This window comes from Leisingera sp. NJS201 (assembly GCF_004535885.1).
Lineage (GTDB): Bacteria > Pseudomonadota > Alphaproteobacteria > Rhodobacterales > Rhodobacteraceae > Leisingera.
On record NZ_CP038234.1, the window covers coordinates 1,949,965 to 2,005,291 of the forward strand.

Annotated in this window: 55 protein-coding genes, 2 tRNA genes and 5 pseudogenes (2 of these 62 running past the window's edge); 37 read left to right on the forward strand and 25 right to left on the reverse strand. The window is 59.5% G+C overall.

From position 1 onward, the window contains the following. Positions 1-892, reverse strand: partial view of an MFS transporter gene (locus ETW23_RS09610; RefSeq protein WP_134829864.1) — the 5' portion only. Its footprint begins 326 nt before the window's first position; only the first 892 of its 1,218 coding nucleotides appear in the window; its start codon is at positions 890-892; the stop codon falls past the left edge of the window. Positions 893-987: 95 nt separating this feature from the next. Between ETW23_RS09610 and ETW23_RS09615 the strand changes: the two genes are divergently transcribed. Together ETW23_RS09615 and ETW23_RS09620 are read left to right on the forward strand one after the other, a co-directional pair. After that, complete coding sequence (locus ETW23_RS09615; protein ID WP_254695183.1) at positions 988-1,647, forward strand: DNA-3-methyladenine glycosylase; 660 nt, start codon at positions 988-990, stop codon at positions 1,645-1,647. Next, positions 1,644-2,309, forward strand: a complete 666-nt coding sequence (locus ETW23_RS09620; protein WP_129370886.1) for an alpha/beta hydrolase — start codon at positions 1,644-1,646, stop codon at positions 2,307-2,309. The genes ETW23_RS09615 and ETW23_RS09620 overlap by 4 nt, the downstream gene beginning before the upstream one ends. A gap of 138 nt (positions 2,310-2,447) precedes the next feature. Here the strand turns inward: ETW23_RS09620 and ETW23_RS09625 are convergent, their stop codons facing one another. Together ETW23_RS09625 and ETW23_RS09630 are read right to left on the reverse strand one after the other, a co-directional pair. Continuing rightward, positions 2,448-2,870, reverse strand: a complete 423-nt coding sequence (locus tag ETW23_RS09625; protein WP_134829866.1) for a VOC family protein — start codon at positions 2,868-2,870, stop codon at positions 2,448-2,450. Between the two features lie 12 nt (positions 2,871-2,882). After that, a complete protein-coding gene (locus ETW23_RS09630) occupies positions 2,883-3,536 on the reverse strand; it encodes a pseudouridine synthase (protein WP_134829867.1) in 654 nt (217 codons plus the stop codon). Positions 3,537-3,764: 228 nt separating this feature from the next. Between ETW23_RS09630 and ETW23_RS09635 the strand changes: the two genes are divergently transcribed. Further along, positions 3,765-4,349 carry an HNH endonuclease gene (locus ETW23_RS09635; protein ID WP_129370889.1) on the forward strand — a complete coding sequence of 195 codons (585 nt, stop codon included), beginning with the start codon at positions 3,765-3,767 and terminating at the stop codon, positions 4,347-4,349. Between the two features lie 182 nt (positions 4,350-4,531). On the opposite strand, the gene ETW23_RS09640 is transcribed toward ETW23_RS09635, so the two are convergent. The 3 genes from ETW23_RS09640 to rocF are packed head-to-tail and all read right to left on the reverse strand — an operon-like array spanning position 4,532 to position 7,427. After that, the gene (locus tag ETW23_RS09640; RefSeq protein ID WP_134829868.1) at positions 4,532-5,578 is read right to left on the reverse strand and encodes an ornithine cyclodeaminase; all 1,047 of its coding nucleotides are present in this window, start codon (positions 5,576-5,578) and stop codon (positions 4,532-4,534) included. Next, positions 5,575-6,504, reverse strand: a complete 930-nt coding sequence (gene ctlX / locus ETW23_RS09645) for a citrulline utilization hydrolase CtlX (RefSeq protein WP_134829869.1) — start codon at positions 6,502-6,504, stop codon at positions 5,575-5,577. The genes ETW23_RS09640 and ctlX overlap by 4 nt, the downstream gene beginning before the upstream one ends. Then, the gene (rocF, locus tag ETW23_RS09650; RefSeq protein ID WP_134829870.1) at positions 6,501-7,427 is read right to left on the reverse strand and encodes an arginase; all 927 of its coding nucleotides are present in this window, start codon (positions 7,425-7,427) and stop codon (positions 6,501-6,503) included. Before rocF ends, ctlX begins: the two co-directional genes overlap by 4 nt. Before the next feature lie 112 nt (positions 7,428-7,539). On the opposite strand from rocF, the gene ETW23_RS09655 reads away from it, so the two are divergent. Beyond that, entirely contained in the window at positions 7,540-7,965 is a 426-nt protein-coding gene (locus tag ETW23_RS09655; protein ID WP_027258961.1) for an Lrp/AsnC family transcriptional regulator, read from the forward strand. Between the two features lie 61 nt (positions 7,966-8,026). Here ETW23_RS09655 and ETW23_RS09660 read toward each other — a convergent pair whose 3' ends face one another. After that, on the reverse strand, positions 8,027-8,494 hold the full coding sequence (locus ETW23_RS09660) for a disulfide bond formation protein B (RefSeq protein ID WP_134829871.1): 468 nt from the start codon (positions 8,492-8,494) through the stop codon (positions 8,027-8,029). A 2-nt stretch (positions 8,495-8,496) separates the two neighbouring features. Continuing rightward, positions 8,497-9,075, reverse strand: coding sequence for a YqaA family protein (locus ETW23_RS09665; RefSeq protein ID WP_134829872.1), 579 nt, complete (start codon positions 9,073-9,075; stop codon positions 8,497-8,499). Positions 9,076-9,240: 165 nt separating this feature from the next. Between ETW23_RS09665 and ETW23_RS09670 the strand changes: the two genes are divergently transcribed. After that, positions 9,241-9,326: transfer RNA gene (locus ETW23_RS09670), tRNA-Leu, on the forward strand. Positions 9,327-9,439: 113 nt separating this feature from the next. Here ETW23_RS09670 and ETW23_RS09675 read toward each other — a convergent pair. Further along, positions 9,440-10,105, reverse strand: a complete 666-nt coding sequence (locus ETW23_RS09675) for a class II aldolase/adducin family protein (RefSeq protein WP_129370895.1) — start codon at positions 10,103-10,105, stop codon at positions 9,440-9,442. Positions 10,106-10,121: 16 nt separating this feature from the next. Then, on the reverse strand, positions 10,122-11,228 hold the full coding sequence (mtnA, locus tag ETW23_RS09680) for an S-methyl-5-thioribose-1-phosphate isomerase (RefSeq protein WP_134829873.1): 1,107 nt from the start codon (positions 11,226-11,228) through the stop codon (positions 10,122-10,124). Between the two features lie 275 nt (positions 11,229-11,503). Here mtnA and ETW23_RS09685 point away from each other — a divergent pair, with 275 nt between their 5' ends. Together ETW23_RS09685 and ETW23_RS09690 are read left to right on the forward strand one after the other, a co-directional pair. Beyond that, a complete protein-coding gene (locus ETW23_RS09685; RefSeq protein WP_134829874.1) occupies positions 11,504-12,652 on the forward strand; it encodes an efflux RND transporter periplasmic adaptor subunit in 1,149 nt (382 codons plus the stop codon). A 3-nt stretch (positions 12,653-12,655) separates the two neighbouring features. Continuing rightward, positions 12,656-15,780: pseudogene (locus tag ETW23_RS09690) on the forward strand (efflux RND transporter permease subunit). 88 nt (positions 15,781-15,868) lie between these two features. On the opposite strand, the gene ETW23_RS09695 reads toward ETW23_RS09690, so the two are convergent. Continuing rightward, positions 15,869-16,081, reverse strand: a complete 213-nt coding sequence (locus ETW23_RS09695; protein WP_129370899.1) for a hypothetical protein — start codon at positions 16,079-16,081, stop codon at positions 15,869-15,871. Positions 16,082-16,587: 506 nt separating this feature from the next. Between ETW23_RS09695 and ETW23_RS09700 the strand changes: the two genes are divergently transcribed. The 3 genes from ETW23_RS09700 to ETW23_RS09710 all read left to right on the forward strand — a co-directional run bounded on the left by ETW23_RS09700 (position 16,588) and on the right by ETW23_RS09710 (position 20,703). After that, a complete protein-coding gene (locus ETW23_RS09700; RefSeq protein ID WP_129370901.1) occupies positions 16,588-17,553 on the forward strand; it encodes a TAXI family TRAP transporter solute-binding subunit in 966 nt (321 codons plus the stop codon). Positions 17,554-17,665: 112 nt separating this feature from the next. Beyond that, positions 17,666-20,275 (forward strand): TRAP transporter permease, encoded by a 2,610-nt coding sequence (locus tag ETW23_RS09705; RefSeq protein ID WP_134829875.1) that lies wholly within the window; start codon positions 17,666-17,668, stop codon positions 20,273-20,275. After that, positions 20,272-20,703 carry a universal stress protein gene (locus ETW23_RS09710; RefSeq protein WP_129370903.1) on the forward strand — a complete coding sequence of 144 codons (432 nt, stop codon included), beginning with the start codon at positions 20,272-20,274 and terminating at the stop codon, positions 20,701-20,703. The genes ETW23_RS09705 and ETW23_RS09710 overlap by 4 nt, the downstream gene beginning before the upstream one ends. Positions 20,704-20,731: 28 nt before the next feature. Here ETW23_RS09710 and ETW23_RS09715 read toward each other — a convergent pair whose 3' ends face one another. Genes ETW23_RS09715 through ETW23_RS09725 form a run of 3 tightly spaced genes read right to left on the reverse strand, consistent with a single transcriptional unit; the run spans position 20,732 to position 24,841 of the window. Further along, entirely contained in the window at positions 20,732-21,781 is a 1,050-nt protein-coding gene (locus tag ETW23_RS09715) for a lipocalin-like domain-containing protein (protein WP_134829876.1), read from the reverse strand. Further along, entirely contained in the window at positions 21,771-24,188 is a 2,418-nt protein-coding gene (locus tag ETW23_RS09720; RefSeq protein ID WP_134829877.1) for an ABC transporter permease, read from the reverse strand. Before ETW23_RS09720 ends, ETW23_RS09715 begins: the two co-directional genes overlap by 11 nt. Then, positions 24,185-24,841: an ABC transporter ATP-binding protein gene (locus ETW23_RS09725; RefSeq protein ID WP_134829878.1), complete on the reverse strand. Its 657-nt coding sequence runs from the start codon at positions 24,839-24,841 to the stop codon at positions 24,185-24,187. The genes ETW23_RS09720 and ETW23_RS09725 overlap by 4 nt, the downstream gene beginning before the upstream one ends. Before the next feature lie 185 nt (positions 24,842-25,026). Here ETW23_RS09725 and ETW23_RS09730 point away from each other — a divergent pair, with 185 nt between their 5' ends. Next, on the forward strand, positions 25,027-25,476 hold the full coding sequence (locus tag ETW23_RS09730) for a potassium channel family protein (RefSeq protein ID WP_134829879.1): 450 nt from the start codon (positions 25,027-25,029) through the stop codon (positions 25,474-25,476). Here the strand turns inward: ETW23_RS09730 and cls are convergent. Beyond that, positions 25,473-26,888 carry a cardiolipin synthase gene (gene cls / locus ETW23_RS09735; RefSeq protein WP_134829880.1) on the reverse strand — a complete coding sequence of 472 codons (1,416 nt, stop codon included), beginning with the start codon at positions 26,886-26,888 and terminating at the stop codon, positions 25,473-25,475. The two genes, ETW23_RS09730 and cls, sit on opposite strands and share 4 nt — an antisense overlap. A gap of 145 nt (positions 26,889-27,033) precedes the next feature. Between cls and ETW23_RS09740 the strand changes: the two genes are divergently transcribed. Continuing rightward, positions 27,034-27,900 (forward strand): YihY/virulence factor BrkB family protein, encoded by an 867-nt coding sequence (locus ETW23_RS09740; protein ID WP_134829881.1) that lies wholly within the window; start codon positions 27,034-27,036, stop codon positions 27,898-27,900. A 128-nt stretch (positions 27,901-28,028) separates the two neighbouring features. Further along, positions 28,029-28,217, forward strand: coding sequence for a hypothetical protein (locus tag ETW23_RS09745; protein WP_129370910.1), 189 nt, complete (start codon positions 28,029-28,031; stop codon positions 28,215-28,217). Positions 28,218-28,224: 7 nt separating this feature from the next. Here the strand turns inward: ETW23_RS09745 and ETW23_RS09750 are convergent, their stop codons facing one another. Further along, positions 28,225-28,941: an RlmE family RNA methyltransferase gene (locus tag ETW23_RS09750; protein ID WP_129372891.1), complete on the reverse strand. Its 717-nt coding sequence runs from the start codon at positions 28,939-28,941 to the stop codon at positions 28,225-28,227. Between the two features lie 77 nt (positions 28,942-29,018). Further along, positions 29,019-30,131, reverse strand: coding sequence for a Ppx/GppA phosphatase family protein (locus tag ETW23_RS09755; RefSeq protein ID WP_129370911.1), 1,113 nt, complete (start codon positions 30,129-30,131; stop codon positions 29,019-29,021). A 283-nt stretch (positions 30,132-30,414) separates the two neighbouring features. On the opposite strand from ETW23_RS09755, the gene ETW23_RS09760 reads away from it, so the two are divergent. Genes ETW23_RS09760 through ETW23_RS09785 form a run of 6 tightly spaced genes read left to right on the forward strand, consistent with a single transcriptional unit; the run spans position 30,415 to position 34,701 of the window. After that, positions 30,415-30,711: a virulence factor gene (locus ETW23_RS09760; RefSeq protein WP_027258981.1), complete on the forward strand. Its 297-nt coding sequence runs from the start codon at positions 30,415-30,417 to the stop codon at positions 30,709-30,711. Positions 30,712-30,737: 26 nt separating this feature from the next. Next, a complete protein-coding gene (locus ETW23_RS09765; RefSeq protein ID WP_129372892.1) occupies positions 30,738-31,664 on the forward strand; it encodes a methylenetetrahydrofolate reductase in 927 nt (308 codons plus the stop codon). Between the two features lie 17 nt (positions 31,665-31,681). Continuing rightward, positions 31,682-32,743, forward strand: coding sequence for a methyltetrahydrofolate cobalamin methyltransferase (locus ETW23_RS09770; protein ID WP_129370912.1), 1,062 nt, complete (start codon positions 31,682-31,684; stop codon positions 32,741-32,743). Continuing rightward, positions 32,700-33,323 carry an SRPBCC family protein gene (locus tag ETW23_RS25880; RefSeq protein ID WP_254695184.1) on the forward strand — a complete coding sequence of 208 codons (624 nt, stop codon included), beginning with the start codon at positions 32,700-32,702 and terminating at the stop codon, positions 33,321-33,323. Before ETW23_RS09770 ends, ETW23_RS25880 begins: the two co-directional genes overlap by 44 nt. After that, positions 33,251-33,775: an SDR family NAD(P)-dependent oxidoreductase gene (locus tag ETW23_RS09780; RefSeq protein ID WP_247676687.1), complete on the forward strand. Its 525-nt coding sequence runs from the start codon at positions 33,251-33,253 to the stop codon at positions 33,773-33,775. Before ETW23_RS25880 ends, ETW23_RS09780 begins: the two co-directional genes overlap by 73 nt. Beyond that, positions 33,775-34,701 (forward strand): 3-hydroxyacyl-CoA dehydrogenase NAD-binding domain-containing protein, encoded by a 927-nt coding sequence (locus ETW23_RS09785; RefSeq protein ID WP_134829883.1) that lies wholly within the window; start codon positions 33,775-33,777, stop codon positions 34,699-34,701. Before ETW23_RS09780 ends, ETW23_RS09785 begins: the two co-directional genes overlap by 1 nt. 294 nt (positions 34,702-34,995) lie before the next feature. On the opposite strand, the gene ETW23_RS09790 is transcribed toward ETW23_RS09785, so the two are convergent. Continuing rightward, positions 34,996-35,085, reverse strand: a tRNA-Ser gene (locus ETW23_RS09790). Between the two features lie 122 nt (positions 35,086-35,207). Between ETW23_RS09790 and ETW23_RS09795 the strand changes: the two genes are divergently transcribed. The 7 genes from ETW23_RS09795 (at position 35,208) to ETW23_RS09825 (ending at position 41,502) form a co-directional block, all read left to right on the forward strand. After that, positions 35,208-36,059, forward strand: a complete 852-nt coding sequence (locus ETW23_RS09795) for a DUF2059 domain-containing protein (RefSeq protein ID WP_134829884.1) — start codon at positions 35,208-35,210, stop codon at positions 36,057-36,059. A 203-nt stretch (positions 36,060-36,262) separates the two neighbouring features. Then, entirely contained in the window at positions 36,263-36,808 is a 546-nt protein-coding gene (gene rplU / locus ETW23_RS09800) for a 50S ribosomal protein L21 (protein WP_129370916.1), read from the forward strand. A gap of 11 nt (positions 36,809-36,819) precedes the next feature. Further along, positions 36,820-37,089, forward strand: a complete 270-nt coding sequence (gene rpmA / locus ETW23_RS09805; RefSeq protein WP_027258993.1) for a 50S ribosomal protein L27 — start codon at positions 36,820-36,822, stop codon at positions 37,087-37,089. Positions 37,090-37,373: 284 nt separating this feature from the next. Further along, the gene (locus tag ETW23_RS09810; protein ID WP_129370917.1) at positions 37,374-37,910 is read left to right on the forward strand and encodes a GNAT family N-acetyltransferase; all 537 of its coding nucleotides are present in this window, start codon (positions 37,374-37,376) and stop codon (positions 37,908-37,910) included. A gap of 121 nt (positions 37,911-38,031) precedes the next feature. After that, positions 38,032-39,066: a GTPase ObgE gene (obgE, locus tag ETW23_RS09815; RefSeq protein WP_129370918.1), complete on the forward strand. Its 1,035-nt coding sequence runs from the start codon at positions 38,032-38,034 to the stop codon at positions 39,064-39,066. Further along, positions 39,054-40,160: a glutamate 5-kinase gene (proB, locus tag ETW23_RS09820; RefSeq protein WP_134829885.1), complete on the forward strand. Its 1,107-nt coding sequence runs from the start codon at positions 39,054-39,056 to the stop codon at positions 40,158-40,160. Before obgE ends, proB begins: the two co-directional genes overlap by 13 nt. Positions 40,161-40,236: 76 nt before the next feature. Next, entirely contained in the window at positions 40,237-41,502 is a 1,266-nt protein-coding gene (locus tag ETW23_RS09825; RefSeq protein WP_134829886.1) for a glutamate-5-semialdehyde dehydrogenase, read from the forward strand. 63 nt (positions 41,503-41,565) lie between these two features. On the opposite strand, the gene ETW23_RS09830 is transcribed toward ETW23_RS09825, so the two are convergent. Then, positions 41,566-42,162, reverse strand: coding sequence for a histidine phosphotransferase family protein (locus ETW23_RS09830; protein ID WP_129370921.1), 597 nt, complete (start codon positions 42,160-42,162; stop codon positions 41,566-41,568). A 34-nt stretch (positions 42,163-42,196) separates the two neighbouring features. Here ETW23_RS09830 and ETW23_RS09835 point away from each other — a divergent pair, with 34 nt between their 5' ends. The 5 genes from ETW23_RS09835 to tsf all read left to right on the forward strand — a co-directional run bounded on the left by ETW23_RS09835 (position 42,197) and on the right by tsf (position 45,995). After that, positions 42,197-42,379 carry a DUF3553 domain-containing protein gene (locus tag ETW23_RS09835; protein ID WP_039145992.1) on the forward strand — a complete coding sequence of 61 codons (183 nt, stop codon included), beginning with the start codon at positions 42,197-42,199 and terminating at the stop codon, positions 42,377-42,379. Positions 42,380-42,486: 107 nt separating this feature from the next. Continuing rightward, complete coding sequence (locus ETW23_RS09840) at positions 42,487-43,248, forward strand: GNAT family N-acetyltransferase (protein WP_134829887.1); 762 nt, start codon at positions 42,487-42,489, stop codon at positions 43,246-43,248. After that, positions 43,245-44,075 carry a 1-acyl-sn-glycerol-3-phosphate acyltransferase gene (locus ETW23_RS09845; protein ID WP_134829888.1) on the forward strand — a complete coding sequence of 277 codons (831 nt, stop codon included), beginning with the start codon at positions 43,245-43,247 and terminating at the stop codon, positions 44,073-44,075. The genes ETW23_RS09840 and ETW23_RS09845 overlap by 4 nt, the downstream gene beginning before the upstream one ends. 188 nt (positions 44,076-44,263) lie before the next feature. After that, a complete protein-coding gene (gene rpsB / locus ETW23_RS09850; RefSeq protein WP_129370924.1) occupies positions 44,264-45,040 on the forward strand; it encodes a 30S ribosomal protein S2 in 777 nt (258 codons plus the stop codon). 79 nt (positions 45,041-45,119) lie between these two features. Then, complete coding sequence (tsf, locus tag ETW23_RS09855) at positions 45,120-45,995, forward strand: translation elongation factor Ts (RefSeq protein ID WP_129370925.1); 876 nt, start codon at positions 45,120-45,122, stop codon at positions 45,993-45,995. A 501-nt stretch (positions 45,996-46,496) separates the two neighbouring features. Here the strand turns inward: tsf and ETW23_RS09860 are convergent. Then, positions 46,497-47,252, reverse strand: coding sequence for a LuxR family transcriptional regulator (locus tag ETW23_RS09860; RefSeq protein WP_129370926.1), 756 nt, complete (start codon positions 47,250-47,252; stop codon positions 46,497-46,499). After that, entirely contained in the window at positions 47,249-47,698 is a 450-nt protein-coding gene (gene aroQ / locus ETW23_RS09865; protein WP_129370927.1) for a type II 3-dehydroquinate dehydratase, read from the reverse strand. The genes ETW23_RS09860 and aroQ overlap by 4 nt, the downstream gene beginning before the upstream one ends. Before the next feature lie 335 nt (positions 47,699-48,033). On the opposite strand from aroQ, the gene ETW23_RS09870 reads away from it, so the two are divergent. The 5 genes and pseudogenes from ETW23_RS09870 to ETW23_RS25375 all read left to right on the forward strand — a co-directional run. Then, the gene (locus tag ETW23_RS09870) at positions 48,034-49,245 is read left to right on the forward strand and encodes a serine hydrolase (RefSeq protein ID WP_134829889.1); all 1,212 of its coding nucleotides are present in this window, start codon (positions 48,034-48,036) and stop codon (positions 49,243-49,245) included. Positions 49,246-49,313: 68 nt separating this feature from the next. Next, on the forward strand, positions 49,314-50,177 hold the full coding sequence (locus tag ETW23_RS09875; protein ID WP_129372893.1) for an acyl-CoA thioesterase II: 864 nt from the start codon (positions 49,314-49,316) through the stop codon (positions 50,175-50,177). A gap of 654 nt (positions 50,178-50,831) precedes the next feature. Next, positions 50,832-51,086: a hypothetical protein gene (locus tag ETW23_RS09880; protein ID WP_134829890.1), complete on the forward strand. Its 255-nt coding sequence runs from the start codon at positions 50,832-50,834 to the stop codon at positions 51,084-51,086. Positions 51,087-51,614: 528 nt separating this feature from the next. Continuing rightward, complete coding sequence (locus tag ETW23_RS25130; RefSeq protein ID WP_167738108.1) at positions 51,615-51,752, forward strand: hypothetical protein; 138 nt, start codon at positions 51,615-51,617, stop codon at positions 51,750-51,752. A gap of 44 nt (positions 51,753-51,796) precedes the next feature. Next, positions 51,797-52,074, forward strand: a pseudogene (locus ETW23_RS25375) (transposase); the annotation flags it as partial. Positions 52,075-52,103: 29 nt separating this feature from the next. Here the strand turns inward: ETW23_RS25375 and ETW23_RS09885 are convergent. From ETW23_RS09885 to ETW23_RS09895, 4 genes and pseudogenes are all read right to left on the reverse strand, one after another. Then, positions 52,104-53,549, reverse strand: a pseudogene (locus ETW23_RS09885) (IS66 family transposase); the annotation flags it as partial. Between the two features lie 177 nt (positions 53,550-53,726). Further along, positions 53,727-53,885 carry a transposase gene (tnpB, locus tag ETW23_RS25885; protein ID WP_254695131.1) on the reverse strand — a complete coding sequence of 53 codons (159 nt, stop codon included), beginning with the start codon at positions 53,883-53,885 and terminating at the stop codon, positions 53,727-53,729. 82 nt (positions 53,886-53,967) lie between these two features. Further along, positions 53,968-54,147, reverse strand: a pseudogene (gene tnpB, locus ETW23_RS26750) (IS66 family insertion sequence element accessory protein TnpB); the annotation flags it as partial. Then, complete coding sequence (locus ETW23_RS09895; RefSeq protein ID WP_247677011.1) at positions 54,141-54,551, reverse strand: transposase; 411 nt, start codon at positions 54,549-54,551, stop codon at positions 54,141-54,143. The gene ETW23_RS09895 and the pseudogene tnpB (ETW23_RS26750), both read right to left, overlap by 7 nt. A gap of 86 nt (positions 54,552-54,637) precedes the next feature. Here ETW23_RS09895 and ETW23_RS09900 point away from each other — a divergent pair. Continuing rightward, positions 54,638-55,327: pseudogene (locus tag ETW23_RS09900) on the forward strand (IS3 family transposase) (its annotated part continues 209 nt past the right edge of the window); the annotation flags it as partial.

Genomic DNA, 55,327 nt, shown 5'->3' on the forward strand with positions numbered 1-55,327 from the left:
CACCGGCACCGGCAAGGATAACCAGGCCTGCGGCCACAATCTTTTCCACACCGAAGCGGGCGATCAGGTGGCCGGTAAAGAAGGACGGCACATACATCGCCAGAACGTGAGAGGTGACAACGTCGGCAGCATTGCCTTCGGTAAAACCGCAGCCGACCACCGCCAGCGGTGTGGAGGTCATCACCAGGTTCATCAAGGCGTAGGAGACCATGGCGCAGATCACGGCAACCGCAATCACCGGGGTCTTCAGCAATTCCAGACGGCTGCGGCCCTTGGGACTGTCCTCGCTAGGTGCGGGCGGCTTTGGAATGTCCAGAAACAAAAACAGTGCAGCCCCGAAGACGTTGACTGCGATCACCGCCAGATAGGTACCGAGAAAAGGAATAACAAAGGCTTGGCTGGTAAACTTGACAATCTGAGGTCCGATGATAGCAGCAGCAAGGCCGCCGGCCATAACATAGGAAATCGCCTTGGGGCGGAACGCTTCGGACGCCGTATCGGCGGCAGCAAAACGGTAGAAACCGTGCGCGCTCATATAAACGCCGGTCAGCAGGCTGCCGAGCAGGAAGATGGGAAAGGAGCCAAGGTACAACCCGTAAGCGCCGACCAGTCCGCCAACAGATCCAAAGGCCGCGCCGGTAAAGAACCCGGCCCGCCGGCCCCAGCGCTGCATAATGGCCGAGATGGGCGTGGCCGCCAGCATCGAGCCGCCGACAATCAGCGAAATCGGCAGCGTTGCAAAACAGGGGTTCGAGGCCAGCGACTGGCCGGCCAGGCCGCCAACAATGAAAATCATCGGCATTTGGGCGCCGAGGATCGCCTGGGCCAGCACCAGGATGGCGACGTTTTTCTTGGCGACTGTGTCGCTGGGGGTGGTCATGCTTATGGTCATGTGGGATGCGTAGCTGTGAATATGTGCAGGAGCAAGCCAGCGGGTCAGGCCCTGCGATCACGGTTTCTTTCAACCGCCGCCAATCAGGGGGTAACGTGGCGTCAGATGGACAGACATTCCTGCCGGGGGCGGGACGGATTATCCAATGCGACGCCTGCGTGAGTGAGGGCGCCGAATGGCTGGCCGCGCAGGACAGCCGGTTTGCCGATGCTTTGAAATTGACCGGCCCATTGCCGCTGCGCCGCAAGCCGGACGGGTTTGCCGAGCTGTTGAGCGCAATTGTCAGCCAGCAGGTGAGTGTGGCCTCCGCCAAGGCGATCTGGGCCCGGATGAAGGCCGCCAGGCTCACCGGGCCGCGTAAGATACTGTGGGCCACGGATGAGGATCTGCGCGCAGCAGGCCTCAGCCGCCAGAAGATCCGCTATGCCCGAGCACTGGCAGAAGCACGCATTGATTTCAAAGCCTTGCGGGACGTTCCGGATGCGGAAGTGATTACACGTCTGGTCGAGGTCCCGGGGATCGGTGTTTGGACGGCTGAGATTTATGCAATGTTTTCGCTGGGCCGGGCCGATGTCTTTGCCCCTGGCGATTTGGCCCTTCAGGAGGCGGCACGGGTGCTGTTTGATCTTCCGGCCCGCCCCAAGGACCGGGAACTGCGGCAAATGGCCGAAGACTGGTCGCCCTGGCGATCGGTTGCGGCGCGCATTCTCTGGGCCTATTACCGGGTGGCGAAGGACAGGGAAGGGATCCGATGACTCGTGTACTGAATGCCGGCCGCAAAGAGCCGCTCTCCGGCGATATCCGCTCGATTGTGGTGTTCCTGCATGGTTATGGCGCCAATGGCGCCGACCTGCTGGGGCTTGCGGACCCTTTGGCTGAACATTTGCCGGATACGCTGTTTGTCGCGCCTGACGCGCCTGAAGCCTGTGCCGGCGCTCCGATGGGCTATCAGTGGTTTCCGATTCCCTGGATCGACGGCTCTTCGGAAGAGGAAAGCATGCGCGGCATGCAGGCGGCCGAAGAAGATCTGAATGCCTTCCTGAATGCGCTGATGGTGGACGAGGACGTGCTGCCGGAACAGGTGGTGCTGTTCGGGTTCAGCCAGGGCACAATGATGAGCCTGCAGATTGCTCCACGGCGCGAAGACGCGGTGGCCGGTATTGTAGCCTTTTCCGGCCGTCTGCTGGCGCCTGAACTGCTCAAGGACGAAGCCGTGTCCAAGATGCCGATCCTGCTGGTGCACGGAGATCAGGACGACGTGGTGCCGGTGCAATCCTTGCCTGAAGCGGCGGAAGCTTTGCAGGAGGCCGGTTTTCAGGATGTCTTTGCCCATATTCAAAAGGGCACGGGCCATGGCATCGCACCGGATGGCTTGAGCGTAGCCTTGGCCTTTATGCGCGATAAGCTGGGGTTGTAACGCCGGATCAAAGACTTCCCGCCCTGGTGCTGCTCCATCAAAGATGAGGCGCACCGGGTCCGGACCCGGCGGGCCCGCAAAATTCTTGGCAAGAATTTTGGCCGGAAAATTCAAATTTTCCGGCGCGCTGCAGCCGATTCAATAAGCCCAAAGCTGCGGTTCGGCGATTTCAATCGAGTTTCCTGCCGGGTCGCGGAAGTAGAGGGAGCGCGCTCCGCTGGGCCAGTCGAACTCAGCCTCAATTTCAATCCCTGATGCCACCAGACGGCCGCGCATCAAAAGCAGGTCTGCCCGCGGCTGGGCAAAACATATGTGCCCCGGGCCGCTGCTGCCATGCGGCGGCACTGGTAAACGCGGATTGCCGGGCGGCTTTATGGTTTCCTGAGCATTGAAAATCAGCAATACCGAATTTCCGCAGCGAAAGAAGACGTGCCTGTCACCGACCCGTTGAATCCGCTCAAGTCCCAGAATCCGGCCGTAGAATTCTTCCGCCGCGTCCAGATCATCGGCATATAGCGCAGTTTCCAGAATGGCTTTGGGGGCAGGGGCTTGCGGTGGCATGCTGACAGGATATCAGCGCCGCCGCGGCCTGTCACTTGCCGGGTTCCGGTTCGCAGATGCCTTGGGCCTGCGGGGCGGTTTTTGCGAAGGTTTGGGCGGCCCTGGCACCTTTGGGGCTTCAAGATCGTCCCACGCTCCCTGAGCCAGCCCCTCGAGCGTCCAAGCGCCGATGCTATAGCGGATCAGGCGCAGCGTCGGGTATCCGGCCGCGGCTGTCATCCGCCTTACCTGCCGGTTGCGGCCCTCGCGGATTGTCAGTTCCAGCCAGCTGTCGGCGACGGTCTTGCGCATCCGGACAGGCGGCGTGCGGGCCCATAAACCCGGCGGCTCATCCATTAGCCGGGCTTTGGCTGGCAGAGTCTTTCCGTCTTTCAGTTCAATGCCTTCTGCAAGTAACTTGAGCGCCTCAGCGTCAGGTTTGCCCTCGACCTGGACCCAATAGGTCTTGGTCATTTTATGTTTCGGGTCGGTGATCCAGGACTGCAGCCGGCCGTTGTCTGTCAGCAGCATCAGCCCTTCGCTGTCGCGGTCAAGACGGCCGGCAGCATAAACACCGGGGCAGTCAATGAAATTGCTCAGCGTTGCACGGGGGCTGTCCTGACTGCCGCGATCAGTAAACTGGGGCAGCACATCATAAGGTTTGTTGAAGCGGATCAGGCGGGTCATGGCATGGCAATAGGCGGGCCAATCAGGCAGAGCAAGAGAGAACGCAAAACAGGCTTGTGGATAACTTTCACCGCATTGTCACGGAATCAGCTTAGATAGATCCCGAGATATTGTGGATCATCAGGGCTTGTCAGGCGCTAACCACGAGATATAGTCAAATGAAAGCTGGGGCGGTTTCCCCGCTCTGGTTCCGGATAACGGAAGATCAGTGCGAGGAAGACGTTCACAATGGATGGCGATTTCAGAGCAGAGTTTGTCAGATCTCCAGGGGCGCTGAAGCAGCACCCGGCGCTGGTGCTGAATGCAGACTACCGGCCATTATCCTATTACCCGTTGTCCTTGTGGTCCTGGCAGGACGCGGTCAAGGCGGCCTGGCTCGACCGCGTGGCGATTGTGGCTGAGTATGACGAGGTGGTGCACAGTCCCAGCACCGAGATCCGAATACCCTCTGTGGTGGTTCTGAAAGATTATGTGAAACCTCAAAAGCGCGTGGCCTTCACGCGCTTTAATTTGTTTTTGAGGGATGAATTCCACTGCCAGTACTGTGGCAGCAAGGGCGACCTGACATTTGACCATGTGGTGCCGCGTGCGGCCGGCGGGGTGACCAGCTGGGAAAACGTGGTGGCGGCCTGCAGCCCCTGCAACCTGAAGAAGGGTTCGAAATCGCTGCATCGGGCTGGCATGTCCTTGCGCAAACCGCCGCGCCGTCCAGGCGCAGAGGAACTGCGCAATACCGGACGCAAATTCCCGCCGAACCATCTTCACGATAGCTGGATGGATTTCCTTTACTGGGATACTGAATTGGACGCCTGAGGAAAACTTGTTAACCTATTGAAAATTAAGGTGTCCGGCCTTTCCACCTGTGTCCCGCCCTACGTTAGGCGCCGTTGCTCAGATCCCCTTGAGCGTCGCCTGCAGGGCCAAAAGTGCGGTGATCAGACGAAAAGGCCGGAGGTGCCGGCGGCCTCAGTTAAGCGGGCCGCCTTTGCATTGGGTCAGCCTTTGGCGCGTTGGAGCATACCAAACAAATCGCGCGGGTCGTCCGGATCTGCGAGCATGTCCAGGTCGATGAAATAGTCCGTGCCTTTGATGCGGTCGCGAATGTAACGCAGAGCCGAAAAATCCTCGATCGCGAAGCCAACGCTGTCGAACAAGGTGATCTGCCGGTCGCCGGTGCGGCCCTGTTTCTGGCCTGAAATCACCTCCCACAGCTCGGTCACAGCAAAATCTTCCGGCATTTGCTGAATTTCACCTTCGATCCGGGTTTGCGGCGGGTATTCGACAAAGACGTCAGAGCGGCTGAGGATACCGGCTGCCAATTCCGTCTTGCCCGGACAGTCGCCGCCAATCGCGTTGATATGCACGCCGCTGCCGACCATGTTGTCGGTCAGGATGGTGGCGTTTTGCTTGTCCGCGGTGCAGGTGGTAAGGATCTGGGCCCCTTCAATTGCCTCTTCCGGCGTTTTGCAGGATACAACCTCAACCCCCAGACCTTCCAAATTCCGGGCGCATTTTGCGGTTGCCGCGGTGTCTTTGTCATAAAGACGCACGGATTTCAGGCCGATTATTGCTTTCATCGCCAGGGTCTGGAACTCCGACTGGGCGCCGTTTCCGATCATCGCCATCGTGGTTGAACCTTTTGGTGCCAGATACTTGGCGGCCATTGCTGAGGTCGCCGCGGTGCGCAAGGCGGTCAGCATGGTCATCTCGGTCAGCAGCACCGGATAGCCGGTGTAGACATCTGCCAGCAGCCCAAAGGCGGTGACAGTCTGCAGGCCTTCGGAGGTGTTCTTGGGGTGGCCGTTCACATATTTGAACCCATAGGCCTCGCCGTCCGAAGTTGGCATCAGCTCAATCACGCCGACATCCGAATGGCTGGCAACACGCGGGGTTTTGTCGAACAGCTCCCAGCGTTTGAAATCGTCTTCGACATAACCTGCCAGATCACGCAGAATCTGCTCGACGCCGATGTGATGAACGAGGCGCATCATATTGTCGACGCTGACAAAAGGCACCAATGCTTTTTCCGAAGGCTGTGTCATGCGGAAGTCCTTTCACGGGGGCTGAGGTGGATGCCTGCCAGCATGCAGCGCACCGACCCGCCTGCGGTTTCGATGGTCGGAATGGTCAGGGGGAGCGGCTCTGCGCTCCTTTCGATTTCTGCGATCTGGTCCGGACGCAATGCGTCCAGCGCCTTGGCTGAAAGTGCAAGAATGCGTTTCTTGCCAGTAAGTTCCAGCGCGTTTCCGGCGAAATTGGCAATCTGCTCCTGAGTGAGATCAATCACGCGGCGGCCGGTTTCCTCCAGCCGCGCGGCAACTTCTGAACGGCGCGCTGGATCAACGATCATATCGAGGCAAATCAACGCGTATTCGGTGCCGATCCCCATCAATACATTGGTGTGATAGACGTCGCGGCCGGCTTCATCTTTGGCTTCGAACACCATGGGTTCAAAGTTGAAATGGGTGCAAAACCGTTCCAGAAGGATCGGGTCGGCGCGATTGGATTTCACCGTATAGGCAATGCGGCCGATGTGATCGAGCACCATGGCTCCGGTGCCTTCCAACGACAGCCCGTCCTGTTCCAGACCGGAGTAATCGATCACATCCTGAACCCGGTAGTCCCGCTTCAGCAGTTCGATCACGTCCCAGCGCCGTTCCTTGCGCCGGTTTTCAGCGAACATCGGGTAGACTGCGATATGCCCGCCGGCATGGGTGGAAAACCAGTTGTTCGGAAAAACACTGTCCGGGGTTCCGGTAGTGGTGTCAGCAAACACGTGCACGGACACACCTGCGCCGCGCAGAGTTTCCACGGCGCCGTCGAACTCTGCCAGTGCCTGGGCAGATGCCGTTTCAGCCGAAGTGTTTGCCAGCGTTTGGAAGGCGTTATCGTCCTTTGTTTCCGGGTTTGAGCGGAAATGATGCGGCCGGATCATGACCACGGCAGAGGGGGCTTGCAGGCTGGTCACTGATAGCTCCGTGTCGGGCGGTCAAAGACGCGCCGGCCCAGAGCCGAGGCGCAGAGATCCACCATCAAATGCGCTGTGCGGCCGCGTTCGTCCAGGAAGGGGTTCAGCTCAACCAGGTCCAGCGAGGTCATCAATCTGGAATCATGCAGGATTTCGCAGACCAGATGCGCCTCGCGCACGGTTGCGCCGCCGGGAACGGTGGTGCCGACGGCAGGCGCTACGGATGGGTCCAGAAAATCCACGTCCAGCGAGACATGCAGCATGCCATTGGCCTGGGCGACGTGCTCCAGGAACCGGTTCAGCGGGCCTGCAATGCCGTTTTCATCAATGTGGCGCATGTCATGGGTGCGGATGGAGCTGCCTTCCAGGGCAAGCCGTTCCTGGGTGTCGACAGACCGCAGGCCGATCATGCAGACATTCTCCTGCGGCACCGGGTTGGCGACATCAGGAAAACCCTCGAACCCATTGCGTCCAGTGAAATAACCAACAGGTGTTCCATGCAGGTTGCCGCTGTCCGATGTTTCCGGTGTGTGGAAATCGGTATGCGCGTCCAGCCACAGAACAAACAGCGGCCGGCCGGCCTTGGCAGCAAAATTCGCAGCCCCTGCGACAGAGCCGAGCGAGAGAGAATGATCCCCGCCAAGGAATATGGGAACCCCGCACTCAAGGGCGTCTTCAGCCGCCTGGGCAAGGCGCGCAGTCCAGCCGATGGTTTCATTCCGGGCAAAGACCAGCCCGTCATTGCCATCCGGTGCATGGGATTCCGGGCTTAGGTTTCCCAAGTCCTCAACCGTATGTCCAAGGTTCTCCAGTGCGGGGGCGAGCCCGGCAGTCCGGTAGGCGTCAGGGCCCATCAGGCAGCCGGCCCGGCGTTTTCCACTGTCCACCGGCGCGCCAATAAGGATGCAATGTTGCGAAGTCACCGTTTTGGCCTCTCAAGAAATTTGCTTTCTTACTAGAAACCTCCGGAATGTGATGGATTCCAGCATGCATTTTGCCCATAAAGGGCAGTGATTGGCCGATTTGGGGTGAGTAATGGACAAAACGGATGAGCGGCTGGTGTCAGCATTGCGGCATAACGCACGGGCGTCGCTGTCGGACCTGGCGCTCGAGCTGAACCTGTCACGCACAACAGTGCGGGCACGGATCGAGCGGTTGCAGGCACGGGGGGACATTCTGGGGTTTACCGTGGTGCTGAAGGAGGACGTGCTGCGGGATCCGGTCCGCGGGCTGATGCTGATCGGAATCGAAGGCCGCGGAACCAGCCGGATCACCCGGCAGCTGCAAGGGCTGCCAGAGGTGCGGGCCATTCACACCACCAACGGGCGCTGGGATTTGATTGTGGAGCTTGGCACCGAGACCCTGGAAACGCTGGACACGGCTTTGGCCAAGATCCGCACCTTTGAAGGGATTGTAAGCAGCGAGACAAATCTGCTTCTAGCCACCAAAAAGGACAGCTGATGCCTGCGGAGGCTGCAGGATAATCAATGGGTTATCTGCCGTACCTCAACTTTTCATAAGGTTAACCCTGCTTGCGGGCATGGTTGGCGGCTGCGACCCAAAGCAGTGCCAGACCAAAAGATGCAATGGCGTTCCAGCTGGCCATGGACAGTGACAGCATTTCCCAAGGCACCTCGTCGCAACGCACCAGCGGAGCGGCCATGATCTGGTCCAGCAGCTGATCCGGAGACAGGCCTCCAACCGGGCCGGACGTGCAGGTGGACGGTCCTTCCCACCAGCCTCGTTCAACCCCGGTGTGAAAGGCGCCTATGCCTGCTGTGGTCAGGGCCGCCAGCGCGCCCAGATAAGGCAGCAGCGCGCCCGGAATGATCAGCGCCAAAACGCCGATCCCAGCGGCGGCGGCATGCGGATAGCGCTGCCAATAGCACAGTTTACAGGGCGGCATTTCGCCAATGTATTGGAACCCCAGCGCGCCCAACAGCAGTGCAGCAGAGCCGCCGGCCGCAAGGATAATCAAAAAACGATGCATTATCAGATAAACCTTACCAGCAGGAAGCCGCCAAACAGGACAAGCATGAAGGCCGTGAAAACCAGACCCAAGCGGCGCTCAATAAAGTCGCGGACTGGGGTTCCGAACTTCCAGAGAAGTCCGGCGACGATGAAAAAACGCAATGCCCGTGCGAGGATAGAAGTGGCAATGAAGGTGCCGATGGGCATGCCGGTCCAGCCCGACATAATGGTTATCACTTTATAGGGGAACGGTGTGACGCCGGCGCCCAGCACAGCCCAGAACCCAAAATCGTTAAACCGGGTGTTGAATTCCGCCATGGCATCGCCTTTGCCCATCGCCTCCAGCACCGGCTGGCCGATGCCCTCGTAAAAGAACGCACCAATCGCATAGCCAAGCACACCGCCTGCAACCGAGGCCGCGAGGGCCACTAGCGCAACCAGCCAGGCGCGCGACGGGCGGGCCAGGATCATCGGAATCATCAGCACATCCGGCGGAATCGGGAACACGGAGCTTTCGACAAAGGCAACAATGGCCAAACACCAAAGCGCCTTGGGATGATCGGCCAGGGCCATCGTCCGGTTGTACAGCGGTTTCAGCATTCTGGGCTCTGCATCCTCAACGGGTTTTGCAAGATGAGGTGGCATGCGGGCCGCATTCCGTCAACCTTTGCTGCCGGGTGAATTCGCCACGCGCCGATTTTTTGGCTGCAAAGTGCCTTTTTGCCTCTGGACCTTGGCGTCTGGCTTGGCTAGGAACAGGACGTTGCCCAAGTGGCGGAATGGTAGACGCAGGGGATTCAAAATCCCCCGCTGGTGACAGCGTGCCGGTTCGAGTCCGGCCTTGGGTACCAATAAAAACAAAGGCCTGCAGCGCGTTCTTGCTGCAGGCCTTTGTTCTTTTTTGTCCACGTCCACCGGCGGATTCCGCAGTCACGTATTGGTCTTGCTTTGCACTGATGCAACGTCAGCGGCTGTCTTTCAGGCCGTAGTCCGCAAAGGCGGCGGTGACTTCCTGCATATCGGTTTCAGTCAGGATGTGTGGCCTGCCAATTGTGAGACTAGTCGCATAACCTTTTGCCAACGCCTCCAATTCCCCCATGCGCCAGAGTGCGCGCGGCAGGCTTTCGCCGGTGGCGACAGCACCATGATTTGCCATCAGGCAAGCACTGCGGTTTTGCAATGACCGGGTGATATTGTCAGACAGCTGCCGGCTGCCGAACAGCGCATAATCTGCCACCGGCACATCGTTGCCGCCAAAGGCCGCGACCATATAGTGGCAGGCAGGGATAGCCTGGCGGTTCATTGCCAAGGCACTGCAATAGACGGGATGCGCGTGAACCACCGCGTTGACAGCGGGCTTGGCCTGCAGAATGGCCAGGTGAAAAGGCCATTCAGTAGAAGGCTTCAACTGGCCGTCCGGTGACTGGCTGCCGTCCAGTGGCATCTTCACCAGATCCTTGGGCGTCATCTTTTCATAGGGCACACCGGAGGGCGTGATCAGCATCATATCGCCCGCGCGCACCGAGATATTGCCGGAAGTGCCCTGATTGATGCCCATGGCATTCATCTCCAGGCAGGCGTCGATCACTGTCTGCCGCAGCCCGGGGCTGTCCTGATAAGGAGGCTTCACGCAAATTCCTCCAGTCTCAAGCGGATCTGGCGGCAGCCATTTCGGGAAACAGCCCGGCAAGGCTGTCTTCGGAGGCTTCGCAGATCCCGCGTTCGGTGATCAGACCAGTGACCAGCCGGTTCGGGGTCACGTCAAAGGCCGGATTGCCGCCAGGCGTGCCATCCGGGGTGACCTGAACCACGCCAATGGCGCCATCCTCGGTCTTGCCTTGAACATGGGTGATTTCACGTTCGCTGCGGTCTTCGATCGGAATTTCGGCAACGCCGTCTGAGACGGTCCAGTCGATGGTCGGCGAGGGCAGGGCGACGTAGAAAGGCACTCCGTTGTCCTTGGCCGCCAGCGCTTTCAGATAGGTGCCGATCTTGTTGCAGACATCGCCGCGGCGGGTGGTGCGGTCTGTGCCGGTGATCACCAGATCCACCTGGCCGTGCTGCATCAGATGGCCGCCGGCATTGTCGGTGATGTAGCTGTGGCTGATACCATGGCTGCCAAGCTCCCAAGAGGTCAGGGCACCCTGGTTGCGCGGGCGCGTCTCGTCCACCCAGACATGTATCGGAATGCCCGCGTCATGCGCCTGGTACATCGGGCTGGTGGCGGTGCCCCAATCGACGGTGGCGATCCAGCCGGCGTTGCAATGGGTCAGCAGGCGGACCGGCTCGCCCGCGGGCTTGTTCGCGGCGATTTGCTTGATCAGCTCCAACCCGTGCGCGCCTATGCTGCGGTTGATCCCGACATCCTCGTCCGCGATCTCATGCGCCAGCGACAGCGCGGCGGCGGCGCGTTCCCCTGCCGCCAGCGGCCGCAGGTGGTTGCGGCAACGGTCCAGCGCCCAGCGCAGGTTGATGGCGGTGGGGCGGGTCGCGTTGAGAAAGCTCCAGGCCTGATCCATCGCCGCATCCGACGGATCCAGCCGCATCGCCAGAGCCATGCCATAAGCTGCCGTCGCACCGATCAGCGGTGCGCCACGCACCCGCATCTCAACAATTGCTTCGGCAAACTCCTGCAGCGTGTTCACCTGCTGGACACGGAAGTCATGCGGCAGCCAGCGCTGGTCAATGATCTGCAGCGCATCGTGATTGTGGTCCCACCAAAGGGAGCGGTAATGGGTGCCATTCACTTTCATCGGAGTTTCCCCTTTTTCCTAGCGGCGCAGCTGCCGCCGCCGGATTGGCCGGCAAGTTGTTTCCGGTTTCCCTGAATTGCGCCTTGTGCGCAAGGTTTCGTTGGAAAGGCCCGCTGGATAATCGCGGAGTTTCGGAGTGAATTTGTCCGGTCAGCACGCGTGCTCCTTGCAGACAGCAGCTCGCGCAGTGTTCAATAGGGTTAAGTTTTATAACGAAGCGGTGCACCGGAAAACCGGCCGCCCTGATTATTTCTGTCAAATTGAAAGGCTCAAGAATGAAGTATTTCTGGAACGGGGGCCTGACTGGCCGGACCGGGCTTGCCGTTATTGCAGCGGTTGGCCTTGTAAGTGCAGATGCGGCGTTTGCGCAGCAGGGTGCTGCACCAAAGGTTTCGGTGTCGCAGGCAGCGGTTAAACCGATCAAAGATACCTCAACCTTCATCGGCCGGGGTGAAGCGATCGACAAGGCCAACATCATGGCCCGGGTCAACGGCTACTTGGAGGAGGTGCTGGTTAAAGACGGTGCCGAGGTTGAAAAGGGCGACGTGCTGTTCCGCATCGAACGCAGCGCTTATGAGGCGGTGCTGGAAAGCCGCCGCGCCGAACTGGCCCAGGCTGAGGCCAATTTAGAGCTCGCCTCGTTGGATCTGGCCCGCAAACAGGAGCTGTTCGAACGCGGTTCGGTGCCTGAGGCCGACCGGGATACCTCCCGCGCCAATGAGCTGGTGGCCGAAGCCCAGGTGCGCGCTGCCGCAGCTGCGATCCGGCAGGCCGAATTGGATCTGAGCTATACCGAAATCCACGCGCCGTTCTCGGGCCGGGTCGGCCGGGTCGAGGTCAGCATCGGCGATGTGGTCAACCCCAGTGGCGCGGCTTTGGTCAATATCGTGCGCGAAGCACCGGTTTATGTTTCCTTTTCTTTGAACGAAAAGCAGTTCGTCGAGATTTTGCAGGAGCTTCAGGCCGAAGGTATAGAACGGGCCGATGCCGATTCCGCACCGGAAGTGTTTGTCGTTCTGCCTAATGGCGACGAGCTGGAGGAAAAAGGCCGGATCGCCTTTGCCGGCAACCGGGTTGATCCAGCCACCGGCGCTGTCACCGTGCGGGCGCAGTTTCAAAATGATCACCGGCTGATCCTGGACGGCGCCTTTCTGACCGTCGGCCTGCAGTCTCAGGAGGCAGTCGACCGCATCATCATCAGCCAAGCTGCGATCCAGCGCGATCAGCAGGGGCCGTTTGTTCTGGTAGTGGACGATCAGAACCAAGTGGCCCAGCGCTATATCGTCACTGGCGATGTGCAGGGCACCGGGATCATCGTGTTGGACGGGCTGACAAATGGGGAAACCGTTGTTGTCGAAGGCCTGCAGAAAATCCGCCCGGGCGTGGAAGTGGACCCGGTGCTGGCCGGGCAGACAGGAGAATAACCGATGTTTTCCTCTATCTTCATCGAGCGGCCGAAATTCGCAATCGTCATCTCGCTGGTGCTGACGGTCATGGGGGTGATCGGCTACTTCGCGCTGCCGGTTGCGCAGTTCCCGGAAATCACCCCGCCGGTGGTGAATGTCACCGCCAGCTATCCCGGCGCCAATGCTGAAACCGTGGAAAAAAGCGTCGCCGCGCCGATCGAGGCGCAGGTCAACGGGGTGGACGGGATGCTCTATATGTCCTCCACTTCGGCTGACGACGGCAGCTATTCTCTTTCAGTGACCTTTGAAGTTGGCACTGATGCCGATATCGCGTCCGTCAACGTGCAGAACCGGGTGGCGCAGGCAACCGCGGCGCTGCCGTCCGAGGTCACGGCAAACGGTGTGGTGACGCAGAAAAGTTCCTCCAACATGCTGCTGGTTGCGGCTCTGACATCGCCTGACAGCTCGTATGACAATGTGTTTCTGTCAAATTATGCCGCCATCAACATCAAGGATGCCCTGGCCCGCGTCGAAGGCGTAGGTAAGGCGGAAATCCTGACCAACTTTGAGTACGCCATGCGGGTCTGGCTGGATCCGAACAAGATGGCCGGCCTTGGGATTTCACCCGGTGACGTGATCAACGCGGTGCGCGAACAGAACATCGAAGTCTCCGCCGGGCAGGTGGGCGCGCCGCCGGTTCCGGGTGATCAGGTGTTCCAGTATACCATCAAGTCCAAGGGCCGCCTGACCGAGGTTGCTGAGTTTGAGGACATCGTCATCCGCACCGGCGACAACGGCGGCACTGTCCGCCTCAGGGACATTTCCAAGGTTGAACTTGGGGCCTCCAACTACAGTTCCTCGGGCTATTTCGACGGCGTGCCGGCGACGATTCTGGCTGTCTACCAGTCTCCCGGTGCCAATGCGCTGGCTGTGTCCGAGGCTGTGCTGGCGGAGATGGACCGGCTGTCGGAGGATTTCCCGGACGACGTTGCCTATTCGGTGCCGTTCAACACCACAGATTTTGTCGAACAGTCGCTGAATGACGTGATTTCCACCCTGATGATGACCTTTGCACTGGTGATCACGGTGGTGTTCATCTTCCTCGGTTCTTTCCGGGCAACAATTATCCCCGCGGTGGCCATTCCGGTGTCCCTTATCGGGACATTTGCCTTCCTGCTGGTGCTTGGCATGTCGCTCAACACCATTTCGCTGTTCGCACTGGTGCTGGCGATCGGCATTGTGGTGGATGACGCCATCGTGGTGGTGGAGAACGTCGAACGGATCATTGCCGAGGAGGGGCTGCCCCCGGCCGAGGCCACGCGCAAAGCAATGGGGCAGATCACCGGTCCGGTGATTGCCACAACCCTGGTGCTACTGGCGGTGTTTGTGCCGGTTACCTTCATGCCTGGGATCACCGGTAAGCTGTACTCGCAGTTTGCGGTGACCATTTCGGTTGCGGTTGTGATCTCCTCGGTCAACGCGCTGACACTGTCGCCGGCGCTTTGTTCTATTGTGCTCAAGGCGCGCTCTGGCCCGCCAAAAGGCTTGCTGGCACTGTTCGAGAACATGATCGGCGGCGTCCGCAGCGGATATCTGAGCATCGTCACCCGCCTGCTGCGCCTGCCGGTGATCGGGCTTGCCATCATCGCGGCGGTTGCCTTTGGTACCGGCAGTATTTTCAACTCTACATCCAAAGGCTTCCTGCCGGCCGAAGACAACGGCTATCTGTTTGTGGACGTCCAGCTGCCTGACGCGGCGGCGCTGGGTCGGACAGAGACAGTGACCGGCCGGATTGACGAGCAGATCCGGCAGATCCCCGGTGTCCAGGGCACGGTTCTGGTCAATGGTTTCAGCCTGCTGAACGGGGCCGGGGCCAATGGTGCGATGATCATCGCCTCCCTTCACCCTTGGGATGAACGGCAAACCGAGGCGCTGCATCCCAACGCCATCCTTGGCCAGATCTACGGCATTGCTAACGGAGAAGCCGCAGCCAGCATCGTCGCCTTCAACCCGCCGCCGATCTCGGGCCTGGGCATGTCCGCAGGTGTGGAAATGGCCATACAGCAGACCGCAGGCGGCACCCCGCAGGATCTGGCACAATCGGTCGGCTCGCTGGTCTATTCTGCCAACCAGCGTCCGGAAATCGCCCAGTCCTATACAACCTTCCGGGCTAACGTGCCGCAGGTGTTTGTCGATCTGGACCGCGAGAAAGCCAAGACGCTGAATGTGCCGATTTCCGAGGTGTTCCAGACCATGCAGGCGCATCTGGGGTCCTACTATGTCAACGACTTCAACCTGTTCGGGCGTGTCTACAAGGTGATGCTGCAGGCCGAAGGCACCTACCGCGACAAGATTGAGGATATCGGCGGCCTGTATGTGCGGACGCAGTCAGGTGAAATGGTGCCGCTGTCGACCCTGATTGATGTGGAAAACGTGCTGGGGCCGGTGCTGCTGAAACGGCACAATATCTTCCGCTCGGCCACTGTCACTGCTGTGCCGGCGGCGGGTCTTTCCACCGGCGATGCGATCCGGGTGATGCAGGAGGAAGCCGCGACGGCGCTGCCGCCGGGTTATGCCTTTGAATGGACGGGCACGGCGCAGCAGCAGCTGGACTCGGCAGGTCTGGTCACCGTGATCCTGGCGATGGCTGTATTGTTCGGTTATCTGTTCCTGGTCGCGCAATACGAAAGCTGGACGATGCCGGTGGCAATTCTGCTGTCGGTGATCGTGGCCCTGTTCGGAGCGGTTGCGGCAGTGGCAATCGCCGGCAATGACATCAACCTCTACACGCAGATCGGGATGATCATGCTGATCGGCCTGGCGTCGAAAAACGCCATTCTGATTGTCGAGTTCGCGATGGAGCAGCGCGCCGCCGGGCTCACCATCCGCGATGCCGCGCAGGAGGCGGCCAAACAGCGTTTCCGCGCCGTGATGATGACAGCGCTGTCCTTCCTGCTGGGGTGGTGCCATTGCTGGTTGCGTCAGGTGCCGGCGCGGCCAGCCAGCGGGCCATCGGTATTGCCGTCTTTGGCGGCATGCTGGCGGCAACCGTGGTTGGCGTCATCGTGGTGCCGGTGCTTTATGCGATGATGCAGGGGATGCGGGAACGCATCAAAGGCACACCGGCAGCCCAGCCGGCAGAGTAGAACAGCCCGCCCCGCCAGTGCATCTGGCGGGGTTTTCTTTTCCATCAGAACCGCAGGTCCGGCAGGGCAGGCCGCGATCAGCCGGGCATCAGGCGCGGCGCGCGCGCAATCCGCGGTCATGGGCCGCCGACAGGATCAGGTCCCATTTCCGTGGCGTACAGCGGAATTCCGGCTCCACATCACAGGTCAAAGGCGCATTTGCCTCGCTGGGTATCTTTCTGGCTTCAGCGGAAACGCAGCGTTCCAAAGCCCAGAAATCCGTCAAAGACGGGTTGTCAGTAATCACTTGGCTCAGCAGCATTGCCGCAAGCTCCCCGTTAATGCTGTCCGCTTTGTTATTTTTTAGTACCGCGGATCAATTTTTATGTGGTGCGTATTAGCGTCATCCGGATGATTTGTCACCAGAATGTTTTTCAAACCGTCGCAAAGCTGCAAAAATCCGCTTGGAATAGCTGCCAAGGTTACACGGCGCAGAAGCCCGGCTGCCCGCAGGAAGAATCGCTGCACCGGTCATTTTCCTTGCAAGAAAAAACTTTGTGCAGAGGTGGCGGAATGCACCCGGACCTTGACGGGGAAAATTACCTAACCTTCGTCAATTAGGAGAAAAATGCGGGTTTACCGGGTGCGTCAATAGATAGCACCCTTGACTTGGCGAGGTGCCGGTGAAACCCTTCTGCACGTGCGAAATAATCCGCACATGCCCGGTCTGGCGGGCCGAATTCTGTGGCCGTGCAGGTCCCGTAACCGCGGGTTCACTGCCTTCCGCGCCAGGCTGCAAATCATAAGACAAGTGGGAGAGACTTGATCATGAAACACACCCAGCTGGCTATCGGTGCATTGGTGGCGGCGTCCTTTGCGGCACCCGCAGCATTTGCTCAGGAATACATCACCATTGGCACCGGCGGCGTGACCGGTGTTTATTACCCGACCGGCGGCGCCATCTGCCGTCTGGTGAACAAGGGCCGCAAGGAGCATGGCTTCAAATGCGCCGTCGAATCCACCGGCGGTTCGGTCTACAACATCAACACCATCCGCGAAGGCGAGCTGCAGTTCGGCGTGGCCCAGTCTGACTGGCAGTACCACGCTTACAATGGCACCTCCAAATTCGAGGAAGCAGGCCCGTTCGAAGGTCTGCGCGCCGTATTCTCAGTCCACCCGGAACCGTTCACCGTTGTGGCCCGTGCCGATTCCGGCATTTCCACCTTTGACGATCTCAAGGGCAAGCGCGTTAACATCGGCAACCCGGGCTCCGGCCAGCGCGGCACCATGGAAGTGCTGATGGGCGCCAAAGGCTGGGGCATGGAAGATTTCGCCCTGGCAACCGAACTGAAGGCAGCGGAACAGTCTGCAGCGCTCTGCGACAACCAGATCGACGCGATGATCTATACCGTTGGCCACCCGTCGGGTTCGATCCAGGAAGCCTCCACCGCCTGTGACTCGGTATTGGTCACCGTGGACGGCGAAGCCGTTGACAAGCTGGTCGGCGACAATTCCTTCTACCGCACCGCCACCATTCCCGGCGGAATGTACCGCGGTTCGGACAACGACACCCAGACCTTTGGCGTGGGCGCAACCTTTGTCACCTCGGCGGACGTGTCCGACGATGCGGTCTATGCCGTTGTCAGCTCGGTGTTTGAGAATTTCGAAGCCTTCCAGAAGCTGCATCCGGCATTTGCCAACCTGAAGCCGGAAGAGATGATCGCAGACGGTCTGTCGGCACCGCTGCATCCCGGTGCGGCCAAGTATTACAAAGAAAAAGGCTGGATCGAGTAATCCACCCAACAAAAGGAACGGGGCGCATTTGGCGCCCCGTTTTGCCTGAGGCCGCTGCCCAGGCTTTAAATTTCAGGCCCCGGACAAACGGCGGCCACAGGGGAGATTATCCATGGCATCCGATGCTCAGGGAAATCGGCCGCTCAGCGAAGAAGAGCTTCAGGAACTTGTCGCGTCCTCAGACGCTGGCGCCCGCAATCCGGTAGGAAATGTGGGGCTGTTCCTGGCTATCGTCGCAGTTATTTGGTCGGTGTTCCAAGTCATTCTGGCTTCACCCGTTTCCAACCTGCTGCTGCCCGGCAGTGTGGTGAACAATTCCCGGCAAATCCATCTGGCCTTTGCCATTTTCCTGGCCTTCGCGGCCTATCCCGCATTGAAATCCAGTCCGCGGGATTACATCCCTGTACAGGACTGGGTCTTTGCGCTGGCTGGCACCGTAATTGCCATGTACGGCTATATTTTCTATCAGAAAATCGTCGATTCCGGCGGGCTTGCCGATGACATGGATAAATGGTTTGCGCTGGCGGGCCTTATCCTGCTGTTTGAGGCCGCCCGCCGTGCGCTTGGCCCGGCAATGGCGATCATCGCAACTATCTTTCTGGCCTATGTGTTCTTTGGCTCCTCTGAATGGGTGCCCGAAGTTATCCGCTGGAAGGGCGCCAGCCTGAAGAAGGCGATGAGCCATATGTGGATCACCTCCGAGGGAGTGTTCGGCATCGCCTTGGGTGTCTCCACCAAGTTTGTCTTCCTGTTTGTGCTGTTCGGTGCGCTGCTGGATAAGGCAGGGGCCGGCAATTACTTCATCAAGATGGCCTTTGGCGCGCTTGGCCACCTGCGGGGCGGCCCGGCCAAGGCGGCCGTGGTGGGTTCAGCCGCAACCGGTCTGATCTCCGGCTCCTCCATCGCCAACGTTGTCACCACCGGCACCTTCACCATCCCGCTGATGAAGCGGGTGGGCTTTACCAGCGAACAGGCCGGCTCGGTCGAGGTTGCCTCGTCAGTGAATGGCCAGATCATGCCGCCGGTGATGGGCGCCGCGGCCTTTCTGATGGTGGAATATGTGGGCATCTCTTATGTCGAGGTGATCACCCATGCCTTCCTGCCGGCCGCGATTTCCTACATCGCGCTGGTCTATATCGTGCATCTGGAAGCGGTGAAGCGGAACATGCCGACGCTCGGCAACCGTGTTGTCTCCATGGGCCGCACCATTGGCGGCATGGCGCTGTTCTTTGCCGGCTTTGCGGCCCTCTGCTATAGCGTTCAATACCCGGTCAAATGGATCACCTCAGCCATGCCGGGCGCCTCCGGGCTGACTCTGTCAGCCCTTGTGTTCGCAGCCTACGCGGCCCTGTTGTGGCTGGCTTCCGGCGTTGACGATCTGGTGCCGGACGACCCGAACGCCAAAGAGGTCGAACTGCCAGTGGTGGGCGAGATCTATAAGGCGGGCCTGCATTACCTGCTGCCGATCATCGTGCTGGTCTATTTCCTGATGATCGAACAGAAGTCCCCAGGCCTGTCGGCATTCTGGGCAACCGCGCTGCTGTTTGTGATCCTGCTGACCCAGAAACCGCTCAAGGCCATCTTCCGCGGCCAAAGCAATATGGCCAATTCCTTTATGGAAGGCGTCTACGACCTGTGGAACGGGCTGATCGACGGCGCACGCAATATGATCGGCATCGCGCTGGCCACGGCCACTGCGGGGGTGATCGTGGGCACCGTGACACTGACCGGTGTCGGGCAGGTGATGTCCGAACTGGTGGAGTTTGTCTCGGGCGGCAACCTGATCCTTATGCTGGTGATGGTTGGTATCTTGTCGCTGGTTCTGGGCATGGGGCTGCCGACAACGGCGAACTACATCGTCGTCAGTTCGCTGATGGCCGGTGTGGTGGTGGAACTCGGCGCCCAGTCCGGCCTGATTGTGCCGTTGATCGCTGTGCATCTGTTTGTGTTCTACTTCGGCATCATGGCGGATGTGACGCCGCCTGTGGGGCTGGCCAGCTTTGCCGCAGCGGCGGTGTCGGGTGGCGATGCGATCCGCACCGGCTTCATTGCCTTCTTCTACTCGTTGCGGACCGTGGCGCTGCCGTTTGTATTCATCTTCAACACCGACCTTCTGCTGATCGATGTGACATGGATGCAAGGCATACTCGTGGCAATATCAGCCACCATCGCCATTCTGGTCTTTACCGCCGGCACCATGGGCTATTTTGTCAGCCGCAGCCGGATCTATGAAAGCATCCTGCTGATCTTTGCAGCCTTCGCACTGTTCCGGCCGGATTTCTTCATGGACCGGGTGATGCCGCCCTATGAACAGGTGCCGCCGGCCCAGCTGGTTCAGGCCTTGGATGAGGCTGAGGCGGGCGCGGAATTCCGGATCACGGTTGAAGGCCCTGATTTTGATACGTCCGAGATCAAAAGCACCACTATGATCCTGACCGCCGATGGCACCGGTGGCCAGCAAGCGGTGGATGCCTACGGCCTTCTGCAGCTGGAGGAAGACGGCGTTGTAAAGCTGGATGAGCCGATGTTCGGCACGCCGGCAGCGCCCAATCTGGAAAGTTTTGATTTCTACGCCGATGAACCGGTGCAGATTGCAACGATCCAGGCCCCGGCCAGCCAACTGCCCAAAGAGCTGATCTTTATTCCGGCACTGCTGCTGGTTGCCCTCGTTGCAATGATGCAGCGCGGCCGTGCGCGTGAACAGAAAGGAGTCCCGGCATGAACAAACCTGTTCTATGCGCCCTGGAACTGAGTGATCCGGCGTCCGACGAAAAAGTGCTGACCCAGGCCGCCCGGCTGGCGGATCTGGACGGCGCCCAATTGGATGTCGTCAACGTGCTGCCGGACTTTGGCGAAAGCTGGGTGTCGGGCTTCTTTGAGGAGCACCATCACCAAAAAGCCGTCAAGGACACCACCCAGCGGCTGCGCGATCTTTGCACCAAGGTGCTGGGAGAGGAAGGCAATGCCAAGGTGCGTCATCTGGTGGCCACCGGCAAAGCGTATCAGGAGATCCTGAAGGTGGCCGAAACGGCGGGCAGCGGGCTGATCGTGATCGGTGCGCACAAGCCGGATCTCAAGGACTATCTGCTTGGGCCGAATGCGGCCCGGGTGATCCGGCATTCGGATTGCTCAGTCTTTGTGGTTCGCTGAAAGTAAACAGGGGCGCCTTCGGGCGCCCTTATTCATAGCCGGTCATCTCCAGGTAGCCTTTGCCGGAATGGCTGCCGCTGACCGACACCGGCCCTTCCCAGTATGAAAATGAGGTTCCCATCCAGCTTTGTGGGTTAAGTGCCTGAACCTCAACGGAAACACCCTTTTCCGGCAGGCTTGCACGCCAGCGCGTAGGGATTTTCCGGCCCTGCACATCGCTGACAGCCAGCGCCTCAGCCTGAAAAGCACCAGGCGCCAACGGCTCGGCTTTGCCATCCGCCGTTATCCAGGTGCCTGACGTGAAATCACCGCTTGTGCCGCGCAGTACAAACCCCATCAGCTTGTCTCCGCTGTCAAAGCTGAGCGAGAACCAGTCCCAGCCGCTTTGATCCTCTGCCAGCGGCTGGCTTGACCATTCCCGGTCCAGCCAGCCATGGCCAGTGACGTCAACCGGCCCGCCGGACAGGTCCAGCGTTCCGGACACCTTGTAGAATGGTTGGGAATAGTAATAGCTCGCTTGGCCGCTCTCGGATTTCTCGGAATACCCGTCCTCTCCATGCAGCACCAGCGGACCCTCAGCGGTGAGCCGCAAGTCATAGGAAAACTCATGATCTGACGCCTTTATCTCCATCTTTTCAAATGCCTCTCCCGTGGAACGCATCTGCCAATCCCCGATCCAGGCGTCAAATGGGTCAGCCGATACCCCAGCCTGGCCCACACCGCCGCGGGCAATGCGTTCAGCGAACAGGTGCTGGTCCGGCGCTGTCACGGCCGCATGGGCCAACCAGATTTGCGGGCTTTGCCAGCCCTCAGCCTCTCCCGGTGCCAAGGCGGAGCGGAACAGCGTCCACTGAATGCCGTAGTCCTGGCCGCCGGCGTCTGTCAGATTGGCGGTTAAGTACCACCACTCAATGCGGAAATCCGGATGGGCGCCGTGATCCTGAGGAAAAGACAGCTGGCGGCCAAGCTCTGGCACCGCAAACCCTTCGGCCTCAGTACCAAGCCCGGCATAACCCTGCGGCAGGGCTGCAGTGGCGCAGCCAGCCAGGAGGAACGGGAATATGGATCTAACGTTCATTGGCAAACACCTTGAGCAGTTCCGCAGGATCCAGACGGCTGAGACGGCGCGCGGGCAGGGCGGCTGCCACCACCGCAGCCAGCAAGGCCAGCAGGATAAGCCGCAGCCAGTCCGCTGGAAACAAATGCATCGGCAGCTTCCAGCCAAAGGCTTCAACATTAATGACGGAAAGCAGCGCCCAGGCCAGAACAAGCCCCAGCGGCAGGGCCAGAAGCGCGGTGATCGCGGCCAGCAGCAGGCTGCGCAGGATTTCGGCACCGGCCAGCTGGCGGCGGCTAAGACCCATCGCCCAAACCGGGGCAAGCTGCGGCAATCGCTGGCTCCATAGGGTAAGAAGGCTGGTCAGCATGGCAAATCCGGCCACTCCCAGCGTCAGCAGGTTCAACGCGGAAGTGATGGTAAAGGTCCGGTCAAAGACGCCCAGAGAGCGGGCCTTGATGCCCGCCTGGTCAACGATGTTTTCCCGCGGCATTTCAAATGCTTCACGAATGGAGCTGATGATTTCCGGCACATCTTCAGCAGGCAGCCGCAGCCCGAATTGCCGGTTTGGAATATCCGCTGCGCGGGCCAGCAGTGCAGCCAGCGAGGTGATCACCTGACCATTCGGATTGCCATAGTCGGAGTAGATTCCGGCAATTGTCAGCTCCCAATCCGGGGCCAATGCCAAAGAACGCCCGGGGCTAAGGTCATGACGGCGGGCAAATTGTTCATTGACCAACAGGGCTTCTCCAGCGGCGACGTGGTCCCAGACCTCCGGCAGCGCCTCCAGCAGCGGCCAATTCTGCCGGTACGTCTCATCATCCGCAATGCCGTATATCCGCAGCGGCGCCCCTTTGTAGCGGATGTCACTGCGCCGGATCGGCAGCACGGTTATGCCGCGATCTTCCAGCCATTGCGTTAGCCTCTCTCCCTGTTCATCGCTTGTCGTGGTCACGTAAACTTCAGCCGACAGGCGTTGGTCCAGCCAGCCGACAAAGGTGAGCCTGAAGCTGGAAACCATTGTTCCGACGCCGATATTCGTCGCCAACGCCAAAAGCAGCGCCATCAGGGCAAGCGACATCCCCGGCAATTGCGCCCTGGTGTCGGCCCAAAGCCATTCTGCAAATGGACGTGTGCACAGCCGCGCCCCGATCCGCAGGCCGGATGAGATCAGCAGCGGCAGCATCAGTGCAGCCCCCAGCATAAGCCCGGACAGAAAGACAAACCCTGCAATAAGTCCTTGAAAGATTAGGATGACCAGAAGGCCTGCAAGCAAACAGACGGCACCTGCGATCGCCGCCGCCAGGTGCGACTTGCTTGCCTGCTGCCCGCGGGCCTGGGTTGCGGGTGCGGCCAGCAGGGGCATCCGCCATAAGGCGTAAAGCGCCTGAGCCCCGGCCAGGAACGTACCGCCGCAGGCCATTGCCAGCCCGGACAAAACCCACTCAAGACGCAAGCTGAGGGCGCCGTCCACCGAGGCGCCGTAGAGCCCGGACAGCGTGGCCTGAACATCCGGCAGCAGTGCCGCCGCCACCAGATAGCCTCCGGCCAGCCCCGCAATCCCGGAAATCAGCGCGACAACCGCAAGCTCTGCTGCGAACAGGGCAACCAGTACCCGCATCGGAACACCCAGACCGCGCAAGGTCCGGATCATACTGCGGCGCTGCTCCAGGCTGAGACCGATGGTCCCTTGAACAATGAACAGCCCGACAGCAAAGGACAACAAACCAAAGGCTGTCAGGTTGAGGTGGAAACTGTCGGTAAGCCGTGCTGTATCTGCCGCTGCATTCCGGGCAGGAATGCGGGTCAGGCCCGGGGCAAGCTGCTGCAGGGGTGTCAGGCCGTGAATTTGATCCGGCAGAATGATCAGGTAGCTGAGGCTGTCCGGCTGGCGCAGCAGCCGGCTGGCCAAACTGATGTCTGCAATCAGCACGCCGCGCGGCAGCCTGTCCGTTTGGGTGACCGGGTACTCACTTTGCGCGGCAGAAAGCACCTGCGCGGTTTCCGGGTGTGCAAAAAACCGGCCCGGCGGCAAAAGCGCATCCAATGCAGGTGCGCTGTCCTGCTCCGCCGCCTCGGCCAGGGCCGGAACCAGCGGATGGGTTAGCAGATCAATGCCCATGATATCAAAGCTTTGCCGCTTGAACCTGACAGTTCCTTCCAGAACAGGCGTCAACTGCCATCCCGACCGGCGCAAGCTGGCGTATTGCTGCAGCGCGATTGCACCGTCTTCCGGCGCCAGCCGGTCCGCAGCTGTTGTACCAAGCTGCTCGGCGGCGCGTGCGTAACTGGCGCGGGCTTCGCCGTTGATTGCCTGAACTGCAGACCAAAGCCCCGTTGCCAGGGCCAGCCCGGCCATCAGCGTTGCCAGTTGCAGGGGATGCCGCCGCCAGTGCGACAGGATGGCACTCAGCGCGGTGCGGATCATGCGGCCTGGCCAAGCTGCAAATGCAGGCGTTGGTCCAGCATCCTGGCAATGGCGGCGGAATGGGTGACCAGAAACAGGGCCGCGCCGCTTTCCCGGACCAGTTCCAGCATAAGGTCCATCACCGCCGCGCTGGCGGTTTCATCCAGGTTCCCGGTCGGCTCGTCCGCCAGCAGCAATTTGGGCCGCAAGGCCAGGGCACGGCCAATGGCAACCCGCTGTTGCTGCCCGCCTGAGAGCTGCTCCGGGTAGCGATCGAGAAAACCGGCCAGGCCAAGACGGTCCGCCAGCACTTGCCCCCAATCAGGATCCCACCGGTTTCCCAACCGCGCGTGCAGCGCGATGTTCTGCCAAATGCTGAGTGAAGGTATTAAATTAAACTGCTGGAAAACAAGAGAAACATCTCTTCTCCGCAACGCCGCGCGCTGCCGGTCTTTAAGGTTTGAAAGCGGAGTGCCCGCAATTTCAATTTCGCCGCTGTCAAAACGGTCCAATGCCCCGGCCAAATGCAGCAATGTGCTTTTACCAGAGCCGCTGTCGCCCGTCAGCGCCAGGCTGCTGCCAGCCGCCAAATCCAAAGACACCCCGCGCAAGACAGCGTTTTCCGGCGTCTGTCCCGGATAGGTTTTGGTTACATTGCGGATCTTCAAAACCATTCCGCGGCACCCTCCTGCGCTTTGGTCTTTAATGCCTGCAACGGCACTCAATACCTCTGCCAGGAAGAAGTCCAGTGCGGCACAAAGGCTGGCCCATCCGGCTTTCTTATGGTTAAGCGTTGCGGAGTACCATTCTAAGGTGCTGAAAAGTCCCAACACAGCTTCGCACCGACAGGAGAGCCAAGATGACGCTATGGAACCAGTTGCTGTGGGGCTCAGTCTATCTGAGTGTCTGCCTGATCCTCGAAATCTCTGTTTTGGTATTGTGTTCCGCCGTGTTGAACAAACTGTCGGCGGGCTTTCCCAAACCTTTCAGGCCTTGGCAGATCGGCATAATGCTGGTGGTGGCGATTTTCATTATTCTGGGCAGCCATACGGCTCAGATCTGGATCTGGTCCGCCGCTTTTGTTCTGGTCGGTGCGATCGGCGACTGGAACACATCTGTTTATTTCTCTCTGGCGACCTATACCACGCTTGGCTACGGCGATGTTGTACTGGGGCCGGCGTTGCGGATTTTTGCCGCCTTTGCTGCAGTCACTGGATTATTCGGGTTTGGGATCAGCACGGCCTTTCTTGTCAGCGCAATGGGGCGGCTGTTTTCCTTGAACGGAGAAACACATAGGGCAAGGGATTAAAGCACAGGCGCCAGCAGCCGTGCCACCGGTGCCAGCAAACGAATGCGCAATGCCTGCCGGTCCAGCGGCTGTGTAAGCGCCGTAGAACTCTGGAAATCCCTGGCCAGCATTTCAGAGATTTCGCGCGCGGACCGCGGATCGAAAAACAAGGCCATGGTTTCAAAATTCAGCCGGAAGGACCGGTAGTCGAGGTTCGCCGTGCCCACACCGGAAATCCTGTCATCGATAACAAAACATTTCTGATGCATGAAACCGCCCCGGTAGCGCAGGATATGAACGCCAGCTTCCCGCAGCTCATCAAAAAATGCAAAGCCCGCAAGCCAAGGCAGGTGGTGGTCAATGGATTCCGGCAAAAGGATCCGGACATCCAGCCCGCGCAACGCGGCATGTTTCAAGGCTGCAAGCACCTCCTGGTCTGGGACCAGATACGGGGAGGCCAGCCAAACTTTTTCCCGTGCTGCAGTGATTGCGGAGAAAAACAGCATGGACCCGTTGCCGATGCTATCGCCGGGGCCGGTCGAGACGATCAGGGCGGGCCGGTTTTGCGCTGAGTGTTCAGCGTCCCAATTCAACAGGTCCAGGACCGGCTCTTGCGTGTGCCAGTGCCAATCCTCCGCAAAGGAAAGCTGCAGCTGCTGAACAACCGGTCCGGTGAGCCGCGCATGGGTATCCCGCCATGGCCCCATAACAGGGTCCAGCCCCATGTATTCCTCGCCGGCATTCAGCCCGCCGGTAAAGCCGGTCCGCCCATCCACAATAACGGTTTTACGGTGGTTACGGAAATTGATGCGCAGCCGGTGCCAAGGCGGCCGTTGAACTGCGGGATCAATCATGTTCACACCGGCCTGCTCCAGCGCGCGGGCATAGCTGCGGGGCAGCTTCCGGCTGCCGATACTGTCTGTCATGAACCAAATAGTTACGCCGCGTTCTGCGGCAAGTATCAGCTTGGCCTGAAGCTGCCTGCCTACTGTGTCCGCACGCATAATGTAGTATTGCACAAGGACATATTCCTGCGCCTTATCAATCTCTTCAAAGATGGCGTTGAATGTATTCTTGCCATTGACCAGCAACTCCAATCCGTTCCCGTGGCAGACGTTCAAGCCTGCAATGGATTCAAAGGGCGCTGTGTTTACCGGCAGCTTCCGCGCCGCCTCGGATTGGACGCTGGTATAGATCCGTTTAGCAACAACAGCCTGTTCCGCGGCGCGGCGTGCCTTCCAGTAGCCTTTGAACCGGTGGTGGCCAAAAACCATGTAGGCGGGCAGGGCGGCTATCGGCGCAGCCAGCAGGAAGACGGTCCAGCCAATGGCCCCTTGCGGTGTGCGCGCGGTGCGGGCTGCGCGAAGGGCTGCAAACCCGGCAGCGGCCCAGGTTGCGGCAATAGCCGTGGTGCTAAGAACAATCCAAAACATCTGAAGATCCTAAGATAGCGGCTTGATTTCAAATTAGTACTGAAAAGCGGTGCCTGCTACACCGGGCCGGGCTGCGGCAAGAGGAAATCAGGGCGTTTGTTCTTTGCCGCTGGCAATTCCCTAATGGTTGTGGAACCTTACGCCTATGCCAATCCTGCCGCCATTACGCTGCTGGCCTGCAGCCTTGCTAGACGCCGCCCGCCGCTTCAACCGGAAAAACGGCTGGGTGATGAGCAGCCATATAGCCATGTCGATGATGCTGGCGCTGTTTCCGTTTGTTCTGTTTACAGTGGCGCTGGCGGGGACCGTTGCCGGTTTGCTGTCGCAGGACGTCGCTATGGAAACCATGACGGAACAGGTGTTCAGCGTTTGGCCGGATGCGGTGGCACGGCCGATCCTGACCGAACTGAAAGCGGTGCTGCAGACATCAAATACCCAGCTTGTCACCCTGGGCGGCCTGTTTGCGCTTTATTTTGCGTCGAATGGCGTCGATGCCGTCCGCACCGCCATGGTGCAGGCTTATCATGATACGGATACAAGACCGTTTTGGCGGTCGAGAGCGCTGTGCATCGGGCTGGTCGTTCTGGGCGGGGCGGGTATTCTGGCCGTCACCGTGTTTGAGGTGATACTGCCGCTCTATGTCAGGCACATCGCCCAATTGCTGCCCTTCGAGAGCATTCCAAAAGGCTGGGAAAAGGGGTTGAGGGGCGTTCTGGCGCTGGCTCTTCCCACTGGCGCGGTGCTGGCGTTTCATGTGCTGCTGCCTGGCCGCGTGCATCGCTTGCGGCGGATCCTTCCGGGCGCGATTCTAACCCTTCTGCTGTGGCTGGCCTGCGGCAGCGGTTTTGCGTTTTACGTCGGCTCTTTCGCGCAATACTCGGCCACATACGCGGGGCTTGCGGGCGCCATGGCCGCAATGATCTTCCTCTATCTGAATTCAGCTATCCTGATCCTGGGGGCCGAATTCAACGGTGCGCTGATCGAGATCGCCAACGGGATGGGCCGGTCATGAAAACTGCGGGTTTTCTGCAACTGTTTCCGTTTCTTCAACAATAAGGCAGTCCTGCCCCATTTGAGCCCATCTAGCGGCCCAATCACCGTTTAGATCTTCAGGAAGAAGCGGATCCAGAAGGGGCCATCATGACAAAACTGCAAAACAAACTGCGCCACATGCGCCTGTTTGAACTGATGCGCCAGCGTGAAATGGCCGGCCATGTCAGCCGTAAACTGCGGGTGTCCCGGCTGGCCGATGGTGAGGGTGATGACGCTATCCTGCTGCGCGATCTGGCAACGCGGTCGCTGACCGCACCGCACAGCCGCCGGGTCTGACGGGACCTCAGCCCCGGAACCCGGTTGCCACCACAAATTTCTCGGAGCTGTCCGACCGTGAGGAGGGCGGCTTCATGTTTGCCACTTTGGTGAACTTCTGCTTCAACAGCTTCTGCAACTCGCCTTCGGCGCCACCTGCCAGAACCTTGGCCACAAAGGTGCCGCCTTCCTCCAGAACGTCAAAGGCAAAATAAGCGGCGGTTTCACACAGCGAGATGATCCGCATATGGTCCGTCTGCTTGTGGCCGGAACTGGCGGCGGCCATATCCGACATCACCACGTCAGCCTTGCCGCCCAGCCATTCCTTGACCTTGTCGTCGGCGCCGTCCTCCATAAAATCGAGCTGATGGAACTCGGCACCAGCCAGCGATTCAACTTCCTGCAGGTCCACGCCGATAATGCGGCCCACCGACTTGCCCTGTTTTTCGCCCAAAGCATTGATGCGCTTCACCGCCACCTGCGCCCAGCCGCCGGGCGCACAGCCCAGATCGACGATCCGGGCACCAGGCACCAGAAAGCGGTATTTGTCGTCCACTTCCATGATCTTATAGGCTGCGCGCCCGCGATAGCCTTCGGCCTGCGCCCGTTTGACATAGGGGTCATTCAATTGCCGCTGCAGCCAAAGCGTCGAGCTGAGCTTGCGTCCGCGCGCGGATTTCACCTTGACCTTCAGATCGCGCTGACCGCGTCCGGATGTGTTCTTACCTGTCGGCGTCTTTGCCATCATCGTCACCATTTGCACCGGTGCGCGGAATTTTGCAAAAAACCCGGCCCGGAAATATCCAATTTTTCCGGCCCCGCCTAGTAGGGGCCGTCCTCCAGAACGCCATCCGCGCTCATCTGTGCATAAAGCAGCCCTTCGCGCAGGCCGCGGTCCGCAACCGACAGCCGGTCGGTCGGCCAGCAGCGCAGCAATGCCTGCAGGATTGCAGACCCGGACATGATCAGCGCCTGGCGGTCCTCGCCGATGCGGGGATCGCGGCGGCGGCCCAGAGGCCCGAGTTCTAGATACCCCCGGATCACCTTGTCAATCTGATCGCTGGTCATCCGCAGCCCGTCCACCTTGGTCCGGTCATACCGCTTCAGCCCCAAATGCGACGCTGCAACCGTCGTGACAGTGCCCGAGGTGCCGACAATCTGAAAGCCGATCCGGGTCTGCTCATCCTTATAGGGCGCAAAATCAGCGAGGTTTTCCTCAAAAAACCAGCTCATCAGCGCAAAACGTGCGGCATCGTCTTCGACATCGTTGAACTGGTCCCGCAATGTGGCAACCCCCAGCGGCACGGAAATCCAATCCACCACCTTGGCCGCGGGAAACGGGCTTTCGGTGGTATGGAACCCGTTATGCAGCCGCATGATCGCAGAGGGGCGGTCGCGCCGCGGCACTGAAGAGATGTCGATCCACACCAGTTCGGTCGAGCCGCCGCCGATATCGACCACCAGCAACTGATCCGTTTTGGTGGAAACCAGCGGCGCGCAGGAAATCACCGCCAGACGTGCTTCCTCTTCCGGCTGGATGATTTCCAGCGTCAGACCGGTTTCCCGCTTCACCTGGCGGATAAACTCGCGCGCGTTCTTTGCCCGGCGGCAGGCCTCGGTTGCCACCAGCCGCATCCGCCGGACCCTGTTGCGTTTCAGTTTCTGCTGGCAGATCCGCAGCGCCTGAATGGTGCGCGCCATCGAGGACCGCGACAACCGTCCGGTCCGCTCCAGCCCGGCGCCGAGCTGCACCGACTTGGAGAAACTGTCGACCACATGAATGCCGCTGCCCTTGGGCTGGGCGATCAGCATGCGGCAGCTATTTGTACCCAGATCCAGCGCAGCATAAAGCGCATCAGGATCGGGCCGGGCCGGTGCAGGGGTTTCGACCGCCTTGGGAAACGCGCCCGCACCTTTCGAGCGCCTGGGCGCCATGATTCACGCCCTCCGATTATCGTGTTAACGACAACAATAGGGGCGCCGGTGCAGCGGCGCAAGCGCCTGCTGGCAGAAGCGAAGCAATTTCCGCAGCTTCGAGGAAATCTCATAATCCACATGAATATTTTGGCGGCAAACCCCTGTGGCATTCGAAACGGCACAAAGCTAGTGTCCCGGCAGCAAAACGTCGCTCAATCCCATCGTGTTGTCGAAAATCGACCAACGTGCGGGCGGCCGCCGCTCTAGAACGTGGTCTATCCAGGCTAGGAGGAAAATAGGCATGCCCGACGTTACGATCGTATACTGGCGCGATATCCCTGCGCAGGTCATCGTTGGCAAAGGCCGCCGCGGCGCCAAACGCCAGCTCGAAGAACGGTTCGAGCAGGCCATCGACCGCGCGGCTATGAAGGTGAACGCCAAAGACGCGGATGCCTATCTTGCCGAGTGGCGCAAGGCCGCGCCTTATGCCGCCGAAGGCGAAGCGGCCGATGTTGCCGAAGCTGAGGCAACCCGACTGGAAACGGAATACGATCAGGACCGCCTGAAGACCCTGATTGCAAACGACGGATGGGCGTGAGCCTGACACCACTATGGGAGGCCGTGATGGCTTTGCTGAACTTTAAGAAACGCGATTCTGGCGCTGGCCAGTCTGCCACCCCCGAAATGGAAGCCTTCCTGAAAGGCTATTCCATCGAAGTGATGCCGCGCACTGCCGCCAAGGTCGATGATTTCCGCGATCTGCTGCCCGCCGGCACCCGTGTCTATGTCGCGCATATCGAAGGCACCCCGATTGAGGATATGGTCGACACTGCCAAGCGCATTGCAGGTGAAGGCTATGATGTGATGCCGCATTTCCCGGCGCGTATCATTAAGGACAAGGCCACCCTGGGTGACTGGATCAACCGCTACCAGGGCGAAGCCGGCGTCAAGCAGGGCCTGATCCTGGCGGGCGGCGTTGCCAAGCCGCATGGTGACTTCGACAGCTCGATGCAGCTCTTGGAAACCGGGCTGTTCGATGATGCGGGCTTTACCAACCTGCACGTTGCGGGCCATCCCGAGCCGAACCTGGACATCGACCCCAAGGGCGGCCGTGCCAACACCTATGCGGCGCTGGATTGGAAACAGGAATTCTCCAAGCGCACCGACGCCGATATGGCGCTGGCAACCCAGTTCTGCTTTGAGGCGCAGCCGGTGATCGACTGGGTGAACGAGCTGAGCGAACGCGGCATGAACCTGCCGGTCCATATTGGCATCGCCGGCCCGGCCAAACTGCAGACCATGATCAAATTTGCAATCGCCTGCGGCGTCGGCCCGTCGCTTAAAGTGCTGCAGAAACGCGCCAAAGACGTCTCCAAGCTGCTGCTGCCGCATGAGCCGGGCGAGGTTCTGGCCGGTCTGGCAGCGCATAAGGCAGCCAACCCCGATTTCGCAATCGAGAAGGTCCACTTCTTCCCGCTGGGCGGCATCAAGACCAATGCCACCTGGGCGATCAACAACGGCGGCGATTCCGCCAAGCCGGTTAACTCCTAAGACCCTAAGGATCAAAAATGACCCGTACAGTCGTAGAATCAAAAACAAAAACCGCGGTCCTGGGCTTTGACGAGCCGTTCTGTGTCATCGGTGAGCGCATCAACCCCACCGGCCGCAAAAAACTGGCAGCCGAGCTGGAAGCCGGCGATTTCTCCACCGTTGAAAAAGACGCCGTGGCGCAGGTTCTGGCCGGTGCAACCGTGCTCGATATCAACGCAGGCGTGGTTTACAACTCAAACCCGAACCCGAACGAGACCGAGCCGCCGCTGATGAAGAAGATCGTCGAGCTGGTACAGGGACTGGTCGATGTGCCGCTCTGCATCGACTCTTCGGTTCCGGGTGCGCTGGAAGCCGGTCTGGAAATCTGCGAAGGCCGTCCGCTGCTGAACTCGGTCACCGGCGAAGAAGAGCGCCTGGAGCAGATCCTGCCGCTGGTCAAAAAGTACAACGTGCCGGTTGTGGCGATCTCCAACGACGACACCGGCATCTCGGAAGACCCCGATGTGCGTTTCGCCGTCGCCAAGAAGATCGTTGAACGCGCTGCCGATTTCGGCATCCCCGCCCATGACATCGTGGTTGACCCGCTGGTGATGCCGGTTGGTGCAATGGCGACTGCCGGCCTGCAGGTGTTTGCCCTGGTCCGCCGTCTGCGCGAAGAGCTGGGCGTGAACACCACCTGCGGCGCGTCCAACATCTCCTTTGGCCTGCCGAACCGTCATGGCATCAACAACGCCTTCCTGCCGATGGCAATGGGTGCTGGCATGACCTCGGCGATTATGAACCCGGTGGCGCTGCCCATCACCCAGAAGAAGATCGCCGAGAAAAGGGCGGAAGTTGAAGCCGCCGGCATCGTCCTGCCCGAGGGCATGGAAGACGAAGCCTTTGTGCAGATGTTCGGTCTCGGCTCCACCAAGCCGCGCGCAGGCAAGGAAATGGAGGCCATTCGCGCTGCCAACTTCCTGACCAACAACGACCCGCATGGCGGCGACTGGATCAAGTTCAACAAAGAGCCTGCCAAAGAAGGCGAAGAAGGCCGTGGCCGCGGCGGCCGCGCCGGCGGCCGCCGCCGCCGCGCCTGATCCGCGCAGGCAGACTGAACAAAAGGCCGGGCAGAAGTGTCCGGCCTTTTTCGTTTTATCAACAGCCTATGTATGCGGGGGCGTGGCAGTTGCGGATTTTGCAACGCACATTACTCAAGGCGCACACGGCGATGCGCTGGCAAACGCTGCAGAAAGATATGTGTTTCTGCAAAGTGTCCGGCCGTTCGGGGCGCCGGATATTGCCGATCTCACTTTTGCCCATCGGCTGACTTATGACATAAAGTCCAACTGGAAGAACGCGGTCGACAGTTTTCTGGAATGCTGCCATTGCCCGACAGCGCATAAGGACTTTTGCGATCTGGTCGACATGGACACCTACAAGGTGGCAACCCATGGCATCTATTCCAGTCACTTGGCCGATGCGGGCACCACGCCCAACAGCGTCTATGATGTCTACAACGCGACGGTCAAAACCCATGCGGTTTGGTGGCTGTGGCCCAATACCTTATCAAAGCTGCAAACAATGCTTTCGGGCGGGTCGATCTGCTGGTCAACAATGCAGCTGTTCAGGTCGAAAAAACCGTGGCCGACAGCGACGACGACGATTGGAACCTGGTGATGAACGTCAATGGCAAAGGCGTGTTCAACTTGTGCCGTGCGGCCCTCTTGGATATTGCGGTACATGGCGGCAATTTCATCATTATCGGCTCGATCCCGGGCATGGCCGCGGACCCGTCTATGGCTCTTTACAATGCGTCCAAGGCTTTCGTGCCTGGGCTGACCCGCTCAATCGCCGTTGACCATGGACCAAAGGTACGCTGCAATGCTATCCGCCCCGGCTGGATCATCACCGAAATGGCCAAAGATGGCTTTGCCTTGGCAAACGATCCGGGCAAGGCCATGATCGATGCGCTGGCGCCCCATCCGGTCGGGCGGTTCGGGGAACCGGCCGACATTGCCAACATGGTTGCATTGCTGGCGTCGGATCGGTCTGCCTATGTGACCGGCGCATGTTTTACTGTCGACGGCGGCATGACTGCTGCGTCACCACTTAATCCAGGATTGTTCTGATGGAATTTGCACATACCGCATCTCTTGGCGGCGGCGTCATCGGCGCCAGCTGGACCGCGTTGTTTCTGGCATCAGGACGGTCCGTGGCCGTATATGATCCCGCGCCAACCGCCGAAAAACAGGTGCGCAGCTACATTGAGACAGCCTGGCCGGCCATAACTGAACTGGGATTGACGGCAAACGGCGATCCCGATGCGGTCACCTTCCACGCTTCAGCACCGGAAGCCGTCCAGGGCGCCGCGTTCATTCAGGAAAGCGTTCCGGAACGGCTGCCAGTTAAACATGCCCTGTTTGGTGAGATCGAAGAGGAAATGGACAAGGATGCAATACTAGCCAGCTCGGCCTCGGGCCTGACTCTGGGGCAGATGCAGGGCGGCTGGAAAGACCCGTCACGGATAATCCTGGGCCACCCCTTCAATCCGCCGCACCTTATCCCTCTGGTCGAAGTTATGGGCAATGACAGGACTGCGGATGGGATCGTGGAGGCAGCTGAACGTTTCTATGAAAGCATCGGCAAAACAACCATCCGCGTTAACAAGGAAATCGCAGGTCATGTTGCCAACCGCCTGCAAGCCGCAGTCTGGCGCGAGGCGATCAGCCTTGTGATGCAGGGCGTCGCCTCGGTTGAAGACGTCGACAAGGCTATGTGGGCCGGACCGGGCCTGAGATGGGCGGCGATGGGGCCGACCATGCTGTTCAACCTGGGTGCCGGAGAGGGCGGCCTGGCAGCATTCTGCGATCACTTCGCGGATACGTTCAACGGCTGGTGGGACGATCTGGGGCAGGTGCATCTGAACGAAGACGTGGCGCAAACCCTGATCAAGGGCGTGCAGGACGAAGCACAGGGTCAATCCCCAGCCGAGCTTTCAGCCAAACGGGATGCCCTGATCACCGCCATGCAGAAGGCTGCCGCCGGGCTGCGCTAACGCGATTGGAAATTGAAGAAAGTCCCTGACCCGGTGCCTTTTGCAATCAGCACCGGGCAAGCGGCCTGTTCAGCGGGTAGCAATGCTATAGCAGAACCCCTTTTTTGTTTGCTGACTGCCTGTGCAAAAGGGCCAAAGCTGCCCAATCTGGCGCTTTAAAGCTGCGCAGTTGGCATGGCCGGAAGACTTCAAAGGGGTCATAGTATGGCACCTTTGGCGGGATCTACCGTTACAGATGCAAACCGCACTACTGCCCGGGGTCTCACTAATTGTCTTTGGATATCAGGGTAATAGTGGCGGAGAGACAGGGATTCGAACCCTGGGAACCCGTGAAGGCTCAACGGTTTTCGAGACCGCCCCGTTCGACCACTCCGGCACCTCTCCGCGGGGGTCTGGTGGGGCAGCGTTTAAGGTTGATTCCGGGTGCGTGCAAGCAGGAAATGCGGCTGCGGCAAAAAAAGCCGGTTTGCCGTTGCCAGCCAAATGTTTTTGCCTAAATTTGCTTTATGAAGATGCCGCTCAAAACCCCCGCTGTGCTTTTACGTTTCCTGACTTTGCTGTGTTTGGCTGCCGTTGGAGTGCCGCAGGCCGGCCTGGCCGCAGACCGTGAGAGGGTTGAGGCGTTTCTGGAAGTGACCGGTTTTGACGTCGCGCTCGACAGCATTGCCTTGTCCGCCTCCAGCGCACCGGAGATGCTGGGGGTGGATGCAGGCGCCTTTGGCAGTCAATGGACCGAATTGTCGGGGGACGTCTTTGATACCGCTGAAATGCGCGGCCTGGCGCTGGAGATCCTCGAAAGCACGCTGGACGACGAAGCCCTGGATCATGCGGCGGCCTTTTATGCCAGCGAATTGGGGCAGCGCCTGGTGCGGGCGGAAAACGCCTCGCATAAGGTCGAAGATGACGCGGTAAAGCAATTGGCAGGCAACCGCATCATCTCGGACATGGTCAAGGACGGCAGCGCACGTGTCGCCATGTACCAGCGGATGGGAACCGCAATTGATGCTGCAGGGGCAGGTGTAAAGGCGCTGCAGCAGATCCAGTTCCGCTTCCTTATGGCCGCCGCCGCTGCCGGGGTGATCAAACTGGAGCTGGACGCCGACGGCTTGCGGGCCCTGATGAAGGCGCAGGAGGGCGAGCTGCGCCTCAGCCTGCAGGCTTCCAGCCTGGCCGCCTCGGCCTATACTTACCAGGAGTTCAGCGATGCCGAGGTCGAGGCCTATGTTATGGCCCTGGAAGAGGCGCCCATGCAGCGGGTTTATGAGTTGCTTAACGCTGTGCAGTATGAGATCACAGCCAACCGCTTTGAAGAACTGGCGCACCGGATGGCGGAACTGACACCCGGGCAGGATATCTGAACCTGCACAGGCTTATGGCGCAGGGTGTGGAAAACGGTTGACACCTTTGAATTTCCGAACCATAAGCCCGCATCCCGGCCCGGACTCCGTGCGCCGGGATTCATTTGTAATACGCCCATGACACGGGCGCGCTGTTCGAGGCGGCATTTGCCGAAACACCCGCAAGGGGGCCGTAGGACGCGGGTATAAAAGGAAAGACGCACATGTTTGCGGTCCTCAAGACCGGCGGCAAGCAGTACAAGGTTCAAGCGGGCGATATCCTCCGCATTGAGAAACTTGCTGCAGACGCTGGCGACACCATCCAGTTCGACGAAATTCTGATGCTTGGCGGCGACGCACCTGTTGTGGGCGCTCCGCTGGTAGATGGCGCTGCCGTAAAGGCAGAAGTGATCGACCAGATCAAAGGCGAAAAGCTGATCAACTTCGTCAAGCGCCGCCGGAAGCACTCCTCCAAGCGCACCAAAGGCCACCGTCAGAAGCTGACCCTGGTCCGGATCACCGAGATCCTGGCATCGGGCGCAACCAAAGCTGCTCCGAAAGCCGCTGCCAAAGCTGCACCTGCAGCCGGTTCGGACGACCTGACCCAGCTGACCGGCGTTGGCCCTGCTGCCGTCAAAAAGCTGAACGAAGCAGGCCTGACCACCTTTGCCCAGATCGCAGCCTTGTCCGAAGACGACATTGCTGGTATCGAAGCGGTCAAAGTGAAGCCCGAGTGGGTTGAGCAAGCCAAAGATCTGGCTAAAGGCTAAGGAGAGAGAGAATGGCACATAAAAAAGCTGGCGGTTCCTCACGTAACGGTCGCGACTCCGCGGGCCGCCGTCTTGGCGTGAAACTTTTCGGTGGCCAGGCGGCCATCGCAGGCAACATCATCGTGCGTCAGCGCGGCACCAAGTTCTGGCCGGGCGAAAACGTAGGCATTGGCAAGGATCACACTTTGTTTGCCACCGCCGAAGGTGCTGTCACCTTCCGCAAAGGCCTGAAAAACCGCACCTTTGTATCGGTTCTCCCAGTGGCGGAGGCCGCTGAGTAAGCCGACCTGAAAGGTAAAGAAATCTTTAGGGGGATCGGTTATAACGCCGGTCCCCCTTTTCTTTTTTGCGTCTGCGAGTTCGTGATGTGTTTTCCTGCTGATACCAGCCCCCTCGGTTTTGTGCCGCTGCCGTCCGGTGTTCACGCCGGGCCAACAAGAAGTTTTGCGCGAATTGAAGACCTTGGGTCTTGCTCCAGGGGCAGGGCGAACACATCTGAAAATCATCGCCGCAACAACAAAGACAATTGCCGCCAGAAGTACACAGGCAGAGGAGGAGCACGTCCATGAACTTGGAACATATCGTGTGCCAGCAGGCCATCGAAACAGAACGGTTTATTTTGCGGCCGCTGCGAAAATCCGATGCCGGGCTGATTGAACATTACGTCAGCGATGCGCGCGTTGCCCGGATGACCCGCTCGGTCCCGCATCCGCTGCCGCCCGGCGCTGCCGAAGCCTTTGTCGCCCGTGCCATGGCCGAAGAACGGGACGAGGATGTCTGGGTGATCGATGGCACCGCCGAAGGCGACGCAGAGCTGAAAGGCGTGATCGGCCTCAAGCGGATGGACCGCAACCAGTCGGAAGTGTCCTATTGGACTGCGCCGCCGTTTTGGAATACCGGGCTTGCCTCTGCCGCGGTAAAGGCATTGGTGGATGCAAATCCGCAAAGCAACGCGGCGATGTTTGCCTCGGTGTTTCAGGACAACCCGGCCTCGGCCCGGGTGCTGATCCATTGCGGCTTTGAATATCTCGGGGACGCCGAAAGCTACTCGGTGGCGCGCGATGCCTCTGTCCCGACCTGGACTTACAGCCGAAAACTGTGATTGGCGCGGCGCGCGCTTTGCGGTAAGGCAAACGAAACATTCCCGCCAAGGCCTTAGGGCTTTGGCGGGACACTTGTACTGCGCGGGCGGGCACAGGATCCCGCCGCATTAAGGAGCTGTCATGAAATTCCTCGATCTGACAAAGGTCTATATCCGCTCGGGCGCCGGCGGGAACGGCTGTGTCAGCTTCCGGCGCGAAAAGTATATTGAATACGGCGGGCCGGACGGGGGTGATGGCGGCAAGGGCGGTTCGGTTTGGGCCGAAGTGACGGACGGGCTGAACACCCTGATCGATTTCCGCTATCAGCAGCATTTCTTTGCCAAAAACGGCCAGTCGGGCATGGGCCGGCAGCGCACCGGCAAGGATGGCGACGACATTATTCTGCGTGTCCCCGTGGGGACAGAGATTCTGGACGAAGACCAGGAAACCGTTCTGGCGGATCTCACCGAAGTCGGCCAGCGCGTGCTGCTGGCCAAGGGCGGCAATGGCGGCTTTGGCAACCTGCACTTCAAATCGGCCACCAACCAGGCGCCGCGCCGGGCCAATCCGGGCCAGGAATGCGTAGAGCGCACTATCTGGCTGCGCCTCAAGCTGATTGCTGACGCAGGCCTGCTTGGCCTGCCCAACGCGGGCAAATCGACCTTCCTGTCGGCAACCTCCAACGCGCGCCCCAAGATTGCCGATTACCCCTTTACCACATTGCATCCGAACCTCGGCGTGGTCGGCATCGACAATACCGAATTTGTGGTTGCCGACATCCCCGGCCTGATCGAAGGCGCCCATGAAGGCAAGGGGATCGGCGACCGCTTCCTGGGCCATGTGGAACGCTGCGCGGTGCTGCTGCATCTGGTGGACGGCACCTCTGACACCGTGGTTGAGGATTACCAAACCATCATCGGCGAGCTTGAGGCCTATGGCGGTGTTCTTGCCACCAAGACCCGGATCACTGCGCTGAACAAGGTGGATGCGATCGACCCGGAGGAGCGCGACGAAAAACGTGCCGCCTTGGAACAGGCTGTTGGCGGCCCGGTCATGATGATGTCCGGCGTCAGCCGCGAAGGGCTGAACGAGGTGCTCCGCGCGGTACGGGCAGAAATCGACGATGACCGCGTCCGCATGAAACCCGCCGAGGAGGAAGCGCCTTGGCAGCCCTGAAGTCGGCAAAACGGATTGTCGTCAAGATCGGTTCGGCCCTGCTGGTTGACCGCGGCACCGGCGAGCTGCGCGCAGGCTGGCTGCATTCTTTGGCCAATGACGTCGCCTGGCTGAAGGCCGGCGGCACCGACGTAGTGCTGGTTTCCTCCGGTTCGATTGCCTTGGGCCGGGGTGTTTTGGGCCTGCCGCGCGCAGACCTGCCGCTGGAGCAATCCCAGGCCGCAGCGGCAGTTGGCCAGATCCGTCTGGCCCGCGCCTATGAGGAGGCGCTGGCGCCGCACCGGATTACCACGGCGCAGGTGCTGGTAACGCTGGAAGACAGCGAAAACCGCCGCCGCTACCTGAATTCACGCGCCACTTTGGAAACGCTTCTGGGGATGGGCGCGGTGCCGATCGTCAACGAGAACGACACCATCGCCACGGATGAAATCCGTTATGGCGACAATGATCGCCTTGCGGCACAGGTGGCGGTGACAGTTGGTGCCGATGCCTTGATCCTGCTGTCCGATGTTGACGGTTTCTACAGCGCCAACCCCGCGCTGGATCCCAAGGCCAAACGTTATGACCGGATTGACAAGATCACACCGGAGATTGAGGCGATGGCCGGCGATGGTGTTTCCGGCCTGTCCAAAGGCGGGATGATCACCAAACTGCTGGCGGCAAAGATGGCCACTGCAGCCGGCTGCGCCATGGTAATCACTGAAGGTTCGCCATTGAACCCTTTGAAAACACTTGAAGATGGCGCATCGTGCACTTGGTTCACCGGGCAAGGCGACCCGCAGGCCGCACGAAAGCGCTGGATCAGCGCGATGAAGACCCGCGGTATTCTGACCATCGACGAAGGCGCGGCCCGCGCGCTGATGTCAGGTAACAGCCTGCTGCCCGCAGGTGTGCGTCATGTGGAGGGTGACTTTGGCCGCGGCGATCCGCTGGCCATCCTTAGCCCGGACGGGCGCAAACTGGGGCAGGGGCTGTCACGCTATACAGCGGACGAAGCCCGCGCCATCCAAGGGCGCCAATCGCAGGAAATCGAGGCCACGCTGGGCTATCCCGGCCGCGCCGCATTGATCCACCGCGATGATATGGCGCTTTGAGCAGACCATCTGATAATCTATTCCAGCCGGCAGGCACCCGATGTGCCATAAAAGGACCGGCAAGGGCGCGAGACACATGAAAGACAATGAAAACATTCCCGCTGTGATGGCGGAGCTTGGCAAACGTGCAAAGCAAGCGGCGCAGATCCTGGCCACGGCCAGTGCTGAGCGCAAACATGCCGCCTTGATCGGCGCAGCCCAAGCGGTTTGGAGCCGCCGGGCTGAGATCATCGCCGAGAACGTCAAGGATTTAGAGTTCGGCCGGGCCAAAGGCCTGTCCGACGCGATGATGGACCGGCTGATGCTGGACGAGCCCCGTATTCAAGGCATCGTCGATGGTCTGCGCGCGGTGGCAGAACAGCGCGATCCGGTGGGCGAAGTGATGGAAGAGTGGGAACAGCCCACTGGCCTCAAGATCCAGCGCGTCCGCACGCCGCTGGGGGTGATCGGGGTAATCTATGAAAGCCGCCCGAATGTGACGGCGGACGCCGGCGCGCTCTGCCTGAAATCAGGTAACGCGGTCATTCTGCGCGGCGGTTCGGAAAGCTTTCATTCCAGTCAGGCAATCCATGCCTGCTTGGCCGAGGGGCTGAAATCCGCGGGCCTGCCCGAAGATGCTGTGCAGCTGGTGCCGACCCGCGACCGGGCTGCGGTGCAGCAGCTGCTGACCATGACAGACTATGTCGACGTCATTGTGCCCCGTGGCGGCAAGGGCCTGGTGGGTCTGGTCCAACGCGAGGCACGGGTGCCCGTTTTTGCCCATCTTGAAGGCATCGTGCATATTTACCTCGACAAAGCCGCCGATCCGCAAAAAGCGCTGGATGTGGTGCTGAACGCCAAGACCCGCCGCACCGGGATCTGCGGCGCCGCGGAATGCCTGCTGGTCCATCAGGACATCGCAGGAACGCTGGGTAAAGCAGTGTTGGAAGCCCTGGCATCCGCCGGCGTGGAAATCCGCGCTGAAGCCGGCCTTCCCGGTCCAAGTGGTATGACTGCTGCCAGCTCCGAGGACTGGGGCAAGGAATACCTGGATTCCATCATTGCTGCCAAGCAGGTAGCGGGCCTTGATGAAGCAATCCAGCACATCCGCACGCATCACTCCCAGCACACCGATTGCATCATCACCGAGGATGAGGCTGCAGTTCAGAAGTTCTTTTCCGAACTCGACAGCGCAATCCTGATGCACAATGCCTCGACCCAGTTTGCCGACGGCGGAGAGTTTGGCATGGGCGCGGAAATCGGGATTGCCACCGGCAAGATGCACGCGCGCGGTCCCGTGGGGGCCACTCAGCTTACCAGCTTTAAATATCTGGTGCGCGGCGACGGCACCACCCGGGCGTAACCGGCAGAAAACGCAAAACGCCGGGCGGCTGGCCCGGCGTTTCTTTGCGGAAATAGCTGCGGATCAGAACTGCAGCGTGATCTTTTCCAGGCTCTGCTCCAGCCGGACGGTGCGGTCTGCTTCCTTTGCGGCCTCGGGGAGCAGCGCAAATTGCACCAGCGCCGGCGTGATCTCTGCATTTGAATTACCGCCGCTGACCCGCGCCCACAGCTCATCATCCACGTTCAGCTTGCGGCCTTCGCCCATTACCGTCCATTTGCCGCCGGCACAGAAAATCTTAACTGTGCCGCCATAGGGAAGGGCGGATTCCAGGCACAGTGCCGCCAGCAGGGACAGGCGCGCCTCGCTGCGGGTGCATCCCTCCAGAGGCGACCATTGGTACTTGATCCGGCCGCCTTTGCTGATGTCCTCCAGCACCGAAATCAATTCGGCCCGGCCCATTTGCTGGTCGCCGGCAGCGCCAAAGGCGATGCGGAAGAAACGGATGCGGGCATTGGCATTTGCGACGCTGTCAGAGATCAGCTCCAGCTCGGGGCCGGACATGCTGCCAGCCATTCCAAGCAGTTCCAGACCGTTGTTTATGGCACCGACAGGGCTGATCAGATCATGGCAGATCCGGGACCCTACCAAAGCAGCCAGATTGGCGTTATCTACACCCATAACTTATACTTCCTCCGAACTGGGCCACCCGCCAATGAATGACCTCAACGCAATTTTAGCCCCCGGCATGTTCGTCCGGCACCCGGATCACCCTGAATGGGGTGTCGGGCAGGTGCAGTCGAACGCGGGCGGCAAGATCACCGTGAATTTCCCCGACCAAGGCAAGCTTGTGATTGACGGAGCGCGCGTCTCCCTTATTCCCGTCTTTGATCCATAACGGTTTATGAAGAGTTAACGAACCCAATCTAACTCGCCTGAAAAGCTGCGCGTTCTTTGCCTTAATACAGGGATGCGCTCAAGCCTGATCGACGCAAAGGTGACCGAATGCAAGACTGTCCTCCGGAATTTTCCGTCAAAATTGCAGAAACAGACGCGGAGCTGCGCGCCGCACAGGCGCTGCGGTACGACGTATTTGTGCGCGAGCTTGGCGGCGGCGGCGCGTTGGTGGACCATGATACGGGGCTGGAGCGGGACAGGTTCGACCCGTTTTTTGACCACATGCTGGTGATAGATGACACCACGGGCACGGTGGCCGGTGTCTACCGCTTGCTGCGTGATGATCAGGCTGCAGAAGCCGGGCAGTTTTATTCCGAGGATGAATATGACCTGACCGTGCTGAGGTCCTCCGGCCGCAAGCTGCTGGAGCTGGGACGCTCTTGCCTGCATGCGGATTACCGCGGCGGCATGGCGATGTTCCACCTTTGGTCCGGGCTGGCAGACTATGTGGAGACCCACGGTATCGAGGTTCTTTTCGGGGTCGCAAGCTTTCACGGCACCGACCCAGCTGCGCTGGCCAATCCGCTGGCCATGCTGCACCACAATCATCTGGCGCCGCCCGGGCTGCGTGTACGGTCAAAGTCGTTTCAATCCATGAACTTGGTGGCCGCAGATGATCTCAACCGCAAACGTGCGATGGTGGAAACCCCTGCGCTGATCAAAGCATATCTGCGGCTGGGCGGATACGTCGGCGACGGCGCCTATGTCGATCAGTCGTTCAACACCACCGATGTGTGCCTGATCCTGGACACCGCGCAAATGAACGACCGCCAGCGCAGGATTTATTCCGGAGGCAAGGGCCGGAAATGAGCGTCAGCTGGCAAAGCGAAGAGGCGCCGGATCCGGTCCGGATCAGCGCCTTGGGCTGGTTGCTGGTGCTGCTGCGCGGGCTGCCGCTGGCGGTGCTGGTATTTGGCGGGCTGCTGGTATTGCTGGCCCTGCGGCTGATTGAGCGGCCAGTATTCGGCTTGCAGCGGCCGGTCACGCCGTTCATCACCCAGTTTGTCTGCCGCAATGCCTTTCGCATTCTGGGGATACGCTTCAAAACCCGCGGAACGCTGATGCGACAAAAAGGGGCCGTGGTGGCCAATCACGCCTCCTGGCTGGATATTTTTGCCCTCAATGCGCGCAAGCGGATCTACTTTGTTTCCAAGGCGGAGGTTGCCAATTGGCCGGGGATCGGCTGGCTGGCGCGGGCCACCGGCACCGTCTTTATCGAACGCAATCCCAAGAAAGCCAGGGAACAGGCTGACATGTTTGAACAGCGCCTGCTGGCCGGCCATAAGCTGCTGTTTTTCCCTGAAGGCACCTCGACCGATGGTTTGCGGGTTTTGCCTTTTAAAACAACGCTCTTTGCTGCGTTCTTTTCTGAAAAACTGCGCAAAGATCTGCATATCCAGCCTGTTTCGGTCCGCTACCGCGCGCCCGATGGCGCCCCGGCGCGGTTTTATGGCTGGTGGGGAGATATGGATTTCGGGCCGCATCTTCTTAAGATCCTGGCAACCCCGCGGCAAGGCCAGGTGGAGCTGATCTATCACCAGCCGTTAAAGGTTGCCGCCTTCCCGGACCGCAAAGCCCTGGCCGCCACTGCCGGGAAATTGGTGAAGGATGGCCACCTGCGCGCTTTGAATGGTTGAAAAATCAGGCGGGAACCGGTTTCTTCCGGATCCGCTATTGTCAGCTGACAATTTCTGCTCTATGAGCGCGCCTACGAACCCGCAGGCGGGGTTTGGCCTGATCAGGGGAGACATCCCTGACGGACCCCCGGTTGGAGCATCCGCTCTGAACCCCCGCCGAGGATAGAAACCGGAAAGGATATATTAGCATGGCTCTTCCTGAGTTCACCATGCGTCAGCTGCTTGAAGCTGGCGTTCACTTCGGCCACCAGACTCAGCGCTGGAACCCGCGCATGGCACCGTTCATCTACGGTTCGCGCAACGGCATCCACATCATGGACCTGACCCAGACTGTTCCGATGCTGGACCAGGCGCTGCAGGTTGTCCGTGACACCGTTGCCAAAGGCGGCCGCGTCCTGTTCGTCGGCACCAAGCGCCAGGCAGCCGGCCCGATTGCCGAAGCGGCTGAAAAGTCGGCTCAGTACTTCATGAACCACCGCTGGCTCGGCGGCACCCTGACCAACTGGAAAACCGTTTCCCAGTCGATCAACCGCCTGAAGGAAATCGACGAGAAAATGGCGGGCGGCGCCGAAGGCCTGACCAAGAAAGAGCGTCTGGGCATGGAACGCGACCAGGAGAAGCTCGAAGCGTCTCTGGGCGGCATCCGTGACATGGGCGGCGTGCCGGACCTGCTGTTCGTCATCGACGTGAAAAAAGAAGCGCTGGCCATCGCCGAAGCCAAGAAACTGGGCATTCCGGTTGTGGCTATTGTCGACACCAACTGCTCCCCCGATGGCGTGGACTTCATCATTCCGGGCAACGACGACGCATCGCGCGCCATCTCGCTGTACTGCGACCTGGTTGCACGCGCAGCACTCGACGGCATGTCCGCTCAGCTGGGTGCCGCAGGCGTTGACCTGGGCGCGCTCGAAGAAGCGCCGGTCGAAGAAGCCGTGGCTGAAGAAGCCGCTGCTGCTGACGCCTGATCCGTCCCGTCACGGAACTGACATGCGGGGCAGGGTATCACCTGCCCCAAATCTGTTTTTGAATTGAGGAGAGCCTAAGATGGCAATCACTGCTGCTATGGTGAAAGAACTGCGCGAATCCACCGGCGCAGGCATGATGGACGCGAAGAAAGCCCTGGTCGAAAACAACGGCGACATGGAAGCCGCGGTTGACTGGCTGCGCACCAAAGGCCTGGCCAAGGCTGCCAAGAAATCCGGCCGTACCGCCGCAGAAGGCCTGGTTGCCGTGATCGTCGAAGGCAACAAAGGTGTTGCCGTCGAAGTGAACTCGGAAACCGACTTTGTCGGCAAGAACGCTGAATTCCAGGCCATGGTCGGCGGTATCGCCAAGGCTGCGCTGGGTGTTTCGGACGTCGAAGCGCTGAAGGCTGCCGACATGGGCGGCAAAACCGTTGCTGACACCATCACCGACAAGATCGCCACCATTGGCGAAAACATGTCGGTCCGCCGCATGGCCGCGCTGGAAGGTGAAACCGTTGTGTCTTATGTGCACAACGCCGCCACCGCAGGCATGGGCAAAATCGGTGTTCTGGTCGCCATGAACGGCGGCGACGCCGCGATCGGCAAGCAGATCGCAATGCACATTGCAGCTGCCAACCCCGCCGCGCTGTCCGAAGCAGACATGGACGCCTCTGTGGTTGAGAAGGAAAAGCAGGTTCAGATGGACATCGCCCGCGAATCCGGCAAGCCGGAGCAGGTGATTGAAAAGATGATCGTTGGCCGGATGAAGAAATTCGTCGCGGAATCGACCCTGCTGAACCAGCAGTTCGTTGTGAACCCGGACCTGACCGTTGAAGCCGCAGCCAAAGAAGCAGGCGCAACCATCACCGGTTTTGCCCGCGTAGAAGTCGGTGAAGGCATCGAAGTTGAAAAAGAAGACTTTGCAGCCGAAGTCGCCAAAGCCGCACAGGGCTGATTTGAGCTAATTCGGGCTGTTAAGTTTTCACGCTTGAATTCAAAAACCGGCAGGGATGTCCCTGCCGGTTTTTTTGTGCGTATCGCTCCCCGCATGGGGAATGCGCGGCCCAGCGGCTGAACGCGTCTTTGCATATTTTAATGAGACCGCCAGAAGGATGTGAGGGACCCCACTGATGGGGATGGGCGAGGCCCCTCTGTATCCGGAACAGACGCAGAACAATACGCGTCTGTTCCTGACCAGGTAGGAGAGCCTTGAAATCACAAGGGTCGTTACCCATTAGTTCCTTGGCTAAAGCCACCACTCACGGAACAGAGGCAACATGCAGAATATCAACCTACAACGGTAGTATAGAATTCCATACCTCTTACGGCTTAGTTCAGGCCGGGCCGGATTGAAAAACCGGTTAAATTTCCGCCGCTTGCAAGCGATCAAAGACAGCGGGGCGAAATCTGAAATTGCCGCTGCGGCGGCGACGGTCATCCGTGGTCAAGCGGCTGCCTAGGCATCCATGATATACATCTGATTGTGCAACGCCGCCTTCAAAACAGCCTGGGCGGTTGTCTCGACAGAAAGCGATTCCCTGGCAAGGCGCAGGTGTTTTTCAATCGTCGCGGGTGTAAGTTCCATCAGAAGTGCAATGTCCTGCGTGGTTTTGCCATCGCCAACCCATTGCAGAACCTCCCGCTGCCGTTTGGTAAGGCTGCGGTTTGGTGCCGTGTAGGGCAGGGTGAGGATTTTCAAATGGGCGACATTGTTCATAAGCACGATGTCATCGCCCGACTTCTGCCACAGCGCGTCCACCGCATCCTGAGACATGCCCCGCTTTGCAGCCAGCGATATCGCGCCCTTGTAACGGGGAGAAGCAGAGTGGAAACTGACCGTATAACCGGCATTCATGTCGAGCTTCTGATTGAACTCATGCACTCTTTGGGCTTCGGGCCCAAGTGTCCCGCCGGCAATCATGTCCTGCACAATACGCCAGCTGCCGGCGCCTTCATTATCCAAGGCCCAGCGAAGCATCGGCGCATGGAAATACAGCCCCTTATGCAGGAAACCGTTCAAATATTCGCTGTCGTGATTGGACAGGATAACAAAATCCTCCGGATCCCCCAGCGACGTTTCCGTTTTGTAACGGGTGTATCCGTAAATCAGCCGGTCGAACCCGAACCTGGACATTTGCCGGACATGCTCGTGCCACAGCTCTTCCAGGCTTTGAGCGCCGCAAATGAAACTCAGGTAATTCTTTACCTTCATGCCGTTGCAGCCATTTCCAAATGTGCCTTCAAAGCATCCATCGCCAACAGATACCCCTGCGCGCCAAAACCGCAAATCTGCCCCAGCGCCGCCTTGGCGATATAGGAGCTGTGCCGGAACGGCTCGCGTGCATGAATATTGGAGAGATGCACTTCAACGGCCGGTATCTCCACGGAAATCAACGCATCCATCAGGGCAATTGACGTGTGCGTATAAGCGCCGGCGTTCAGGATGATCCCATCATGCTGGCCCTTGGCCGCATGAATAGCATCAATCAACGCCCCTTCATGGTTCGACTGGAAGCAGCTGACCGCAACCCCGAGTGTCTGAGCATGATCGGCGCAAGCCTGCTCGGCCATCGCCAGGGTGACCGAGCCATAGACCTCCGGCTGGCGGGTGCCAAGCAGGTTAAGGTTGGGGCCGTTCAATACCAGAATGCTCGTCATCGGATCTGTTTCCTTTTCGTCCTTCCCTTTGAACCTCTAAGACAAATTTTTTACAAATGCGAACACGCAAACGCGCATAAGTTAGAAAAATTCGAATTTTGGAATTTACTGAACCCGCTGACACAAGCGTTTGCCCGGCACTCTATTCCAGCCCTTTTCCAATTTGAGCGTTTCTATTTCCAGCCGGCACAGTCATCGGGCCTTTGTATTTCATTCTGTCTGTGTTCCAGCACCTGCGCCCCGATACCTGAAATGCAACGTCTGCCGGCTCGTGTCCTGCAGAATGGCAGTATACAGTACGGATGGAAGAGGCAGAGCAGCAAGAGGGTACAGCGATGAGATCAGACCGGCTGGAACGCATCAGGCGCTGGCAGCAACGCTATGTGGACGAAGGGAAATACCCAGGAAGCGCCCTTTTGATCCGCCGCAGCGGCGAGGAACAGTTTTTCCACGCGGCCGGCCTGCGAAACATCGAGGAGAACCTGCCATTCACCCGTGACACGCTGGTGCGCCTCTATTCGATGACCAAGCCGGTGACGTCTGTGGCTGTGATGTCTCTTCTGGAACAAGGGCTGTTCCATCTGGATGCCCCCGTCAGTGATTTCCTACCGGAATTCAATGACATGCAGGCGCTAGTTCCCGGGGCCACCCAGATCGGCCAGACAGAACCTTGCTCTGTTCCCACACTGCACCAGCTGCTGACCCACACCAGCGGGCTGAGTTACCCGTTCAACCCAGGTGTTCTGCCGGAAGCCATGGCCAAGGAGGATCTGCTGTTCAAGCCCGACCACGGATCACTTGCCCCGATGGTGGCCCGGCTTGCTGAGCTGCCGTTGGCCTTCCAACCAGGAACCCGTTGGGAATACTCCGTTGCGACAGATGTGCTGGGCCGCGTTGCCGAAGTTGTTTCAGGCAAACCTCTGGGCCAATTCTTGCAAGAAGAAATCTTTGAACCGTTGGAAATGACTGAGACCGGTTTCCAGCCGCCGAGCGGGGCAGGGAGCCGGTTAGCCTCTCTCTATACGCCGCTGGCCGGAGACGCTATGGCGCTGAATTCCGCAGAGACCGGACCCAACAGCCTGCGCCTGACAGACAGTTACCCGCACTCTCCGTTCTGGCAGGCTGAAATGCATTCCGGCGGCGGTGGATTGATCGGCACAATTGATGATTACATGAAATTCACCGAAATGCTCCGGCGCCGCGGCCGCAGTCGAAACGGCCTTATCATCAGCCCGCAAATTGCTGATTTTATGATGCAAAACCACCTTACAGGCGACATTGCCTCAATGGGACCGCAAAGCTTTGCCGAACAGCCGATGGAGGGCATGGGTTTTGGCCTTGGCGGCGCTGTTGTTCTGAACCCGGCACGGGCGCGGTGCCCCGGATCGGTTGGCGACTTCAGCTGGGGCGGCATTGCGTCAACGTTCTTTTGGCTGGACCGGCAGCTTGATATGTCGGTGGTGTTTTTGACCCAGCTGGCGCCTTCCAGTTCATACCCGGCACGGCCGGAGCTCAAGGCACTGATCCATGGCGCCATTGCCGAGTGACTTCCAACTGCCGCAGTTCCAGGTAAGATAAGCGTTCTGCTCAGAAAAGACCAATGAAAGCGCTGCAAATGCCGGATACCGCCAAAGTCCTCCTTGATCTGCTGGATCTGGAAGAGCTTGATACAAATCTTTACCGCGGATCCGGTTCCGGCGGCGAAACACCGACCCGCATCTATGGCGGCCAAGTGATCGCACAGGCGCTGACAGCAGCATATGCGACTGTTTCCGGACGCTTATGTCACTCTCTTCACGCGTATTTCATTCGTCCGGGTGATCCGTCCAGACCAGTCATATACGAGGTTGACCCGGCGCGCGACGGCCGCAGTTTCACCACCCGGCGAGTGGTGGCGATGCAGAACGGCAAGCAGATCCTGAACCTGGCGTCATCCTTTCATGCATCGGAACCCGGCTGGGAGCATCAGCACCAAATGCCGGATGTTCCATCGCCGGCCGCGCTGGAGCCGCGTGAAAAAATCCTCCTGCGGAATGCATTCCGGGTAGATCCGGCCAAACGCGATGAATTCACGAGACCGCGGCCATTCGAGATCCGCGAAGTTGCGCCGCGGGATTCGTTGGAGCCGGAAAACACATCTGATATCAATCATATGTGGATCAGAATGGAGGCAGCCAAAGGCGCCGGTCCTGAGCTGCAGCATATCCTGATGGCCTATGCCTCGGACTTTGGCTTGCTTGGATCATCGATGCGGCCGCATGGGCTGACGTTTCACAAACCCGGCGCCATGACCGCAAGCCTGGACCATGCAATGTGGTTTCATGCACCGGTTCAATTCGAGAACTGGCATCTTTACACAATGGATGCACCGTTTACCGGCAGCGGCCGCGGCTTCAATCGTGGATCTATTTTCACGGAAGACGGCCAACTGATCGCCAGCGTCGCCCAAGAAGGTTTGCTGCGTCCGGCAAGTAGTTGAAAATTAGTCTTTTCAGTTCCGCCACAAAAGGTCTTCAAAGCCAGAGAACTTAACATAAACGGCCTTACTAGCGCAAAATTGCCGTAAAGCGGTGCGGGGCAGGGCGTCGGAATGCTGAGGGAATCGGTGCCCTGTTCAAAAGGAACCTACGCTGCCAAATGTCTATCAGAGCGGGCGAGAGAGGGCAACCTCAGTCCTCATTTGCCCTCGTATACCAGTTATTGGTATACGGGTTTCCTTGAAAAGAAAGGGAAAATGCCAATGTCGAAGGCAGATGTATACCAGCCACCGGTAGTCAAGGGATGGCGTGATTTTTAAAATAATGAGAAAAAACAACGCCTTAACGCTTTAGGCGCTCGCATTGCCCTAATACGGAGGATCCTTGCTGAGACCGTGGAACAGCGGGAGGAAATCCGGCGCCGCTTGATTCAACGTAAGCGCAGGGATAGCGGTAATACCTAACAGCTATTGGTTCCCACATGTTGTTGTCGATATCAGTAATAATCAACATATAGCATGCGTTCCCTTGAGTGGGCTTCATTAGGCCCCTATCTCCTTGGAGCGCGTCGTTCGGCGCGTTTACCAACCCACTGAGACAGAGGCTGAAATGACAGTAGAAGTGAAGCGTGTGAACCAGGACAAGATGAAGTGAAAATGTCCGGTTTTAGATTGAATATGGATGGAATTAAGTCGACCATTGAAACCTTTTCCAAGCACCTAGAGGCTTGCCAGCACGAGAAGCAGAGCTACCGGGGCAACCGAAGAAGCTATCAAGGCTCAGATCTTTCTAATCTTGAAGATGTAACTGAAAAGCGTATCGCGATGCTGGATCGTGATATCGCTGAGTATAGCAGCACCATTGGGGAACTGGAGCGGTTGTTGGGTTCGCTCTCTGCGCCGTCCGCCTGAGTAGCAGTTGCCTGTGCTCAGTTGAGCTAGTTCCTTCAAAAACCCTTTCCAAGTTCGGGAACGCGGTTTTAGATGCCTAACCACCACGGCGACCGCGTTAAAACCCTGTTCTGTAGTCTTTTCAGGGGTTCTCGAGAGTTTGCAGCAGGAAGTGTCCCAAAATCTGCTGAGCGCGCTGTAGGGGCCATTTTTCCGGGTATTGAAGGATAAACGCTCCGGGCCTGTCTTCGGGTGCAAACCTTCCAGAATGCCCTTTTTATATGGCCCCATCCGGGTTCTTCCGGCCTCTTCCGGTTACTGCAATATCAAGTGTCCCCTAACAGCCGGGCGTCGGAACGTTTGGGAAATCGGCGCCCTGCTCATAGAGCACTAGGAGCCCATCAAATGGTCAACTAAACGGCATCCAGCTGGCAACTGGGCACGGAGTCGCGGCTGTATTCACTGGACCGGCTATCCTTGAGTGCGGAGCAGTTTTGATGTGCAGTGCCCTCATTCTATTGATTGATTCAAAACTTAATGGCGAGGGTTATGATTGATCGGAAACAGTTGAAGACGGAAGCAGCATCGTACTTCAAGAAAACTCACTATAGCAGCGCTGAAGAGTTCTTTCTTGCTATGCTGCGTCCGGTAGGTCTGGAAAGTGGTTTTGAACGTGTCGCGGTTTGATGCCGCTCCTTTGATAGCATTTATTGCAGCAAAGGAGACGAACTATGGGATTGAAACGAACGGACGAGTTCCGCGCTGATGCGGTGCGGATCGCGCTGACGAGCGGACTGGCACGCAAGCAGGTGGCATCTGATTTGGGCGTTGGTCTGTCGACTTTGAATTAGTGGATTTTAGCGCACCGCGACACGGATGTTGTGTCCGACAAGGACCTTGATCTTGCACGTGAGAAAGAACGGCTTCGACGGGAAAACCGCATTCTCAAGGAGGAGAGGGAGATCTTAAAAAAGGCAACGCAGTTCTTTGCGGGCCTAAAGCCATGAGGTGTAAGCGGTGTCTGCGCCCCACGCGGGATCAACTTGACGGGTTGAAGTTCCAGGGAAGCAGATTGCCGATCTGGCTGGCTGGGTGACCGGCGGCGATCACCTCAAGGCTCGCCTTGAGATACGCCAAGGGCTCCACGCCGTTGATCTTCGCGGTGGCGATCAGGGAAGCGATGCGGGCCCATGTGCGACCGCCTTCGTCATGTCCGGCGAAGAGCGCATTCTTTCTCGTCAGGGCAATCGGGCGGATCAGGTTCTCGATGGGGTTGGAGTCGATCTCGACGCGGCCGTCATGCAGGAAGGTCTGCAGGCCGCCCCACTGTCGGTGGATATAGGCCAGCTTCTCGCCCAGCTGCAACTTGGCCGGGACACGCAGGCGCTGCGCCTGCAGCCAGTCGCCGAACCCGGGCGACAAGGGGCGCGCTGCGGGCTTGGCGGGCAGACAGGCGCTGACCGGGGCCCATGCCGCGGATCTCGGCCTCAATGCGGTAGAGCTCGGCGATCCGGCGTAGCCCCTCGCCAGCGATCTCGGAGACGTCGCGGTCGAATATCTCCTTGAGCTTGCGACGAGCGTGTGCCCAACAATGCGCAACCGTGATCGGCGCGCCGCCCTTGCGGGAGGGGCGCGTCAGCCGATCGTAACCGGTGTAGCCATCCAACTGCAGGATCCCGCCGAAGCTCTGCAGGATTTGCTCGGCATGCGCGCCGGCGCGGCTGGGATGGCAGGTAAACACCACGCCGGGCGGGTCCTCTCCGCCCCATCCACGGTCATCGCGCGCCAAGGCCCATAGGTAGCCGGTCTTGGTTCGGCCTCTGCCCGGGTCGAGGACAGGAGCCGTCGTCTCGTCTATTACCCGGCAGGCGCATGCGAAGCATGCTGCCGAGAGGGCATGAAGAGCTTGGCCGATCCCTTCAGCTGCTCGGACAGCCGGTCGACCACCGGGCCAAGGTGGAACGCGGCTGTCCCGGCCCAGTCCGCCAGGGTGCTGCGGTCGATCTGGAGGCCGGAGCGGGCAAGGATCTGGCTCTGTCTGTAAAACGGAAGGTGGTCCGCGAACTTGGACACCAGGACGTGGGCGATGGCACCTTCTGTCGGCAGCCCGCCCTCGATCAGCCGCGGCGCGGCGGGCGCTTGGGTGACACCGTCCGAGCAAGCGCGGCAGGCATACTTCGGCCGGATGTCGACCAGCACCCGAAGCTGCGCGGGCACGATGTCCAGACGTTCGGTCCGATCCTCGCCGATCCGGTGCATGCGGCCGCACCCACAGGGGCAATCGAGGCTCGCCGGTTCGATGACACGTTCGATGCGCGGCAGATCCGCGGGCAGATGGCCGAGATTGCGCTGCCGCGTCCGGCGCGGCGTCGTGGTGGATGGCGCGGCCTGCTCCTTGCGGGCCTCGACCTCCGCGGCGGCGGTTTCCAGGTCTTCGAAGGCCAGCTGCCGGTCGTCTTCGCTCAGCTTCTCGGACCGTTTGCCATGCACGACATGGTTCAACTCTGCCACGAGATGCTCGAGCCGCCGGTTGGCGTCCTTCACGCACCATTCTCCTGCAGCAGCGCCAGAACGGCGGCGCGCTGGCTCTCGGGGATCGCGGACAGGTCGATGGGCGGGGCGCTGGACATGCGCGGATGCCCTATCATTCCCTGGGGCGAGTCACTCTGCCACAGCTGGTCTGCGCACCTCCAGCGATCGCACACGGCGCCAGTCCAAGCCGGCAAACAGGGCTTCGAACTGCGCACGGTTCAGCGTCATGGCCCCGTCGCGGATCGCCGGCCAGGTGAACGTGCTTTCTTCCAGCCGCTTGTAGGCCATGACCAAACCGCTGGGCTCCGCCCGTTCTTGCCTCAAACTGTCCCCCGGACAGTTTGCTGCGTTTCACGCAGGCCGGCGCAAACTCCCAGAACAGGATCTTCATCCGGTCGGCGCGCTTTGAGCGGAAGACGAAGACCGTGCCGGTGAATGGATCCTCGGCCAGCGCGGATTGAACCAAAGCCGCGAGACCATCATGGCCCTTCCGGAAGTCGACAGGCTTCGTCGCCACCAGGATCCGCACGCCCTGCGAGGGCATCAGCATGGATGCGCCTCCAGCGCGTGGACGATCTCCGCTACTCGGGCGACGGGGATGTCATGCGCGAGTTCGATCACAACAGCACCCCGAATGATCCTGATCGAGGCCGCCTGCGATGCGACTTCCGGATGCGCTTCCTCCTCGGCGACCTCGCAGACGACGAGAGGCGCAAAGACAGGTTCCTCAACTTCGGCCGCAGGCAGCACAAGCTTGCCTTGCTTGGCCTCTCGACGCCAGGCCGAGAGCTGATTGGGCAGAATGCCAAACCGTTCCGCCACGGCATTCACCGTCGCACCGGTCTCCAAGGTCATCGAGACGGCCAGGGCCTTTGCCTTATCCGGCCAACGGCGGTGACCCGACGCGTAGATCTCGACGCCCAGTGATTTGAGAAACGAATTTGTAGCGCACATTGCGAAACGCACTCCCCATCATGAGATGGAGATCACCTCGCATCCGAACCCATCATCAGCAACGTGGGGTCGAGACGCCGCTTACCATGAGGTTCAGGTTCATCGAAGAACACCGATCCGCCTTTTGCGCCAAGAGGATGTGTGAGGTGCTGGACGATAGTGTTCGCGGCCTGCGTGCCTGTCGCAGCCGACCAGCGGGCCAAAGGCAACGAACCGGCATGGTTGTCTTGGCCCGCATCAAAGAACAGTCCCGTCTCAGTCTGGGCAACTATGGCCGTCCACGAATGACCGGGGAACTAAAGGAACTCGGTTTGAATGCCGGGCATCGGCGTGTTGGCCGTTTGATGCGTGAGAATGGCATTCGTGTTGAACGGTCGAGAAAATACAAGGTGACGGCCATTGCCCGGCAGGCGATTGCAACGCAATCTGCCGAGAGGGGGGCAGCAACCCCGCTTTCAATATCGCACCCGACCTTTTGAACCGGAACTTCTCAGCAGACAAACCCAACCAGAAATGGGCTGGTGACATCAGTTACGTGTGGACCCGAGAGGGATGGTTGTATCTTGCTGTGATCTTGGACCTGCATTCACGGCGCGTAATCGGGTGGGCGTTAAGCAATCGGATGAAGCGTGACCTGGCCATCCGGGCATTGAAGATGGCTGTGGCGTTGCGGCAGCCACCCAAAGGATGCATTCACCACACGGATCGCGGCAGCCAATATTGTTCCCACGACTATCAGAAACTTCTGCGCCAGCATGGGTTCCGGGTGTCGATGA

Excerpts from the sequence above, each read along its gene's own strand:
- ETW23_RS09620 (WP_129370886.1), top strand. The coding sequence starts at position 1,644 with ATGACTCGTGTACTGAATGCCGGCCGCAAAGAGCCGCTCTCCGGCGAT.
- ETW23_RS09625 (WP_134829866.1), bottom strand. The coding sequence starts at position 2,870 with ATGCCACCGCAAGCCCCTGCCCCCAAAGCCATTCTGGAAACTGCGCTA.
- ETW23_RS09630 (WP_134829867.1), bottom strand. The coding sequence starts at position 3,536 with ATGACCCGCCTGATCCGCTTCAACAAACCTTATGATGTGCTGCCCCAG.
- ETW23_RS09635 (WP_129370889.1), top strand. The coding sequence starts at position 3,765 with ATGGATGGCGATTTCAGAGCAGAGTTTGTCAGATCTCCAGGGGCGCTG.
- ETW23_RS09640 (WP_134829868.1), bottom strand. The coding sequence starts at position 5,578 with ATGACACAGCCTTCGGAAAAAGCATTGGTGCCTTTTGTCAGCGTCGAC.
- ETW23_RS09655 (WP_027258961.1), top strand. The coding sequence starts at position 7,540 with ATGGACAAAACGGATGAGCGGCTGGTGTCAGCATTGCGGCATAACGCA.
- ETW23_RS09660 (WP_134829871.1), bottom strand. The coding sequence starts at position 8,494 with ATGCATCGTTTTTTGATTATCCTTGCGGCCGGCGGCTCTGCTGCACTG.
- ETW23_RS09665 (WP_134829872.1), bottom strand. The coding sequence starts at position 9,075 with ATGCTGAAACCGCTGTACAACCGGACGATGGCCCTGGCCGATCATCCC.
- mtnA (WP_134829873.1), bottom strand. The coding sequence starts at position 11,228 with ATGAAAGTGAATGGCACCCATTACCGCTCCCTTTGGTGGGACCACAAT.
- ETW23_RS09685 (WP_134829874.1), top strand. The coding sequence starts at position 11,504 with ATGAAGTATTTCTGGAACGGGGGCCTGACTGGCCGGACCGGGCTTGCC.
- ETW23_RS09695 (WP_129370899.1), bottom strand. The coding sequence starts at position 16,081 with ATGCTGCTGAGCCAAGTGATTACTGACAACCCGTCTTTGACGGATTTC.
- ETW23_RS09700 (WP_129370901.1), top strand. The coding sequence starts at position 16,588 with ATGAAACACACCCAGCTGGCTATCGGTGCATTGGTGGCGGCGTCCTTT.
- ETW23_RS09705 (WP_134829875.1), top strand. The coding sequence starts at position 17,666 with ATGGCATCCGATGCTCAGGGAAATCGGCCGCTCAGCGAAGAAGAGCTT.
- ETW23_RS09710 (WP_129370903.1), top strand. The coding sequence starts at position 20,272 with ATGAACAAACCTGTTCTATGCGCCCTGGAACTGAGTGATCCGGCGTCC.
- ETW23_RS09715 (WP_134829876.1), bottom strand. The coding sequence starts at position 21,781 with ATGAACGTTAGATCCATATTCCCGTTCCTCCTGGCTGGCTGCGCCACT.
- ETW23_RS09720 (WP_134829877.1), bottom strand. The coding sequence starts at position 24,188 with ATGATCCGCACCGCGCTGAGTGCCATCCTGTCGCACTGGCGGCGGCAT.
- ETW23_RS09725 (WP_134829878.1), bottom strand. The coding sequence starts at position 24,841 with ATGGTTTTGAAGATCCGCAATGTAACCAAAACCTATCCGGGACAGACG.
- ETW23_RS09730 (WP_134829879.1), top strand. The coding sequence starts at position 25,027 with ATGACGCTATGGAACCAGTTGCTGTGGGGCTCAGTCTATCTGAGTGTC.
- cls (WP_134829880.1), bottom strand. The coding sequence starts at position 26,888 with ATGTTTTGGATTGTTCTTAGCACCACGGCTATTGCCGCAACCTGGGCC.
- ETW23_RS09740 (WP_134829881.1), top strand. The coding sequence starts at position 27,034 with ATGCCAATCCTGCCGCCATTACGCTGCTGGCCTGCAGCCTTGCTAGAC.
- ETW23_RS09745 (WP_129370910.1), top strand. The coding sequence starts at position 28,029 with ATGACAAAACTGCAAAACAAACTGCGCCACATGCGCCTGTTTGAACTG.
- ETW23_RS09750 (WP_129372891.1), bottom strand. The coding sequence starts at position 28,941 with ATGGCAAAGACGCCGACAGGTAAGAACACATCCGGACGCGGTCAGCGC.
- ETW23_RS09755 (WP_129370911.1), bottom strand. The coding sequence starts at position 30,131 with ATGGCGCCCAGGCGCTCGAAAGGTGCGGGCGCGTTTCCCAAGGCGGTC.
- ETW23_RS09760 (WP_027258981.1), top strand. The coding sequence starts at position 30,415 with ATGCCCGACGTTACGATCGTATACTGGCGCGATATCCCTGCGCAGGTC.
- ETW23_RS09765 (WP_129372892.1), top strand. The coding sequence starts at position 30,738 with ATGGCTTTGCTGAACTTTAAGAAACGCGATTCTGGCGCTGGCCAGTCT.
- ETW23_RS09770 (WP_129370912.1), top strand. The coding sequence starts at position 31,682 with ATGACCCGTACAGTCGTAGAATCAAAAACAAAAACCGCGGTCCTGGGC.
- ETW23_RS09785 (WP_134829883.1), top strand. The coding sequence starts at position 33,775 with ATGGAATTTGCACATACCGCATCTCTTGGCGGCGGCGTCATCGGCGCC.
- ETW23_RS09795 (WP_134829884.1), top strand. The coding sequence starts at position 35,208 with ATGAAGATGCCGCTCAAAACCCCCGCTGTGCTTTTACGTTTCCTGACT.
- rplU (WP_129370916.1), top strand. The coding sequence starts at position 36,263 with ATGTTTGCGGTCCTCAAGACCGGCGGCAAGCAGTACAAGGTTCAAGCG.
- rpmA (WP_027258993.1), top strand. The coding sequence starts at position 36,820 with ATGGCACATAAAAAAGCTGGCGGTTCCTCACGTAACGGTCGCGACTCC.
- ETW23_RS09810 (WP_129370917.1), top strand. The coding sequence starts at position 37,374 with ATGAACTTGGAACATATCGTGTGCCAGCAGGCCATCGAAACAGAACGG.
- obgE (WP_129370918.1), top strand. The coding sequence starts at position 38,032 with ATGAAATTCCTCGATCTGACAAAGGTCTATATCCGCTCGGGCGCCGGC.
- ETW23_RS09825 (WP_134829886.1), top strand. The coding sequence starts at position 40,237 with ATGAAAGACAATGAAAACATTCCCGCTGTGATGGCGGAGCTTGGCAAA.
- ETW23_RS09830 (WP_129370921.1), bottom strand. The coding sequence starts at position 42,162 with ATGGGTGTAGATAACGCCAATCTGGCTGCTTTGGTAGGGTCCCGGATC.
- ETW23_RS09835 (WP_039145992.1), top strand. The coding sequence starts at position 42,197 with ATGAATGACCTCAACGCAATTTTAGCCCCCGGCATGTTCGTCCGGCAC.
- ETW23_RS09840 (WP_134829887.1), top strand. The coding sequence starts at position 42,487 with ATGCAAGACTGTCCTCCGGAATTTTCCGTCAAAATTGCAGAAACAGAC.
- ETW23_RS09845 (WP_134829888.1), top strand. The coding sequence starts at position 43,245 with ATGAGCGTCAGCTGGCAAAGCGAAGAGGCGCCGGATCCGGTCCGGATC.
- rpsB (WP_129370924.1), top strand. The coding sequence starts at position 44,264 with ATGGCTCTTCCTGAGTTCACCATGCGTCAGCTGCTTGAAGCTGGCGTT.
- tsf (WP_129370925.1), top strand. The coding sequence starts at position 45,120 with ATGGCAATCACTGCTGCTATGGTGAAAGAACTGCGCGAATCCACCGGC.
- ETW23_RS09860 (WP_129370926.1), bottom strand. The coding sequence starts at position 47,252 with ATGAAGGTAAAGAATTACCTGAGTTTCATTTGCGGCGCTCAAAGCCTG.
- aroQ (WP_129370927.1), bottom strand. The coding sequence starts at position 47,698 with ATGACGAGCATTCTGGTATTGAACGGCCCCAACCTTAACCTGCTTGGC.
- ETW23_RS09870 (WP_134829889.1), top strand. The coding sequence starts at position 48,034 with ATGAGATCAGACCGGCTGGAACGCATCAGGCGCTGGCAGCAACGCTAT.
- ETW23_RS09875 (WP_129372893.1), top strand. The coding sequence starts at position 49,314 with ATGCCGGATACCGCCAAAGTCCTCCTTGATCTGCTGGATCTGGAAGAG.
- ETW23_RS09880 (WP_134829890.1), top strand. The coding sequence starts at position 50,832 with ATGTCCGGTTTTAGATTGAATATGGATGGAATTAAGTCGACCATTGAA.
- ETW23_RS25130 (WP_167738108.1), top strand. The coding sequence starts at position 51,615 with ATGATTGATCGGAAACAGTTGAAGACGGAAGCAGCATCGTACTTCAAG.
- tnpB (WP_254695131.1), bottom strand. The coding sequence starts at position 53,885 with ATGGCCTACAAGCGGCTGGAAGAAAGCACGTTCACCTGGCCGGCGATC.
- ETW23_RS09895 (WP_247677011.1), bottom strand. The coding sequence starts at position 54,551 with ATGTGCGCTACAAATTCGTTTCTCAAATCACTGGGCGTCGAGATCTAC.